This window comes from Koromonas soli (assembly GCF_059726265.1).
Genome location: NZ_AP040872.1, coordinates 3922672 through 3979355 on the forward strand (window position 1 = coordinate 3922672; position 56684 = coordinate 3979355).

The 56684-nt window shown below is 58.0% G+C and carries 53 protein-coding genes, 1 tRNA gene and 2 pseudogenes (2 of these 56 only partly in view); 26 read left to right on the forward strand and 30 right to left on the reverse strand.

The window, feature by feature from the left end; translation table 11 throughout:
• Positions 1–882 carry the 3' end of an outer membrane protein assembly factor BamA gene (bamA, locus tag AC6IY8_RS17100; RefSeq protein ID WP_497775870.1) on the forward strand. 1914 nt of this gene lie to the left of the window's left edge, so 882 of the gene's 2796 nt are visible here — the last part of the coding sequence; its start codon lies off the left edge, out of view; its stop codon occupies positions 880–882.
• A 197-nt stretch (positions 883–1079) separates the two neighbouring features.
• Positions 1080–1727 carry an OmpH/Skp family outer membrane protein gene (locus AC6IY8_RS17105; protein WP_497775871.1) on the forward strand — a complete coding sequence of 216 codons (648 nt, stop codon included), beginning with the start codon at positions 1080–1082 and terminating at the stop codon, positions 1725–1727.
• A 425-nt stretch (positions 1728–2152) separates the two neighbouring features.
• On the opposite strand, the gene lepA is transcribed toward AC6IY8_RS17105, so the two are convergent.
• On the reverse strand, positions 2153–3967 hold the full coding sequence (lepA, locus tag AC6IY8_RS17110) for a translation elongation factor 4 (RefSeq protein WP_497775872.1): 1815 nt from the start codon (positions 3965–3967) through the stop codon (positions 2153–2155).
• Positions 3968–4190: 223 nt separating this feature from the next.
• On the opposite strand from lepA, the gene AC6IY8_RS17115 reads away from it, so the two are divergent.
• Both AC6IY8_RS17115 and AC6IY8_RS17120 read left to right on the forward strand, forming a co-directional pair.
• A complete protein-coding gene (locus AC6IY8_RS17115) occupies positions 4191–4754 on the forward strand; it encodes a hypothetical protein (RefSeq protein WP_497775873.1) in 564 nt (187 codons plus the stop codon).
• A gap of 168 nt (positions 4755–4922) precedes the next feature.
• Positions 4923–6695: a hybrid sensor histidine kinase/response regulator gene (locus tag AC6IY8_RS17120; protein ID WP_497775875.1), complete on the forward strand. Its 1773-nt coding sequence runs from the start codon at positions 4923–4925 to the stop codon at positions 6693–6695.
• A gap of 3 nt (positions 6696–6698) precedes the next feature.
• On the opposite strand, the gene AC6IY8_RS17125 is transcribed toward AC6IY8_RS17120, so the two are convergent.
• The 7 genes from AC6IY8_RS17125 to AC6IY8_RS17155 all read right to left on the reverse strand — a co-directional run bounded on the left by AC6IY8_RS17125 (position 6699) and on the right by AC6IY8_RS17155 (position 13783).
• Positions 6699–7085: a DUF1634 domain-containing protein gene (locus AC6IY8_RS17125; protein ID WP_497775877.1), complete on the reverse strand. Its 387-nt coding sequence runs from the start codon at positions 7083–7085 to the stop codon at positions 6699–6701.
• Positions 7082–7918: a sulfite exporter TauE/SafE family protein gene (locus AC6IY8_RS17130; protein ID WP_497775879.1), complete on the reverse strand. Its 837-nt coding sequence runs from the start codon at positions 7916–7918 to the stop codon at positions 7082–7084. The genes AC6IY8_RS17125 and AC6IY8_RS17130 overlap by 4 nt, the downstream gene beginning before the upstream one ends.
• Positions 7919–7968: 50 nt before the next feature.
• Positions 7969–8919, reverse strand: a complete 951-nt coding sequence (locus AC6IY8_RS17135; RefSeq protein WP_497775881.1) for a GNAT family N-acetyltransferase — start codon at positions 8917–8919, stop codon at positions 7969–7971.
• Positions 8920–9032: 113 nt separating this feature from the next.
• Positions 9033–10739 (reverse strand): glycosyltransferase family 39 protein, encoded by a 1707-nt coding sequence (locus AC6IY8_RS17140; protein ID WP_497775883.1) that lies wholly within the window; start codon positions 10737–10739, stop codon positions 9033–9035.
• Positions 10740–10782: 43 nt separating this feature from the next.
• Positions 10783–11850, reverse strand: a complete 1068-nt coding sequence (locus AC6IY8_RS17145) for an isoaspartyl peptidase/L-asparaginase family protein (RefSeq protein WP_497775884.1) — start codon at positions 11848–11850, stop codon at positions 10783–10785.
• A gap of 107 nt (positions 11851–11957) precedes the next feature.
• Positions 11958–13253 (reverse strand): metal-dependent hydrolase family protein, encoded by a 1296-nt coding sequence (locus AC6IY8_RS17150; protein WP_497775885.1) that lies wholly within the window; start codon positions 13251–13253, stop codon positions 11958–11960.
• Positions 13254–13402: 149 nt separating this feature from the next.
• Complete coding sequence (locus tag AC6IY8_RS17155; RefSeq protein WP_497775887.1) at positions 13403–13783, reverse strand: RNA-binding S4 domain-containing protein; 381 nt, start codon at positions 13781–13783, stop codon at positions 13403–13405.
• 223 nt (positions 13784–14006) lie between these two features.
• On the opposite strand from AC6IY8_RS17155, the gene AC6IY8_RS17160 reads away from it, so the two are divergent.
• The 7 genes from AC6IY8_RS17160 to AC6IY8_RS17190 all read left to right on the forward strand — a co-directional run bounded on the left by AC6IY8_RS17160 (position 14007) and on the right by AC6IY8_RS17190 (position 21443).
• Positions 14007–15536, forward strand: a complete 1530-nt coding sequence (locus AC6IY8_RS17160; protein WP_497775889.1) for a M16 family metallopeptidase — start codon at positions 14007–14009, stop codon at positions 15534–15536.
• Positions 15536–16993, forward strand: coding sequence for a M16 family metallopeptidase (locus AC6IY8_RS17165; protein ID WP_497775890.1), 1458 nt, complete (start codon positions 15536–15538; stop codon positions 16991–16993). Before AC6IY8_RS17160 ends, AC6IY8_RS17165 begins: the two co-directional genes overlap by 1 nt.
• A 202-nt stretch (positions 16994–17195) precedes the next feature.
• Positions 17196–17867 (forward strand): RNA polymerase sigma factor, encoded by a 672-nt coding sequence (locus AC6IY8_RS17170; RefSeq protein WP_497775891.1) that lies wholly within the window; start codon positions 17196–17198, stop codon positions 17865–17867.
• Between the two features lie 53 nt (positions 17868–17920).
• Positions 17921–18667 carry an anti-sigma factor family protein gene (locus AC6IY8_RS17175; protein ID WP_497775892.1) on the forward strand — a complete coding sequence of 249 codons (747 nt, stop codon included), beginning with the start codon at positions 17921–17923 and terminating at the stop codon, positions 18665–18667.
• Positions 18664–19575: a LiaI-LiaF-like domain-containing protein gene (locus AC6IY8_RS17180; RefSeq protein ID WP_497775894.1), complete on the forward strand. Its 912-nt coding sequence runs from the start codon at positions 18664–18666 to the stop codon at positions 19573–19575. Before AC6IY8_RS17175 ends, AC6IY8_RS17180 begins: the two co-directional genes overlap by 4 nt.
• A gap of 10 nt (positions 19576–19585) precedes the next feature.
• Complete coding sequence (locus AC6IY8_RS17185; protein ID WP_497775896.1) at positions 19586–19957, forward strand: LiaI-LiaF-like domain-containing protein; 372 nt, start codon at positions 19586–19588, stop codon at positions 19955–19957.
• Complete coding sequence (locus AC6IY8_RS17190; RefSeq protein ID WP_497775897.1) at positions 19950–21443, forward strand: DUF4097 family beta strand repeat-containing protein; 1494 nt, start codon at positions 19950–19952, stop codon at positions 21441–21443. The genes AC6IY8_RS17185 and AC6IY8_RS17190 overlap by 8 nt, the downstream gene beginning before the upstream one ends.
• 101 nt (positions 21444–21544) lie before the next feature.
• Here AC6IY8_RS17190 and AC6IY8_RS17195 read toward each other — a convergent pair whose 3' ends face one another.
• The 3 genes from AC6IY8_RS17195 to AC6IY8_RS17205 all read right to left on the reverse strand — a co-directional run bounded on the left by AC6IY8_RS17195 (position 21545) and on the right by AC6IY8_RS17205 (position 25038).
• Complete coding sequence (locus AC6IY8_RS17195; protein ID WP_497775899.1) at positions 21545–21934, reverse strand: hypothetical protein; 390 nt, start codon at positions 21932–21934, stop codon at positions 21545–21547.
• A 246-nt stretch (positions 21935–22180) separates the two neighbouring features.
• Positions 22181–23314: a YsnF/AvaK domain-containing protein gene (locus AC6IY8_RS17200; protein ID WP_497775900.1), complete on the reverse strand. Its 1134-nt coding sequence runs from the start codon at positions 23312–23314 to the stop codon at positions 22181–22183.
• 242 nt (positions 23315–23556) lie between these two features.
• On the reverse strand, positions 23557–25038 hold the full coding sequence (locus AC6IY8_RS17205; RefSeq protein WP_497775901.1) for a hypothetical protein: 1482 nt from the start codon (positions 25036–25038) through the stop codon (positions 23557–23559).
• A gap of 79 nt (positions 25039–25117) precedes the next feature.
• Here AC6IY8_RS17205 and AC6IY8_RS17210 point away from each other — a divergent pair, with 79 nt between their 5' ends.
• The gene (locus AC6IY8_RS17210) at positions 25118–25657 is read left to right on the forward strand and encodes a hypothetical protein (RefSeq protein ID WP_497775903.1); all 540 of its coding nucleotides are present in this window, start codon (positions 25118–25120) and stop codon (positions 25655–25657) included.
• 72 nt (positions 25658–25729) lie between these two features.
• Here AC6IY8_RS17210 and AC6IY8_RS17215 read toward each other — a convergent pair whose 3' ends face one another.
• The 3 genes from AC6IY8_RS17215 to AC6IY8_RS17225 all read right to left on the reverse strand — a co-directional run bounded on the left by AC6IY8_RS17215 (position 25730) and on the right by AC6IY8_RS17225 (position 30020).
• Entirely contained in the window at positions 25730–26617 is an 888-nt protein-coding gene (locus AC6IY8_RS17215) for an LOG family protein (protein ID WP_497775904.1), read from the reverse strand.
• Positions 26618–26758: 141 nt separating this feature from the next.
• Positions 26759–27124 carry a hypothetical protein gene (locus AC6IY8_RS17220; protein WP_497775906.1) on the reverse strand — a complete coding sequence of 122 codons (366 nt, stop codon included), beginning with the start codon at positions 27122–27124 and terminating at the stop codon, positions 26759–26761.
• Positions 27125–27308: 184 nt separating this feature from the next.
• A complete protein-coding gene (locus tag AC6IY8_RS17225) occupies positions 27309–30020 on the reverse strand; it encodes a tetratricopeptide repeat protein (protein ID WP_497775907.1) in 2712 nt (903 codons plus the stop codon).
• 205 nt (positions 30021–30225) lie between these two features.
• Here AC6IY8_RS17225 and AC6IY8_RS17230 point away from each other — a divergent pair, with 205 nt between their 5' ends.
• The 3 genes from AC6IY8_RS17230 to AC6IY8_RS17240 all read left to right on the forward strand — a co-directional run bounded on the left by AC6IY8_RS17230 (position 30226) and on the right by AC6IY8_RS17240 (position 34380).
• Complete coding sequence (locus AC6IY8_RS17230) at positions 30226–31761, forward strand: DUF6798 domain-containing protein (protein WP_497775908.1); 1536 nt, start codon at positions 30226–30228, stop codon at positions 31759–31761.
• A gap of 93 nt (positions 31762–31854) precedes the next feature.
• On the forward strand, positions 31855–33090 hold the full coding sequence (locus tag AC6IY8_RS17235) for an ABC transporter permease (RefSeq protein ID WP_497775909.1): 1236 nt from the start codon (positions 31855–31857) through the stop codon (positions 33088–33090).
• Between the two features lie 12 nt (positions 33091–33102).
• The gene (locus AC6IY8_RS17240) at positions 33103–34380 is read left to right on the forward strand and encodes an ABC transporter permease (protein WP_497775911.1); all 1278 of its coding nucleotides are present in this window, start codon (positions 33103–33105) and stop codon (positions 34378–34380) included.
• A 16-nt stretch (positions 34381–34396) separates the two neighbouring features.
• Here the strand turns inward: AC6IY8_RS17240 and AC6IY8_RS17245 are convergent, their stop codons facing one another.
• A complete protein-coding gene (locus AC6IY8_RS17245) occupies positions 34397–35056 on the reverse strand; it encodes a hemerythrin domain-containing protein (RefSeq protein ID WP_497775914.1) in 660 nt (219 codons plus the stop codon).
• 180 nt (positions 35057–35236) lie between these two features.
• Here AC6IY8_RS17245 and AC6IY8_RS17250 point away from each other — a divergent pair, with 180 nt between their 5' ends.
• From AC6IY8_RS17250 to AC6IY8_RS17280, 7 genes and pseudogenes are all read left to right on the forward strand, one after another.
• On the forward strand, positions 35237–35437 hold the full coding sequence (locus AC6IY8_RS17250) for a cold-shock protein (RefSeq protein WP_497775915.1): 201 nt from the start codon (positions 35237–35239) through the stop codon (positions 35435–35437).
• Between the two features lie 200 nt (positions 35438–35637).
• A complete protein-coding gene (locus AC6IY8_RS17255; protein WP_497775916.1) occupies positions 35638–36594 on the forward strand; it encodes an HD-GYP domain-containing protein in 957 nt (318 codons plus the stop codon).
• Positions 36595–36658: 64 nt separating this feature from the next.
• Positions 36659–36748, forward strand: a tRNA-Ser gene (locus tag AC6IY8_RS17260).
• 179 nt (positions 36749–36927) lie between these two features.
• Positions 36928–37125, forward strand: coding sequence for a DUF3373 family protein (locus AC6IY8_RS17265; protein WP_497778644.1), 198 nt, complete (start codon positions 36928–36930; stop codon positions 37123–37125).
• Between the two features lie 33 nt (positions 37126–37158).
• Positions 37159–38397, forward strand: a complete 1239-nt coding sequence (locus tag AC6IY8_RS17270; RefSeq protein ID WP_497775917.1) for an RHS repeat-associated core domain-containing protein — start codon at positions 37159–37161, stop codon at positions 38395–38397.
• Positions 38398–38412: 15 nt separating this feature from the next.
• The gene (locus AC6IY8_RS17275) at positions 38413–39213 is read left to right on the forward strand and encodes a hypothetical protein (RefSeq protein ID WP_497775919.1); all 801 of its coding nucleotides are present in this window, start codon (positions 38413–38415) and stop codon (positions 39211–39213) included.
• Between the two features lie 60 nt (positions 39214–39273).
• A pseudogene (locus tag AC6IY8_RS17280) lies at positions 39274–39684 on the forward strand (hypothetical protein); the annotation flags it as partial.
• A 34-nt stretch (positions 39685–39718) separates the two neighbouring features.
• Here AC6IY8_RS17280 and AC6IY8_RS17285 read toward each other — a convergent pair.
• A pseudogene (locus AC6IY8_RS17285) lies at positions 39719–40879 on the reverse strand (IS3 family transposase).
• Between the two features lie 95 nt (positions 40880–40974).
• On the opposite strand from AC6IY8_RS17285, the gene AC6IY8_RS17290 reads away from it, so the two are divergent.
• On the forward strand, positions 40975–41247 hold the full coding sequence (locus AC6IY8_RS17290; protein WP_497778645.1) for a helix-turn-helix transcriptional regulator: 273 nt from the start codon (positions 40975–40977) through the stop codon (positions 41245–41247).
• Between the two features lie 602 nt (positions 41248–41849).
• Positions 41850–42632, forward strand: a complete 783-nt coding sequence (ygiD, locus tag AC6IY8_RS17295) for a 4,5-DOPA-extradiol-dioxygenase (RefSeq protein ID WP_497775921.1) — start codon at positions 41850–41852, stop codon at positions 42630–42632.
• A 36-nt stretch (positions 42633–42668) separates the two neighbouring features.
• Here ygiD and AC6IY8_RS17300 read toward each other — a convergent pair whose 3' ends face one another.
• On the reverse strand, positions 42669–42944 hold the full coding sequence (locus tag AC6IY8_RS17300) for a hypothetical protein (RefSeq protein ID WP_497775922.1): 276 nt from the start codon (positions 42942–42944) through the stop codon (positions 42669–42671).
• A 249-nt stretch (positions 42945–43193) separates the two neighbouring features.
• On the opposite strand from AC6IY8_RS17300, the gene AC6IY8_RS17305 reads away from it, so the two are divergent.
• Positions 43194–44654: a potassium/proton antiporter gene (locus AC6IY8_RS17305; protein ID WP_497775923.1), complete on the forward strand. Its 1461-nt coding sequence runs from the start codon at positions 43194–43196 to the stop codon at positions 44652–44654.
• Between the two features lie 81 nt (positions 44655–44735).
• Here the strand turns inward: AC6IY8_RS17305 and AC6IY8_RS17310 are convergent, their stop codons facing one another.
• Both AC6IY8_RS17310 and AC6IY8_RS17315 read right to left on the reverse strand, forming a co-directional pair.
• Positions 44736–45167: an acyl-CoA thioesterase gene (locus AC6IY8_RS17310; RefSeq protein ID WP_497775924.1), complete on the reverse strand. Its 432-nt coding sequence runs from the start codon at positions 45165–45167 to the stop codon at positions 44736–44738.
• A gap of 118 nt (positions 45168–45285) precedes the next feature.
• Positions 45286–45846 (reverse strand): rubrerythrin family protein, encoded by a 561-nt coding sequence (locus AC6IY8_RS17315; protein ID WP_497775926.1) that lies wholly within the window; start codon positions 45844–45846, stop codon positions 45286–45288.
• A 186-nt stretch (positions 45847–46032) separates the two neighbouring features.
• Here AC6IY8_RS17315 and AC6IY8_RS17320 point away from each other — a divergent pair, with 186 nt between their 5' ends.
• Entirely contained in the window at positions 46033–46545 is a 513-nt protein-coding gene (locus AC6IY8_RS17320; protein WP_497775927.1) for a cupin domain-containing protein, read from the forward strand.
• Positions 46546–46596: 51 nt separating this feature from the next.
• On the opposite strand, the gene AC6IY8_RS17325 is transcribed toward AC6IY8_RS17320, so the two are convergent.
• From AC6IY8_RS17325 to AC6IY8_RS17375, 11 genes are all read right to left on the reverse strand, one after another.
• Complete coding sequence (locus tag AC6IY8_RS17325) at positions 46597–46989, reverse strand: hypothetical protein (protein WP_497775928.1); 393 nt, start codon at positions 46987–46989, stop codon at positions 46597–46599.
• A gap of 109 nt (positions 46990–47098) precedes the next feature.
• Complete coding sequence (locus AC6IY8_RS17330) at positions 47099–48688, reverse strand: hypothetical protein (protein WP_497775929.1); 1590 nt, start codon at positions 48686–48688, stop codon at positions 47099–47101.
• Positions 48689–48759: 71 nt separating this feature from the next.
• Positions 48760–49335, reverse strand: coding sequence for a C39 family peptidase (locus AC6IY8_RS17335; RefSeq protein WP_497775930.1), 576 nt, complete (start codon positions 49333–49335; stop codon positions 48760–48762).
• A gap of 1 nt (position 49336) precedes the next feature.
• Positions 49337–49741, reverse strand: a complete 405-nt coding sequence (locus tag AC6IY8_RS17340; RefSeq protein ID WP_497775932.1) for a PA2779 family protein — start codon at positions 49739–49741, stop codon at positions 49337–49339.
• Positions 49742–49899: 158 nt separating this feature from the next.
• Positions 49900–51033 carry an ABC transporter permease gene (locus tag AC6IY8_RS17345; protein WP_497775935.1) on the reverse strand — a complete coding sequence of 378 codons (1134 nt, stop codon included), beginning with the start codon at positions 51031–51033 and terminating at the stop codon, positions 49900–49902.
• 3 nt (positions 51034–51036) lie between these two features.
• The gene (locus tag AC6IY8_RS17350) at positions 51037–52170 is read right to left on the reverse strand and encodes an ABC transporter permease (protein ID WP_497775937.1); all 1134 of its coding nucleotides are present in this window, start codon (positions 52168–52170) and stop codon (positions 51037–51039) included.
• A complete protein-coding gene (locus tag AC6IY8_RS17355) occupies positions 52167–53117 on the reverse strand; it encodes an ABC transporter ATP-binding protein (protein WP_497775938.1) in 951 nt (316 codons plus the stop codon). The genes AC6IY8_RS17350 and AC6IY8_RS17355 overlap by 4 nt, the downstream gene beginning before the upstream one ends.
• Complete coding sequence (locus AC6IY8_RS17360) at positions 53114–54055, reverse strand: ABC transporter ATP-binding protein (RefSeq protein ID WP_497775940.1); 942 nt, start codon at positions 54053–54055, stop codon at positions 53114–53116. The genes AC6IY8_RS17355 and AC6IY8_RS17360 overlap by 4 nt, the downstream gene beginning before the upstream one ends.
• Positions 54056–54060: 5 nt before the next feature.
• The gene (locus AC6IY8_RS17365) at positions 54061–55050 is read right to left on the reverse strand and encodes an HlyD family secretion protein (protein WP_497775941.1); all 990 of its coding nucleotides are present in this window, start codon (positions 55048–55050) and stop codon (positions 54061–54063) included.
• 18 nt (positions 55051–55068) lie between these two features.
• Positions 55069–56415 (reverse strand): TolC family protein, encoded by a 1347-nt coding sequence (locus tag AC6IY8_RS17370; RefSeq protein WP_497775943.1) that lies wholly within the window; start codon positions 56413–56415, stop codon positions 55069–55071.
• Positions 56412–56684: the 3' portion of a TetR/AcrR family transcriptional regulator gene (locus AC6IY8_RS17375; protein WP_497775944.1), read on the reverse strand. 444 nt of this gene lie beyond the right edge of the window; 273 of the gene's 717 nt are visible here — the last part of the coding sequence; the start codon falls outside the window, past its right edge; its stop codon occupies positions 56412–56414. The genes AC6IY8_RS17370 and AC6IY8_RS17375 overlap by 4 nt, the downstream gene beginning before the upstream one ends.

Here is a 56684-nt window from a genome sequence, read left to right on the forward strand (position 1 = left end):
GACATCGCTGGCATCGGAGGCAATGTAGCCGACATCCGGCCGATCGGCGAATTCAAGCAGTTCATTCCGATGAAGGGCATCCATCCGCGCAAGGAAGGATTGCAAACTCTCGGCATCCGCCTGCAGGGCTCGTTCATCACCGGATACGCGGGGAAGACCGCACCGCCGTTCGAACGCTACTTCCAGGGCGGCGATACCGATCTGCGCGGCTTTGATATTCGCGCGGCTGGCCCGATTGCGCTTATCTCGGACCAGACGTCGGTTGCATTGACGAACCCGGACGGCAACACGGTACCGAAAGATCCGAACAACCCGCGTGTTGGTGCGGCCACGGTGACGATACCGATCTCGCGCCTTGTATTCCCGGGAGGCGATACCAGCTGGGTGGGCAATGTGGAGTACCGCATTCCCATCGTTGGACCGGTGACGTTCGCGCTGTTCTCGGACACGGGCATGAACATGGCGATTCGTCAGTCGCAGTTGCGCTTGAGCGAACAGCAGGTCAACCAGCTCAATGCGACCCCGTTCGGGTGCCCGAGCTATGATCCTACTTTCACAATCTGCCAGGGAACCCAGTTCCTGCAGTTCAACAAGGAGCTGAAGCCGCTTGCCGGAACCAATTACCAGCTGCGTATGTCCACCGGCGCGGAACTCCAGGTGATCCTGCCGATTGTGAATGCCCCGTTCCGGATCTTCTATGCCTACAACCCGTTGCGAGTGGATACCCAGGCGCCCCAGGCGGAACGTCTCACGCGAGACATGTTCCCGGCCGGTGCGGCTGGCGACTTCACCTTCCGCAATGCGCTGGCAACTTACAATCCAACGTACCGGCTGCGTGAGCCGAGAAAGACATTCCGTTTCACGGTGGCCACAACGTTTTAACGTATCTTGTGAATTCACAGGGAAACAGGGCAGAGCGGGCGAAGTTGTTTGACGCTCTATTTCCTACAACCTATAATCGGGAACATCCGTCAGAGGAATCCATCAGGGCTGGAGCTGGATCGGTTGCGGCTCGCCCGCCTTCTGAAAGGTTTCTGCGGAATCTCCGTAAGCTCCTAGAGGAGTTGAGGCTTATCTCCATGAATCGCAATTTTGCACGTTTGCTCCCGGCCATGGCGCTGGCCGTCGTACTCAGCGTTCCCGCCCTTGCCCAGTCTGCAGCTCCTGCAGCTCCCACCGCGCCTACGGTTGCCAAAGTAGGAATTGTGAATATTCAGGCCGCCATCGTGAACTCCAACGAAGGCCAGCGCGATTTCGAATCGCTGCAGAAGAAGTTCGACCCGAAGCGCACCGAGCTTGAGAACCTGAATAAGGAAGTGGACGAACTTCAGAAGAAGTTCAACACCCAGGGAGACAAGCTGAACGACGAAGCGCGTAGCGACCTTCTCAAGCAGATCGATGCCAAAAAGAAGACTCTGCAGCGCAACTACGAAGACGCCAACACCGACATCCAAGCGCAGCAGAACGAGATCGCAAACCGCATCGGCCAGAAGATGGTCGAAGTCCTCGACAAGTATGCGAAGGACAACGCTTACACGCTGATCCTCGACGTCTCCGGCCAGTCGAGCCCGGTTCTCTGGGCCGCCAACTCGGTCGATATCACCAAGGCCGTCGTGGACGCCTACAACGCCCAGTCCGGCGTGCCTGCCCCGACCAAGCCTGCTGCCAAGAGCGCCGCTCCGGCTGCGAAGTCCCCGACCCCGGCCGCTGCTCCTACAAAGAAGTAGTCCAAAGCAGTTTTCTGAAGCTTCAAAGAGGCCGCCTGTGAAATGCAGGCGGCCCTTCTCATTGGCGCGATGAGCCCGGATCAGGAACTGTTCGCCTCTAATGCGGCGATTCGGGGACGTGAAAAATTCCGTCGAGTGTTGCAGGCGGAGTTAACTGAAACTGTGGAAAACTTGTGAACAATCGCGGAGAAACTCTCTGTTACGACCACGTTAATGTGCAGTTAGCGCCCGAGAACAGCAATAAACTCTTATATGTCATTGTAAATGAATGATTTAATTCATTTCTTAAAAACTGCTTGACGTGTGGAGCGGGTGTTTCAATAAAAGTTGCATCTGGACGTTTTGCACACATCCATACTTGCCAATATTGTCATCCAGTGTTCCTGATTGCCCGAATCCCTCGTAATCCCTTGTAGCTCAATGCCTCAGCTCTGATCGCCGGTGACTCGCAAAACGGCAAGGAAAGCTTCCTGCGGGATATCGACTTTGCCAATTCGCTTCATGCGCCGTTTGCCTTCTTTTTGCTTTTCCAGCAACTTACGCTTTCGCGAGATGTCGCCGCCGTAGCATTTGGCAATTACATTTTTGCGAAGCGCCGCGACGGTTTCGCGAGCTACGATCTTGGCTCCAATAGCGGCTTGGATAGCTACTTCGAACTGCTGGCGTGGGATGAGCTCGCGCATTTTCGATACGAGGGCTTTGCCGCGTTCGTAGGCGTAATCGCGGTGGACAATGATGGAGAGAGCATCGACCGGGTCGCCCGCAACAAGTATGTCGAGCTTCACCATCGGCGATTCCCAATAGCCGGAGAGGTGATAGTCGAGCGAAGCGTATCCGCGCGACACCGTCTTGAGGCGGTCATAGAAGTCGAGCACAATCTCGTTGAGCGGAAGCTCATAGGTGAGCATGACGCGGCTGGTGCCGACATACTCGAAGTTCTTCTGTTTGCCGCGCTTCTCTTCAACCAGCTTTAGAATGCCGCCGACATACTCCTCTGCTGTAAGGATCATGGCGGTGATAATCGGCTCTTTGATAGTGTCAATCAGCGTGGGGTCGGGCCAGCGAGAGGGGTTATCGACCTCGATCGTTTCGCCGCTGGTAAGCGTAACGAAATAGCGCACGCTTGGCGCGGTAACGATGAGGTCAAGATTGTATTCGCGCTCAAGCCGCTCCTGGATGATTTCCATGTGGAGCAGGCCGAGAAAACCGCAGCGGAATCCGAAGCCGAGTGCGGTCGAACTTTCCGGCTCGAAGAAGAACGAAGCGTCATTCAGCCGTAGCTTTTCGAGCGCATCGCGCAGCAGCCCATGCTCGTGCGAGTCCACCGTGTAAAGTCCTGCGAACACCATTGCTTTGATGTCTTCAAAGCCGGGCATGGCTTCGAGTGCGGGCTTGTCGGCGTCGGTGATTGTGTCGCCGATCTTCACATCGCCCACGGTCTTGATCGTGGCAAAGAAAAATCCAACTTCGCCTGCCGTAAGTTCGTTGATCTCTTTTGGCACCGGGGTCAACACGCCCATCGTGTCCACAAGGAATGTAGTGCCCTTGGCCATCAGCTCGATCTTTTGTCCCTTGTAAAGGCGTCCATTGACCACCCTGGCCAGCACGCCCACCCCGCGATAGCTGTCAAACCAGGAATCGAAGACGAGGGCCTGCAGCGGCGCATCGATGGTTCCCTTTGGCGGAGGCACGCGCTCCACGATCGCCTCAAGAACCTCGATCACGCCTGAGCCGGTCTTGGCGCTGATGGGCAGAGCCGTGGAGGCATCGAGACCTACCGCGCTCTCGATCATTTCCTTTGTACGCTCGATGTCGGAGCTGGGCAGGTCGATCTTGTTGATGACGGGTATGATTTCCAGTCCGTGGTTGATCGCGATGTAGCTATTGGCCAGCGTTTGTGCCTCGACACCCTGCGTGGCATCGACCACCAGCAGCGCGCCTTCGCAGGAGGCGAGCGAGCGCGACACTTCGTAGGAGAAATCGACGTGACCGGGTGTGTCGATCAGGTTCAACTGATACGTTTGGCCATCCTTGGCCGTGTACATCATTCGAACGGCGTGAGCCTTGATGGTGATGCCGCGCTCGCGTTCCAGATCCATGGCATCGAGCACCTGCTCCTGACCGGCCATTTCGCGGGCGCTGAGCGAGCCGGTAATCTCCAGCATGCGGTCGGAAAGCGTTGTCTTACCGTGGTCGATGTGCGCGATGATCGCGAAATTTCGAATGAGAGTGCGGTCCATGTTTGCTTTCGAAGCTCAATTGCCCGCACGATTTGCGAGGCTACGCTGGTGTTATTTTCCGATTCTATCATCTGCCCGGCGAGTCGATTGAGGCCGCCCCGTCTGGCCTTGCTCCGCGTCTATGATCCTATGCTGCAATAATGGGAAGGTGTGGATTTGGGTGGGGCTGTGCTCACAACCTCAGGAGAAATTCCGGGTTCTTACAGCTTGTAAGGAGGCTGCTTTGGCAAAACGTATTGCAATGATGCTCGCGTTAATGCTGGTGACGACCGCCGCATTTGCGCAATTACCAAGTTTTGGAAACGTGTTCGTTGGATATTCATACAATCGTGCGGATACCGGACTCGATAACCGTGGCAATCTCAACGGGTGGGAAGGCTCGCTCGAAGGAAAATTCCTGCCGTTCGTCGGCGTGGTGGCTGACGTGAGCGCACAATACGGCACGCTGACCGCGCCGATCGGACCAGGCCCGGGTGGAGTTCAGGGCGGCCGTTTCGATGCGGATACGCGAGTGCAAAGCTACCTGTTTGGGCCGCGCGTCTCGTTCTCCGTGGGCAAGATTCGGCCGTTTGCGCATATCCTGATCGGCGCCTCGCACTTGCACGAATCTACTTCGTTCGCGTCCAACTCGGAAACCAGCTTTGCGAATGCCATTGGCGGCGGCATCGACTATCACCTCATCCCACGTGTGAGCTGGCGATTCCAGCTTGACGATTTGCAGACGAGATTCCGCAGCAGCAGGCAGGATGACGCGCGCTTTTCTACCGGCCTGGTCCTGAAGTTCTAGTGATCGGCGCTACTCCGGAGCATCGCATCTGCATGCTCCGGGGACGTCCTTTTCCTCCCGCGCAAACTTTCCCACCTTTCTCAAACTATTTACCCCTATCAGGTAATTCCGCATTGGCGTGGTTCATCGCTGTCGCGTATCCTCAATGCACTTCTCTCCTCTTTGCTGATGGGAATTGACCAAAATCACGGCTCGGCTCGACGACTCGAATTAACCCCGGGAACGATCACCCTTCTGTACGCGGTATTTTCAGTCGTCTGGATCTGGGGCACCGATGTAATGGTCAACCAGATTAACGATCCGCGCCTTCGTTTGTTCCTCGTCACATCGAAGGGGATTCTGTTCGTCATCATCACCGCACTCCTCCTGTTCTTCCTGGTACGAAGAATGGTGTTGCAGATGCGCCTGGCGCAGCAGTTGCTTACCGCCAGCGAAGCCGAGTACCGCGGATTGGTCCAGGCGGCAACTGAAGGCGTGTGCAGGCTCACGCAGGATGACAGGATCGGCTTTGTAAACCCGCGTATGGCGCAGCTATTAAAACGTGGCGAGAACGAGTTGCTGGGGATGTATCTTTCGGATTTCATCCATGAACTCGACAAGGATGCGTTTTGCGAGCAGTTGCAACGCTGGCGTGCGGGAGCGAGCGAGCAGCATGATTTCCGACTCCTCGCATCGGATCGGGTCGAGATTCAAACTATCGTTTCGGGTACCCCGGTTTTTGATCAGGTGCATGTTTACTGCGGCTGCGTGTTGACGGTAATGGATGTGACCGAACGCCAGCGCATGCAGCAACAGTTGCAGAACGCGCAGAAACTCGAAGCCGTGGGACGCTTTTCCGGTGGTATCGCGCACGACTTCAACAATCTGCTCGGGGTCATCATCAGCTATGCTTCGCTGCTCAAGGCGAGGCTCGAGCAGGACAAAGTCGGGCGCGAGTACGCTGATTACATCCTGCAAAGCTGCGAGCGGGCGGCTTCGCTTGTGCGTCAGTTGTTGGCCTTCAGCCGCAATCAACCCCTCTCACTCAGCGTCATTGATCTAAACACATCGGTTGCCGAGTTTGGCGAACTGCTGCCGCGCTTTATCGGCGAGGATATTCGGGTCACGATTCGCACTGGTGAACTGCCTGCCACGGTTCGCGCCGACCCTGTGCAGATCGAGCAGATGTTGATGAACCTTGCCTCCAATGCGCGTGACGCCATGCCGCAAGGTGGTGAACTCACGATCGAAAGCGGAAGAGTGCACAGCGATACGATTCCCGACGTGCAGGACGTGCAACCGGGAGAGTACGTATATCTGCTTGTGCGGGATTCGGGCATGGGGATGGATGCTGAAACGTGCGCACGAATCTTCGAGCCTTTCTTCACGACCAAGGAAGTAGGGAAGGGAACTGGCCTGGGGCTCTCCATGGTGTACGGCATCGTCAAGCAGAGTCAGGGATATATTGCGGTGAATTCCCAGCCGGGTCATGGTGCAACGTTCTCCTTGTACTTCCCTTGGGCGCAAGCGGCGCCGTCGGTAGAGGTCGCTTCAGAAACCAATCAGCTTGCGGTGCGCGGATATGAAACCATTCTGCTGGTCGAGGATGAAAACGAGTTGCGCATGGTCACCCGCTACATTCTTGCCCAGAACGGCTACAACGTTATTGAAGCCCGAAATGGACGGGAAGCGCTTGCAATCTGCGGGAGACGCTTGCCGGAAATCGATCTGGTCATGACCGATCTGGTGATGCCAGAGATGGGCGGGCGTGAGTTGGCCTCCAAGCTCTTGGAGATAAAGCCCAATCTCAAAATCCTCTTCGTCACGGGATATGCCGACGACGCGCCCTTTGCCGTTCCAGTGGACGGAACGAGCACCATCGAAAAGCCCATCAAGCCCACTATCCTGCTGCAGCGCATTCGGCAGACACTCGACAGCAAAAATCAGCGCACGATTGGCTGATGCTCAGTGTGAACCTGCACCGAGCAGGCTGTAGGCCAGCACGGCCAGCACCGCAAGCGTGAATCCTACATAGAGGTAATCGCGCTGTCGTGCGAAAGCCACGGCCGAGAAAACCACGCGCGCGATCGGAGTCGCAATCAGCAATAGCATTCCCAGCTGGATAACGGCGCGGCCGCTCAGATCCCTGGTGCCATGGAGAATTCCGCTGATGCTTCGCAAAGGGGAGAGTTCACCATGAAAGTTCCTGTAGTCGGCGGTGGCCTGCGCGTGATGCACGAGATACACGACGCCGCCGACGAGTACGACCATGGCCGAGAGCAGGACTCCGGCGCGCAGCAAGCGCCCTATGACGTCCTCCATGCGGTGATCGTCCCACTCGGAATTCTTCATAGCCGCCCCGTGAAACCGTTGAAGATCATCTCGAGCCCCAGCCCCACAATCACTGCGCTGAATACCAGTCGCAGCGATTTCGTGCGCGCCTTCACGAGTACCTTGGCTCCGGCCATGGATCCAGCGAGCGCTCCCAGCACCACCGGCATGGCAATGCCCGGATCGATGTAGCCGCGCGCAAGATAGAGCCCGGCGCTGGCTGCGGCCGTAACGCCAATCATGAAATTGCTGGTTGTCGTGGATACCTTGAAGGGGATGCGCATGGCCTGATCCATCGCAAGCACCTTCACCGCGCCAGAGCCGATGCCAAGCAGGCCGGAGAGCGTCCCCGCGCCAAACATCAGCCCAAAGCCGAGTGGGATGCGATGCACCGTGTAGGGCTTCTTACCCTGTGGCGTGGGGTAGTCGCCATCGAGATGCAAGGCCCGCGCGAGTGCGTCCTGCCGCTCTTCGACGGGATGGGGTGGCTGCGTTCGTATTGAAAGGTATGCCGAGTAGAGCAGAACGAATCCGAAGACGATGGCAATGGTCGACGTCGAAACACGAGTCGCGATGAACGCTCCGACGATGGCTCCAATCGTGGTCGCAATTTCCAGGAACATCCCAATTCGCATGTTGCTGAAGCCTTCACGCACATACGCCGCAGCGGCTCCCGAGGACGTCGCGATCACCGAAACCAGCGAAGCTCCGATGGCGTAACGCATATCGACGTGGAACACCAGCGCAAGCAGAGGGACGATGACCACGCCGCCTCCCAAGCCGGTGAGCGCGCCGAGGAATCCCGCGAGAAACGAGCCGAGGCCGAGGAAGATGGTGAAGTGAAGAACGTTCATCTCAACTCACTAGATTCCAAAACCAGCAACGGAGCTAAATAGAAACCTGTTCAGCCTTCCCACACGAATCCGTCAAAGGTGTGCACATGATGGTATCCGAGCCGGCTGTAAAGAGCGTGCGCGCGTCGATTCTCCTCAGTGACCGTAAGCGAGAGCTCGCTGAATCGCCGCGACGTGAGATCGGCGTAGCAATAGCGGAGCAGGTGCTCACCAATGCCTTGACCTCGGTATTCCGGCAGTGTGCAGACCTGCGTGATGTGCGCCACGTCGTGCCGCACTCGCGAGCAGAGGAGCAGTCCGATGCGCGTGTGCGTGGGCCGGTGAAAGGCCACAAAGGATGAGGTCGGGTCAAACACTCCGCAGCCGGGGAAGCGAACAATGTTGTTTAGAAATCGTAGCGAGCCTGAGATCGTGCGGTACTGGTCGTTGACGTCGCTATCCACGTGGTCGCGGTAGGCAGCGGTAATGATGTGGGCTGCTGGCTGGTAATCAGAATCCGTCCAGCGATGGATCTCGATGTCGGCTGGCAGCTCGCGTTCCGGCGCAACGTAGTTTTGCTCGATGGGATGCGACAAAAACAGACGGCGATAACGCCGGAATCCCTCTTCCAGAAATGGCGCCGCAAGCTGCCCGCTGGGATGGATCAGCAGTTGTGCTTCTACACGATGCAGCCCGGGCGACTGTTGCAGGGTGGTAATGGAGTGCCGTAGAAGTTCCAGCTCGATGCTCTGGCGGCGCTGGCGCGTCGAATCGGTAGCCTCGACATACAGGTCGCCGATAACGCCCTTGGCTCCTTCATAGACGAAGAAGCAGTAGCCATGCACTCGTCCGCGCTCGATCGCCGCAAAGCCAGGCAGAATGCGCGAATCCGCGTAACGCAGAATCATGTCTGCCGAGGAACGGTAGTCCCAGTGCAGGGTGTTTCGCCAGACACCCACTTCCTCATCCATCAGGAAGCGCAAGTCCGTCGAAGCGAAATGGCGTAAGTCGAGAATCTCCACTCTGCGTAGGGCCTCAGGGCTAGTCAACTGTCCGGTTTAGTGTAATGGATGTGAAAAGCGAATAGGCAAACGAAGGTAGCTGGAGGGGTGACGCAACGTATGCTCCCCGAACATCAGTCACCCTCAGCCTGCCCGGCCGGCGACACCTGATAAATCTCAATGTGCTGCGGGCGGTATGCGCCGATCAGGCGCAAGCGGCGATTCTGCAGCAACAGACTCAGCGGGGTCATCGAGCCTTCGCGCGTGACAAGTATGTGCGCCGTGGCCGGAATCGCGGCCGGAAGCTCATAAACAGCGGGCGAGATCTCCAGTCCCTCGTAAGGCACAACCCGGCGGTCGAGATAAAACGACAATCCAAAGGCCATGTTGCGATTCAAGTTGAAGGTGGTGAGCGGCAACGCTCCGGGCTGTTCCATGTGCTCAAGCAACTCTGCCACTGGCCGTGAAGATTGCGTTGCATCGACCGTCGGGGCCAGTCCGCGCAGTAGGAACCCGACGGCAAGAATTAGCGGCAGCAGGGTAACAAAGCGCAACATGCGCCATCCCGAGGTGAGCAGCGGAACTGCTACCAGCAGAAACACCGTTGCGCCAGCCACGGCTGCAGCCATCGTGCTGGTTGGAGTCGAGCGCATCTTGTACATCATTCGCGGCGCCACGAAGAGAGCTGCACCGATTACGCCGAGCAGCGCTGCGTGAATGACGATTGCGACGCGGCAAGGCTGTTCTTCACGCCCTGCCCCGCGATGAATCGCCACGGCTGCCAGGATGAGCAGCGGAGGAATCGCCGGCAGAATGTAGCCGGGAAGCTTCGAGCCGGAAAGCGAGAAGAACGCAATGGGGATCAGCGCCCAGAGAAACAGAAACGCTTCGAAGTTGTAGGAGGACTCGTCCTCAGAGGACATCTCCAGTTCACCGCGCAATCGTAAGCGCATGGCACGGAAGCCATCTGCAAGCCCATGACACACCCACACCACCCAGGGCAGGGTGGCAACCAACGCCACCGGGATGTAGTACCAGAACGGCTGCTTGTGGCGATAGAGATTGGAGCCGAATCGCGCGAGATTGTTTTTCAGGAAGAATACGTTGAAAAACTCCGGCGTGCGAAGCTGAACCATCACATACCATGGCGCAGCAATCAAAAGGAAGACCGCAATGCCAATCGGATCGAGCGAACGAAACAGCAACTTCAAGTTTCGCTGGCTCGCGCAGAATGCGATCAGGATAAAGGCGGCGAGAGCCGGAGCCACGGGACCCTTTGCAAGCATCGCGAGCGCGTTGAATGCATAAAACACCACCAGCCACCAGCGCGAGCTGCGAGCTGTGGTGCGCTCCTCCCCCAAACTTGTTGCAGAGTCATACCAGCAATACCAGGCAAGCAACGAAAGGCAGAAGGGAGAAGCAAGCAGCATGTCGGTTGCTGCCGCCCGGGCAAATCCAAGAACGAGAACCGCAGAGGCGACAGCGAGCGCTGCGTCCAGCCGTGCTTCGTGGCGAACGCGGCGTACCGCGACAAATGTTCCGAACACGAGCAGCGTCGCGGCCACGGCTGAGGGAACTCGCGCCGCCCAGTCCGCAACTCCGAACACGCTGTAGGAGAGCATCTCTCCCCAGTAGAGCAGGACTGGCTTTTCAAGCCACGTGTGTCCATAGAGCGTGGGAGTGACCCAATCGTGGCGGGCCAGCATCTCGCGCGCAATCTGCGCATAGCGAGGCTCGTCGGGGCCAAGCAGTCCGAAACCGGAGAGGCGGAAGAAAAAGAAAAGGCCGCACAGTCCGGTAAGCAACAGCAGCTCGCGAACGCGATTCTGGTTGACTTGCATGCACACCAGTGTAATGCAGAGCCGCCTTCGTACTCCTATGCGCTTAGGGCTCGTCGCGGTAGATGCTGATCTGCGTTGTCCCGCCTTCCTTTAGCCGTGCGCGGAACATGCCGGGCGTGTTGAAACTCCATGCGAGCTGGCCATCGGGAGTCAGAGCAACGATTCCGCCATCCCCATGCATGGCCGTGAGTTGTTTCTGAATCACCTCATCGGCGGCGGCCTGCAAGGGCATTCCCTGGTACTGCACTAGAGCACAAATTGTGCGGGCGACAGTCAGGCGAATAAAGTACTCGCCCGTTCCCGTGGCCGAAACCGCGCAGGACTGATTGGAAGCATAGGTCCCCGCTCCAATGATGGGCGAGTCGCCAACGCGATTCCAGCGCTTTGCGGTGGTGCCCCCGGTGGAGGTTCCTGCAGCGACATTGCCCTGCCGGTCCAACGCCACCACGCCTACAGTGCCGAACTTATGCGCATCCGGAGATTCGTATTCCGCGATCGGCTTTGCTGGGGCTGCAGGCGCGCCTTCGGGCCGCGGAGGAGCAGGCAGTCCCTGCTTCGTCAGTTCCTTTACCAATTGCTGCCAGCGGCGTTCGGTAAAAAAGAACGATGGCGGCACCTGCTCCATATGGACGTTGGCTGCAAACGCATCCGCTCCCGTGCCGATGAGCATGACGTGTGGAGACTGCTCCATCACGGCCCGTGCGAGCGAAATGGGATGACGTGTGCGCTGCACATCGGCCACGGACCCGGCGCTCATCGTCTTTCCATCCATGATTGCCGAGTCGAGTTGGTTCGTGCCATCGGCCGCGAAGACCGCTCCTCGTCCTGCATTGAATAGCGGATTATCTTCGAGCAACTTGATCGCCGCCTCCACCGCATCCAGCGCCGCTCCACCTTTGTCGAGCACGGCTGCGGCGGCATCGAGAGCCTGCTTGATTCCGGCGCGGTAGTTGGCTTCGGCTTCTTTGGTCATCGAAGCGCGCTCAATTACTCCCGCTCCTCCATGCAGCACAATGGCCCACTTGCGCGGAGCAGGCGCGGATTGCGCAAACAGACTGCCACACAAAAGAACGATGCCGCTGACGAGAAGGAGACGAGCGAAGAAATTCATGCGGTTAGTTATACAACGTCGGCTCGTAAATCCGCAGACTGAGTTTTGGAGAGCAATCAACTCTCCTGCAATGCTGAGGGGCTTCCATGCATATCGCCGCGCCTGCCTCACGGCTGCTTGTAAACCACGCCGTTCTTCATCACAAAGCGCACATTCTTCAGTACAGAGATGTCGGCCAGCGGATTGCCGGGCACGGCGATGATGTCGGCGTAGAAGTTGGGCTTGAGCTGTCCTATGTCGTTCTGCCATCCGAGCAGGCGCGCGCCGTTGATGAGTCCGGCGCGAAGCGTGTCTGCCGCCGACATACCAAACTGGACCATCAATTCGTATTCACGGGCCTGGGTGCCGTGCGGAAAAGGGCCTACGTCGGAACCGACAACCATGGGCACTCCGGCGGCAAGCTGCTTTTTGAATTCCGCCACGTGATAATCGAACATGGCGCGACGACGCTGCGCGGAGGCGGGTGAGTCGGCGTGCAGAGCGAAGTATTCGGAGATGGCAAAGGTTGGCACGGCGTAGATCTGTTTCTCGCGCATCAGCCGCATGGTTTCTGCGCCGAGTTGGTCGGCATGATCGATCGAGGCGACTCCGGCGCGCGCAGCAAAGAGTGTTCCGGGCTCTCCAGTGGCGTGCACTCCAACGCGGGTCCCAATGCGAGCGGTTTCAGCGACGGCGGCGGCGAGCTGCGCCTCTGAGTACTGGTATGGCGTGGTGAAACGGCCATCGACGAGCTGGTCGCGCCCGGTCTGGTAAATCTTGATAAAGTCGGCGCCTTCCTTGATCTGCTGGCGGATGACGCGAACGAGGTCATCGGCGCTGTTGGCGTAGGTGGCATTCGAAGAGATGTGTTCGGCGGGGTTGTAGTGGATGGCGTCTTCATGTCCGCCGAGGATGTCGATCGCGTTGCCGCTGACGCGCAGACGCGGTCCGGGGATCAGTCCCGAGTCGATGGCATTGCGCACGGCGGAGTCGGCCGAGCCCGCGCCTTCAGTGCCCATATCGCGCTCGGCGGTGAATCCGGCCATCAGGTCTTCGCGCGCGGCTGAGGCCGCAATGAGTGTGCGCTCCGGCACCGACTCAACGACTGTCTGCAGGTCTTCGGCCCCAGGATGCAGAAACAGATGAATGTGCGCATCGATGAGCCCCGGCATCAGCGTGAGCTCTCCGAGATCGATGACCTTGACGCCCGAGGGATGTGTGACCGATGCACCCGCTTCCGCGATGCGATTGCCCCGGATGAGCACTTCGCCGGGAGAGACGAGGGTGCCACGCTCTACATCGAGCATGTGCGCTGCATGCAGCACAATTGCCTCGGGCTTAGCGTTGGTGGGTTGCTGTGCAAAGATCGTAGAGGTGAGGATCAGAACCAGAGCTGCGCGTGCGAAGAGGGTCGTGCGTGACATGCGCAAGATGGTAGCACGGGAGGAGCGGCCATTAGTGCTGTCGGGTCGGCTGGGTAACCCGCGAAACGTGAGTCGCTATATCGGCAGTGTGCTCACCCACTTCTGCCAAAAGAGGGCAGAAATGGGGCACCCGCGTTTTTCCTCTTTTCTTAGCCTCTTCCCCGGAACTTTATAATCTGGCGGCGGTCGCGTTTGGAGGGTCGAGTTGGCGGAAGGATTTCCCATTCGGCAAGGGCGCGACGCTCGGCTGCGGCTTTCTTGCGCTGCTCAATGCTTTCTTCCGATTCGCGATAAAGAGCCTGTGCCACCGGTGCTGGTCCGCGCAGATCGCTCAACCCTAGCACCTCAATTTGAAATGTCCCGCCGTCGTTCGTGACCGTTAGTTTGTCTCCGACGTGAACCTCGCGCGCAGGTTTGGCCTGCTGGGTGTTGAGCAGAACTCGGCCAAGTTCGCAGGCTTTCGTGGCGAGCGAGCGGGTTTTGAAGAAGCGTGCGGCCCAGAGCCATTTGTCGATGCGGACAGAAGTCATGCGTTCATTCTCCTACAGATCGACTTGTCGAGCAGCACAGTGCCGTTCGGCGCAGCGTTGCCGAGAGTTCGGATTTGGGCGTTCATCGTCCTTGGGTGCTCTATTGCGTAGCAGAGATTTATTCCGCTGCTTATGACGAGGGTATATTCTGTGCTGCTCATCTTTCATCAGTCCCGAGCGTTGTCGTCGTTCACTCAACTGCATTAGTGCGGGAGCGAGTCGCATGATCAAACTCCGGAAGTATTCGTCATTGTTCGCCTTTCTGATCTTCTTCCTACCAGTTACCCGAGCGCAGGATGTCAACTCTTTCGAGAAGCGCATCACCGTCAAGACCTTGGACAACGGATTGACCGTGCTGATCTGCGAACGTCCCGAGGCTCCTGTCTTTTCGTTTTTCACCAACGTCGATGTGGGATCGGACCGCGAGGTTCCGGGCATCACTGGACTGGCGCACATGTTCGAACACATGGCCTTCAAAGGAACAGACAAGATCGGGACCAGTAATTATGCCGAGGAGAAACTAGCGCTCGATAAGGTCGAGCAGGCTTACCAGGCATACGACAAAGAACGCCGCAAGACTGTAGGCCGCGACGACAAGAAGCTTGCGCAACTCGAGAAGGATTGGAAAGCTGCGATCCAATCGGCGCAAAAGTATGCGGTCGAAAACCAATTTGGCAAGATCGTGCAGGAGAATGGCGGCGTCGGTCTGAACGCATTCACCAGCCATGAGCAGACCGGGTATTTTTATTCATTGCCGTCCAATCAGGTCGAGCTTTTTGCCTACCTTGAGTCCGAGCGTTTCCTGCATCCCGTCATGCGCGAGTTCTACAAGGAGCGCGATGTAGTGCACGAGGAGCGCCGTCTGAGTGAAAGCCAGCCCATGGGCCGCTTGATGGAAGAGTTCCTGGGTACGGCCTTCATCGCACACCCCTACGGGCGTCCGGTCGTGGGATGGCCCTCAGATCTTGAATCATTTTCCGAGACCGACGCCGAGCGGTTCTATCGCACATATTACGTTCCCTCCAACATGGTGCTCACGATCGTTGGCGACGTGAAGGCCAGCGAAGTTATGCCGATGGTGGAGAAATACTTCGGACGTCTTCCCGCCGGGCCCAAGCCGGACCCATTGCGCACGGCCGAGCCGCCGCAGAGGGCAGAACGCATTGTCATCCTGCATGAAGCGTCGCAGCCGCTATTTCTTGAGGGCTATCACAAGCCTGATTTGAAAGACAAAGACAACGCCGTGTACGACGCTCTCCAAGACCTGCTCTCGAATGGCAGAACTTCGCGCCTGTACCGCTCGCTGGTGCGCGACAAGAAGATCGCGCGTGATACCTCGGGCTTCAACGCATTCCCTGGACGTAAGTATCCGAACCTCTTTGCCTTTTTTGCCGAGCCCACGCCGGGACACACCGCGGCTGAAGTTCGCGATGCCGTGCATGTCGAGATCGATCGGCTAAAGAAGGAAGACATCACCGACGAAGAACTGCAGATGGTGAAGGCCCGCACGAAGGCGGACCTGCTGCGCCAGTTGAACAGCAATTTTGGATTGGCCATGCAGTTGGGAGATGCGCAGAGGCTGTTTGGTGATTGGAGAGAACTGTTCCGGCAGGTGGACCGCATCGACCTCGTGACCAAGGAGGACATCCGCCGCGTAGCGAACGCGACCTTTGTCGAATCCAACCGCACCGTCGGAATGATTGAGTCCACCAAGCTTGCGCAGTCGGCTACCGCCACCAAGGAGGCGCAGTAATGAAGCGTCTTTACAGAATCGCACTCATTAACATAGCCGTTGTGTTTTCGTTATTGGCGTTCGCCCCCTCGGCAAAAGCGCAGGCCACCGATTACACCAAGATTCAGGCGCCTCCGCTGCATGCCTTCAAGCCGCAGGTTCCCAAGCGCATTCAGCTTGCGAACGGCATGGTGATCTTCCTCCAGGAAGACCACGAACTGCCTTTTGTGCATGGCACAGCCAGAATCCGCGGTGGTTCGATCGACGAGCCGGCGGAGAAAGCTGGTCTCACCTGGATCTACAGCCAGGTTTGGCGCAATGGCGGAACCAAGGAAACGACTGGCGACGAACTGGACGATTATCTCGCAATGCGCGCGGCCACCATTGAGATCACCGGCAACCGCGATGCTAACTTTGCCAGCTTGGACTGCCTAAAGCAGAACTTCGATGAGGTCTTCGGCGTTTATGCGGAGTTGTTGCGCAATCCGGAGTTCCGCGAGGAGAAGATACCCATCTCGAAGAACCACGTGACCACTTCGATTGCGCGGCGCAACGATGCTCCGTTTGAGATTGCATCGCGCGAAGCCACGAAATTGGTTTATGGCTCCAGCAACCCGTACGCGATTGTGCCCGAGTACGCCACCGTTGCCCGCATCACGCGTCAGGACCTCATCGACTGGCACAAGAAGTACGTACACCCCAACAACATCATTCTTGGTCTGGTGGGCGACTTCGATTCCAAGGAGATGGAGGCCAAACTGCGTAAGACTTTCGATTCCTGGCCCAAGGGCGCAGCGGCACCGAAAACCCAAATCGCCTTCCCTGGACCGAAGCCAGGCGTGTACCTTGCCGGAAAAGATGACGTGACTACCAGCCTTGTCCAGATTGTGGATAACGGCATTACGCTCGACAATCCCGACTATTACGCGCTCGAGGTGTTCAACCAGTTCTTTGGCGACGGGTTCTCCTCTCGCCTGTTCAACAACATTCGTTCAGTAAAAGGACTGGCTTACGCCGTGGGTGGTGGCGTCCGCGCAGACTTCGATCATCCTGGAATGGTTAACCTCTATGTGGCGACAAAGAGTAGCTCGACCGCCGCAGCAATCGACGCGGTCTATGCGGAACTAGACGGGTTGAAGGCCAATCCGGTCACGCCGGAGGAACTTGCGAAGGCCAAGAAGGCTCTGCTGAACTCGTTCATCTTCCGCTTTGCTTCGAAGCAGTACGTCCTGAACCAGCGAATGACATACGAGTTCTACGGCTATCCTCAGGACTTTCTGGAAAGATACCGTGCTGGCGTCGAGAAGGTGACGGCGGAGGATGTGGCCCGGGTCGCTCAGAAGTACCTCAGGAAAGACCGAATGGCGCTTCTGGTCGTTGGCAAAGCCAGCGACTTTGATCGACCGCTCGCCTCTTTCGGTCCGGTGACCACACTGGACATCACGATCCCACCAGTCGCGGGAACCGTGTCTAAGTAGCTGATAATCGTGAGACATATGAGGGGCTCGGCCCGAGTGGCCGGGCCCTCTTTTTTGCTCTGATCGAGGGGTAGGTAACCAGAATGGAACTCGCGCTTTTTCGCCCGGCCGAGCTTGAGTGTGAACCTTCCAGCGCTGATAGAATTCAAGGGCTTACAAGCGCGAGTGAACTTTGTGCGCTGTAGATTCGTACTAAGTCAGCATGGCGACGAGTGCATCCCCGTCTGTGCTGACCCTGTTCACGGCTGCTCAAGGCCGACAGGCGGAGGCTCGGGTGGAAGAGGCACAAGTAGTCGCCCAACTTGTACGCCGCTGTACATCCGGTGACACTGTCGCCTGGGAAGAGCTTGTCCAGCGCTTCCACCGTCGCGTTTACAACATCTGCTACCGTTTTGCGGGCTCCTCCGACGATGCCCAGGATCTGACGCAGGAAGTTTTCATTAAGATCTTTCGAACCGTGAGCAGTTTTGACGGGGAAAAGGCGTCCTTTAACACCTGGGTCACCACGATTGCCCGCAACCTGCTGGTCGATCATTTCCGCAAAACCCGCAACGATCGCGCTACCGACTCTATCGATGCTCTGCAAACGGCGGACGAGGAAGGGCCCACGCTGGCCGACCGGTTGGCTTCGGATGCCCCCGGTGCCGACGCTCACGTTCAGGGCCGGGAACGGCGCGAGATGGTGCATCGGGCTCTGCAGCAGATCTCACCAGACCTGCGCGAGGCCGTAATCCTGCGCGATCTGCAGGACATGGACTACCGGGAAATCGCCCAGGTGCTGAAAGTGCCGGAAGGAACGGTAAAAAGCAGAATCAATCGTGGACGGGCGGAACTGGCAAGGCTGTTGCAACGTACTTATAAGCAAGCCCTGTAACCCGGATGGGTGATGGATCCGGAGAGTGGGAACAAGGCGAGGGGTGAATTGAGATGTTGGGCGAATCAAAACCCGAGATGCAGTGCACAGAGTTTGACGCTCTGTTGACGGAAGCCATCGACGGCACGCTGAGTAGCGAAAGGCGGCAGCTGTTCGAGCGTCACAAGGCTGAGTGCACGGCGTGCGGAACGTTGTATGCCGAAGTTTCGAGCGGAGTGGCATGGCTGAGCGAGATCGAGGATGTAGAGCCTCCGCGAAACCTGGTGCACAACATACTGGCCGCCACCAGCGGAGCTGCCGAGCAGGCGGCCAAGGCTGAGCCACGGCGCTCGGTCTGGCAGCGTCTCCTGACGCAAACGCGAATTGTCTTTGCGCCCGTGTTGACGCCGCGTTTTGGAATGTCGATGGGCATGGCTTTCTTTTCCATCACCCTGGTGTTGAACATGGCCCAGATCCGCATCAAGGACCTGACGCCTCACAACCTGAGCCACACGTTTTACAGCAGTCAAAACAAGCTGATGAAGTATTACGAGAACATGCGCCTGGTGTACGAGATTGAGTCGCGTGTAAGAGATCTTCGCAACGCTACCGATGAGAGCGAGCGTGAACAGCGCGATCGCCGTCGCGACAAGAACAGCAATCAGACCCAGGAGCAGAACCAGAACAGCGAGCCCGACCGGCGTCAACATCGTGAATACAGTCTCGGTCAGAACGTTGTCATTGAGGCATCGTTGAATGGAGGTGAGCCGTTGTGGATGGCGCACCCCGGCATACTTGCGAAGCAGAGGAGAGAGATATGAACTGCGCACAACACCCCGACGCGGCAGCGGTAGCTTACTGTCGCACCTGTGGCAAGGCGCTCTGCGACGTATGCAAACGCGATGTGCAGGGAACGATCTTCTGCGAGTCCTGTCTGGCGGCCCGCATCAATGCCCAGGGAGCGGGTTTCAGAACGGGTTCGGGCGCTTATGGACCTGCGGCCGGAACCGTTCCTCCGTCTCGTCCCCCCGAGGACACCAGTCCCGGCCTGGCACTTTTTCTGGGATTTATTCCCGGTGTCGGGGCGTTCTATAACGGCCAGTTTCTAAAGGGATTCGTACATGTAATTGTGTTCGCCACGCTGATCTGGATGTCGGATCACGGCATGGGCGGTTTCGCTGGTCTTCTGATCACGGCCTGGCTCTTCTACATGGTGTTTGACGCATGGTCCACGGCCAAGGCCCGCAGGTACGGGCAGCCCTTGCCGGATCCGCTCGGCCTGAACGCGATCTTTGAGGGCCGCGAAGGCACCTTCCGCGAGCGCATGGAGCACGCGGGCGAGCAGATGGGCACCCGCATGGAGCACGCGGCGCGTGCGTTTGAGAATCAATGGCGCAATGCAGGCGCAGCGACTCCCGGTGGCACGACTGCCCAGGCCTCGACGGAGCCGGGCACGGAGGCCACTCCAGGCGCCACGACGACCGGCGAGTATATTCCGGGCTCAAACCAGGCGCCAGGGGCGTACTACAGCGCGGCTCCGGGTTATGTGCCGCCCAGGGAGCGTGAGCGCAATCCGGTCGGGGCCATCATTCTGATCGGGCTTGGGTTCGTGTTGCTGTTGGCAAATCTGGGATGGTTCAGCTTCGATTGGGTCATACATCTCTGGCCGCTCATTCTGATCGTGCTTGGCGTGTGGCTGTTTGTCCGGCGCCAGCGTGAGCCGAGGTGAGGGGGCTTCTATGAGCTACTATCGACCGAATCCTGCATGCAAATGTGGCCGTTGCAGTACGCACGGCTTGATTGGACCCGCAGTACTGGTCACCATCGGCATTCTGTTCTTGTTGGCGAATATGGCCAACTTCCCGTTCAACCGGACGTGGCCGGTTCTACTGATTGTTGTCGGAGCCATCAAGGCAGTGCGTTACATTGTGCCCGAGAGTGGGCATGTGAATCCCGGCCAGTATGCGCCGCCCTATACGGCACAGTACGGTTCGCCGTACTACCCGGCAACGCCGAACTCGGCTCCGGTAAACCCGGTGGTAACTCCGCAGCCTGGCCCCATCGCGGGAAGCCTGGGCAGCGGCGATGAAAAGGAGGTTCACAATGGCTAGTCAGGCGCCGATGTATGTACCTCCGCCGCCACGCCGTCGTTCCATCGTAGGGTCGCTGCTGCTGATTGTGATTGGCGCGCTGTTCCTGCTGCGCAACTTTGGTTATGCGATTCCGTTGTTTCAGTACTTCGTAAGGTTCTGGCCGCTTCTTCTGATCCTTATCGGAGTGGTTCGCCTTGCCGAGTTTTTCGCCGCGCGTCGTGCGGAGCGCCCCGTGCCATCAATGGGCGGCGGAACCATCTTTCTGCTGATCCTCGTCACCATGGTCGGCAGTGGTCTCACAGCCGCCTTCCATGGTCGTCACGATATCAACTGGGGCAACATCCGCGACAATGTCGATGTCGATGACGACCTGTTGCACCTGTTCGGCAGCGAGTACACCTACGACGGCGAGTTGACGCAGGAACTGCCTGCAAACGCTGCCGTTCGCATCGCTCTCGATCGCGGCAACGTCACGGTGAATAACTGGGATCAGCCACAGGTGAAGGTCATTTATCACAAGCGCATCTTCGCCGGCAGCCAGCACGTAGGCGACTCAACCAACAACGCCACCATGCCAAAACTGCAAGTGCAGGGGCGGATCGTTGACGTGCAGGGCAACACCGAAGGCGCCGGACCAAAAGGCGTCGCCTCCGATATGGAAGTCTTCGTTCCTGTGAAGGCCGATGTGGAGATCACGCAGCGTCGCGGCGATGTTTCGGTAACGCAGCGCACGGGCGAAATCAAGGTGAACTCCGAGCGCGGCGATGTAACGCTCGACCAGGTGACTGGCAATGTAAACGTCGTAAGCCGTCACGGCTCGCTCCACGCCAGCAACGTCACCGGAAACGTCACGATTGATGGCCGTCTCGATGACCTTGCGCTGGACACTATCTCCGGCAACGTGTTCGTCACGGCCGACATCTTCGGTGACACCCGCTTGTCGAAGCTGCAGAAAGGCGTGACGATCCGCACCTCGCGTACTGATTTGCAGTTTGCCAAGCTCGATGGTGATCTGACGATGGATGCCGGCGACCTGCAAGGCGACGGACTGCTTGGCCCTGTCTCGCTCTCGACCAAGGCCAAGGATGTGAACCTCCGCAATCTGAAGGGCGACGTTCGCATCACGGACGATCGAGGCGACATCAACCTTGAGAGCAGCTCGGCTGCCACGCTTGGAAATCTCGACCTCACTACACATCATGGTGATGTGCACATCCGGCTTCATCCGAAGGCGAATTTCCAGTACCAGGTCGTGACGCATCACGGCGAGATCAGCAACGAGTTCGACGAGAAGCGCACGACAGGGCAAAGCAGCGTTTCAAGCGCATCGGGTGTGGTGGGCAAGGGTGGAGTGAAGATTAATGTCACGGCCGATACCGGAGACATTGAGATCAGCAAGGCTGATGGTTCCTTGCCGGATACTCCCGACAATCCCGTGAAACCGCCGAAGCCTCCAAAGCCGCCGAAGACGGGCAACAAGGTCGGCGATGTCGAAGTGATGTGACCGATCCCGGACAAAACAAAACCGGAGAGCTTCGTGCTCTCCGGTTTTTCGTGCATGCGAGATTATCAAGCGCCTACGCGGCCTGCGTTGCGCAACGGGAATCAACCGAAGTTGATGGGGTGCTTCCCAAGCCAGTGAGAGTCGCGCGTGTTCCCAATGTTGCGCATCGCACCGCGAGCGATCCCTGAGGACAGTTCGCGAGTGTCCCACGCTACCCCGGCGGTGAAACCCACAACCGCGCCCACCACTCCAAGTGCCACAACTGCGGCTGGCTTTGGCTTGCGACGCTGTACCAGGACTCCGCAGAGCGCGCCTACGCCCGCGCCCACCAGGGTCGGCGCCCAGGATGCCCGAACGGAGCGTCCGAGGACCTCGCCCACGCGCTGGCCTTCCAGCACCAGTTCATAAGCAGCGCGTGCGCCGCTCCAGCCTGAGCCCGCAAGATCGCGGCCGTATTCAACTTCTGACTTTAGCCAATCACCAATTTTCATCCCAACCCATCCCCGTTGATGCCAGCAAATTCAGTACAGATGAAACTTGATAGTACCTCTGACCGTGAGAAAGCGAAAGCGATCATCATCAGGGAACGCCAACCTTTTTCGGGCCAGCCTTTGTGGCTTCGGGAAAGAGTGCGAAAAAAGCCGGAGATTGGCAATCAGAGAAAACCCCGACCCGGCATTCGGATCGGGGTTTTCGGGCCAATACCATAGAAACCGCTCAGGGTACTAGCCCGGCGCCTATGCCGCGGGCTTCTTGCGAGGGGTCTTTATGTCCTGGTTCTCGACCAGATCCTTGTCACCCTCCACACGCAGTTCCTCGCGCCGCACATCGCCCGAAACCTTTTCCGTGCTGGTGACCTGCCGCTTGCCGACCCGGACTTCTTCGTTAACTACCTGCTGCTTGTCGGCCACCGCACGCTCTTCCGAGAGAGGCACGCGGATCTCCTGGTTGTCGCCGATCTCGCCGGATGCGGTCCTGTCGGTGGGCTGCACTCGCTCGATCACCAGTTCTTCGCGAGTCACCGGGACTTCAATCGTCTGGTTCTCCGTTATCACTTCCTTGCGCAGACGCACGTCACCGCGCTCCACGCGTTCTCGATGTGCTCGCAGCAACTCGCCTCTGAGCTGGATCCGTTGGTCTTCAACCCCGGTGTAATCGCTGGTGTTGGTGCCAAAGCGCGTTCCTGCCTCGCCCTCTGGAGTACGGAACCTGCCAGTCGTCCGTTGGGTATCAGCGAAGGTTTCAAATCCGCTCTCGCGCAGATCGCCGCCGCAACGTTCCAAGATTTCGCGGGCCGTTTGCAGATTGCTCCCCACCACCGTAACGATGGCTCCTCCCGACCTAAGCCCATGGGAGTAGTACGTTGAGCGTTCGTCCGACCAGTTCATGTTCGCCGTCGAGGTACGGAAATCCGTTGCGTCATGAACATCGCCAGAGAAGAAATTTTTAACGCCCTGCCAGAAGGAGTGATGCTGTCCCTCACCGAACTCCGTGCCGCGACCTTCACCCTCGTCCGGACGCATGCGTAGAGAGGCATTATTCGGTTGGCTGATGTCCGTGTCGCTCCGGCCCACTCCCTCGTCGGGGCGCATGCGAAGAGAGCTGTTGTTCACGGCATCGCTTACATTCGTATCGATTCTCGGCGTTTGGCCTGAAATCTCATCGGCCCGCAATCTATCGGTACCATAATCGCTGTCAACAGCGCCTGACTCGCTGTCGAGCGCCGCTAGTCCGATTTGATCACTGCTGAAGCCTTGTTGCTTGAGTTCCGTAAGGGCTCGGTAAGCATCGTTCTGATTGGAGAAGAATGCTGTAACTCGTTCTGAATTGCGGAAGGCATCCTCACCTGAAGAGTATCTATTCGTGGACATCCACTGCTCCTTTTTACTCACGACTATGGTGCGGGCTCGCGCCTACAAAGCGAGCCAACGAAGTCGAGCGCACCTGTTTGCTGTAGTTTCTTCGTGCAGTCGGTTTCGATGCGGCCTGTACCAATCGAATTGAGTGGTGCATGAGTTTTTCGCAATCTGGCGAACTCGCGCACCGCGTTGGCCTCAAAAGAGAAATCCCCGGCCTGTGCAGACCGGGGATCGATCACGTAGCGCGCAGTAAGCTACTGCTTGTTCATCATGCCTTGATACTGGCGGGCGGGGTCGGTCGCGATCAGGTAGATCGTATTCGCGTCCACTGCGTACAGGTGGATCGGAACTGCGCCGATGGTTCCGGAACCGCGACCATTGTTGGCCAAAGAGTAGTTGCCTGATTGCGGAACGTCCGTGTTGATGCTGTTGGGAGTTTGCGAGTCGATCGTGCCAATGAGTGTGCCCGCACCGTCCGCATCGAAGTTGCCCTGCGACTCTACATTTCCGGCACCTGCCAGTACACCGAAGAGATTTTCAGCGTAGTTGCCGGAAATGTTGGCCAGCGTTAAACCTGTTGTCTGCGCTCGCATGGTTCCGGTTTCGACAATGCCAAAATTCCCCGCCGAGGAACCCGTAACCATGATCAACGACGTTTGCGGAGTAGCCTGCCAGCCCACGATGTTCATTGATGAGTTTGAAAACTTCAGCGTGGCTGTCCACCGACCGTTCAATCCAACGGCATAGTTTCCGCTGAAAGCGACCGAGTCGAAGAATGAGCCTGCATCGTTGTAGTCCTCGATCGCATTGATGATTGCACCTGTTCCATCGAGGGTCAGCCGGCCCGTCTCAACAATGGAGCCGTTGCTGTCGAATCCGGAAATCGCAAAGACCTCATCTCCCTTGAGCGTTGCAACGCTCGAGGCCGGGGATGCTTGCGCATAGCCATAGCCATGCAGGAAGAAGTTGCGATCCGTGCTAAGCAACTCGATCCGGTTTTGCGCGATGGGGTACACGATGAAGTTGTGCGTCGTGCCGTTCGAGGTATAGTTTGCTGTCCCTCGCGGCGTGCCGAAGTTGAAACTCCCCGAGACGGTCAACTGCGAGCGGAACGTCCCGTTATCGTTCTCGTCGATAGTGCCCGACACCGAGTTGTTGACCGGATTGAACGTCAGCGCTCCCACTGCTCCGTAAACGTTATTGGCCTGATCCTCGCCGTCCAGTCTCACAACGTAGGTCACTGCAATTTGTGGCGCGGTAGGCGTGGAACTCGGCACAGGAAGAATCCTGCCCGTCGCATCGGAGCTGTTGGAGATTTCAAACAACTTGGCTTCGCCGTTGGCTTGCATTACAAATCGGTAAATCGCCCGTCCCGTGCTTCCATTGAGCGTCATCTGTCCACGCCCGTCCTGGTTCACAGTGTAGGTGCCGGTGATTTTTTCATTCAGTGCCTGGCCGCCGCCGTCGTTGGTCCTGTCGCGGGTTCCGGAGGCTATGTTGCCTTTTCCGTCCGCTGTAAATGTTCCGGCTACGGCAGAGAAGAAGTTTCCATTGCTGCCGTTTGCTGCGAAAACGTAGGTGCCATTCAGGCTTGCCGTGCTGTAACCGGCGTTGTTGCCCGATGAGGGTGGCGTGGGAACCGGAGTGATGTTGAGACCACCGTTAAACGACCCGCCGCAAGCCGTCAGTAAACTGAGAGCGCCCAGGCAGAAGAGCGTGAAAGTGATTTTGCGCATGATCACCACCGTCAGAGGTAAGTCTCTACAAAGGCGTAAACGCAAGCGCCCGTCGAAAGTTTCGTCATAGAATGCATCTATGAACAATCAGTTCGTTTCATTTCCGCCGAAACCGGTAAGCCGGGAATTGTACCTGATCGGGTTTCGTCTTGACCCCGGTAATGAGGGACCGCAGTTCTACACCCTGATCGGAGTGGAAAACGGGAATGAGACGCCAATCACTTCTGGCGATCGCATCCTGTTCTTCCGTACTCCAGAGCATGCCCAGAAGGCACTCGCGAGCAGCGATAACGGATTCCGTGATGTGCGCCCGCTGCCATCGGAGCTTGAACTGCTTTGCGACATCAGTGAGGCACTTTACTTCGCCAATGCCGAAAGCGAAGACAGCGATGGCGTCTTGTTTGAGACTATTGCCGTCTTCGATGATCTTCTCAAAGCAGTGAAAGTCAGCGTTCCCGAGGAGTACGCAGCCGTGTTGGGAACCATGGCTTTGCGCTTGCGTGATAATGCCGAGTTTGCCAGCTTCCTGGAGGAAAGCGGCCTCTCGCGTGAAAAGCTCGAAGACGCCCTCATGTGGTGTGTCGGAGCCGTCGCCGTGAAAAGCTGCTGGGTTTCCTGATTTACTGCCAACGAGAATAAGAGAACCGCCGTGCTTAAACTGCGCGGCGGTTTCGTTTTTCTGTAAAGATCTTTAGCTCCGCGTGCTGGCGATCTCCGGTTGATACCGTTTCGCCTTGGGCGGGAACTGGAGATGATCGCGTACAAGACTCTCCTTCAGTTTCTCGAAGGCTTCTTCCGGCGAGTTCACAAACGTGAACAGGTTCACATCGTCGGGCGCAATGGTTCCTGCGTCGGCCAGTGCCTCAAGATTGAGCACACGACGCCAGTACTCCTCGCCATAGAGAAGCACCGTCATCTTCTTCGCCAGCTTCTCGGTCTGCGCCAGGGTCAGAATCTCAAACAGCTCGTCGAGCGTGCCAAACCCGCCCGGGAAAACTACCAACCCTTTAGCGAGATAGGCGAACCAGAGCTTGCGCATGAAGAAATAGTGGAATTCGAAATTGAGTTCCGGCGTGATGTATGGGTTCGGAACCTGCTCGAACGGCAGCGCGATGTTGAGCCCGATGGTCTTTCCGCCAGCTTCGTGCGCGCCGCGATTGGCCGCCTCCATGATTCCAGGGCCGCCACCGGTCGTGACGACAAAACGGCGCCGCTTGCCCGGCAGAGTCAGCGTCCATTCGGTGAGCATATAGGCCAGTCGGCGCGCGGCTTCGTAGTAGTGCGCCATATCGACGGCGCGTTGTGCGCGATGTGCCTCCTGCTCATGCTCGGGCGCGGGTTGGGCAGAGCCGGGGCGGGCAAGAAGTTGAACAGCCTCTTCTGCGCTGCTCAGGCTGCGGAATCGGGCTGAGCCGAAGAACACGACTGTGTCCTGAATCTTTTCGCGGCGGAATCGAGCCAGTGGCTCGGTGTATTCGGCCAATATGCGTAGCGGGCGTCCGTCGGGTCCCCTGAGGAAAGTCTCGTTTTCGTAGGCAAGTGGTGCGCGATGGTTCTCGTTCTTTGTTTGAGTGGCCATATTGAGCTATGAATGCAACCTGCTTCTATACCTCTCTGTCCCGAGCAGACGTGAATGCAGGTGTCTGCTTCAGCAAACGTTTGATGAGGATAACTGCGGGAGAGTTTCGCGGCGAGCTTGCTGGATTCGGCGTAACAGTTCCTAGCGAAGATTGCGAAAGTGTGTGGCATCTGAAATCCCCATCCACACATCGACGAGCCCTATGCCTGAGATCATCCCTCGCACAAAGCTGAGATTGAGAATAGTTTTCGCGGCAGGCCATGCGGTAAGCAGCGGATTCTCAGTCCACAATCTGGTCCACGGAAGCAGCATAACCAGGATGCCTGCCCAGACGGCGATGGCAACTTCCACCAGCAGCAACAGCCGTTGCGCCCATACCGGAGGATGGTTGGAATTCGGTACCCGCTGACCGGATTGCTGTTCCGGCGTCTGCGGTTGTGACGTCTGCTTCAGCGGTCCTGCTTCCATCGTCTTTTCGATGCGATCCTGTTTTCCGGCGATTGGCATACCTGTTCGAGAGTCTACAATGCGGCGTCTCGCAAGCACACGATTTTGATTCTACGCTGAGGAACGCAAAATACAGAATCGCACCCTGGTGTTTTCGGCCCAGATTCGACCATGCACTTGTTCTGGTGCCCCACCCTCTGGCAAATTTTGGCAGAGGTGAGTGTTCTGCTTCTGCAGATTTCGCCTACATCGACGCCCGCAAATCGCGAATACGGCTGGCCACGTCCCGGTAATCTATGTTCGTCCCATAGACTTCCATAAATCGATCGAGCGCTTCGTTCTTGCGGCCCGCCGCTTCATAGGCGCTTCCCAGCTCATAATTCACCGCCGTGCGCGACTCTTCATCCGAGGCAACTTCCAAGGCGCGTAGGAACCACTTGAACGAAGCTTCCGGCACCGCCTTTTCGACAAAGCATGTTGCGAGCCAGATATAGGCTTCCTGCATCCGGCTTTGGCTCAGCTTTCCCGTGGACCGGCAAACCTTCTGCAACTCGCCGATTGCCTCGTCCAGAAGGCCCATTTCACGGAATGCGATACCAAGATTGAAGTGCGTTTCCGGATCTGCGTCTTCCTGTTCCGGAGCAGCCAGATCCTGCTCGAAATCCTGCAATAAACTGCCAAAAACACTCGGAGCTGCCGGAGCTGCCTCTGTCGCCAATTCGGGCACAAGCTCCTGCAACGGGTTCGGCATCACCGGAGCTGGCGCAGGCGGCGCCACCGGAGCGCTCGCCACTGGAGCGCTCATCACCGGGGCTGGCTGTACCGCGCGTGGAGCTGGCGCTGGAGTCTCCCGCCGGGGCTGCGGAGCCGGAGTAAATTCGTCTCCCAATTCAAAATCCAGCTCGGCGGCCATCGAGCTCAGCGTGGGTGTCTCGGCCGGAGCGGAAGCCCCGAACAGAGACGCATCCTCCGACACCTCGATTACCTCAACCGGATCGAAGCCCTGACTCTGGATATTCGGGCCAACTGGCTCCGCCGCAGGAGCATTGCGCGGCAACCGCGCCCGGAAAGCGGGCAGTTCAGAATGGTTCGGCGAGATCGCCGCCAGTTTCTGAATTGCCGATTCAGCTTCGGACCATATCTCCTGGTCGAGGCAGAATCGCGCTTCCTCCAGCAGCTCCGCTACGTTCTCTGACGACGCTGGTGTCGTCGGTGCTGGTGCGGAATATGTAAGGTCCAGCTCAGGCGTTGCCGCGGCAAAGCTCTCTTCGCCGCCCTCCTGCCACACCGATTCCCATTCGCCCGAGAGATCAATTTCCTCGGTACTCCCTGCTGTATTGTCCTGGGCGCCCAGATCGAAATCCCGCGCCGTGAACTCGCCGCTGCTTGCCTCCCATGTCGTGGTCTGCGCCGTTCCGGCCAGATTGCCGTAGTACGCTGCAGCCTCTGCGTTGCCGAGCTCTTCCAGCACGCGACGCATGGTGGCGTAGCATGCCGCAGCTTTCGTCGCCTCGCCTTCCATGTGGTACAGGTTGGCCAGGCTTTGATTCACCCTCAGGTTGTCAGGCGCTTTCAGCAGAACGGCTTCAAGAAAGCTGATCCCGCGTGCCTTGGATTTATAGGACTCGCACAGCTCGGCCTCGGTCAGCGCGGCGGCAATTTCTTCTTCGATCTGAGGCGCATAGTGCTGCTCGGGCAGGGTGGGCTCTTGGTTTGTACGGAACTCTTCCAGGGTTTGCGGCTCTGGCTTTGGCGGGGCGCTGGGCAGCGGTGACTCTTCCGAATTCATTCGCGCGCACACCTGCTTGTAGCCCTGGATGTGCGAGGCGTTTTCCGGTTCCAGCTCGATCAGCTCTTTGTAGGCGTCGCGGGCGCGTTCGAACTGCTCGCTTTGCACGCATGTGTGCGCGAGCAGTTCCAGCACCTCGGCCAGCATCGAGACTTCGCCCGAGCGCTGGAACAGGTTGTAAAGCGTCTGCAGAGCCTCTGGATTGCTGCGCACGCGCGAAACTGAACCGTGCAGGTGCGCCATCACTTCTTCTTTGTCGTGCGCCAGCACTTCGGATGAGAAATCGTTATATAGTTCCAGCGCCCGCAGCGTTTCATTCTCTTTGTAGAGCCGCGAGGCCACCTTCAGCACGCCATCCGGATCGTGGTGAACCGTCATCAGCTTGCGGCATGCCATGTAGGCTTCATCGAGCTTGCCTAGCTTCAGGTAAGCCGCCAGCAAATTGCGCAACGCGTCGGCTCGCGAGTCGAGATCGGGGATAGCCTCGTACAGTTCGACGGCCTTCTCTGCATCTCCCAGCTCAAGCGTCACCTGCGCGCGCAACTCCAGCGCCCGCATATTGCTGCGGTCGAGTGCAATCAGTCGGTCCAGAATCTTCTGTGCCGGGTCGAGAGCGCGACGCAGCACCAGCGTGTTTGCCGTCTGCGACAGCATCTCCTTGGCGTCGTTTTTCTGGCCGCTCTGGGTCATCAGGTCAGCCGTGCGCGATATTACCTGAATGTTTTCCGGATCGAAGAGCACCAACTGCTTCAGCAGGCGCAGCGTTTCCTTCGACTGTCCCTTGCGGGTGTACGCGTCGGCCGCTGCCAGCAGGGTCGAGCGCGCATCGCTCACCAGTCCCTGCTTGCGATAGAGTTCCGCCAGCTTCTCCAGCGCCTGCAGCCCGTTGGGATCGAGCTTGGTGATCTTCTTGTACATCGCGATCGCCTTCAGCGTGAAGCCTTCGGCCATGTAGGCCTCGCCCACCACGCGGAAGCGTTCAATCGCCTTTTCGTTCTGCCCAAGGCGCGAGTAAATGTCGCCGACCGTATTCAGGATGGCGAGATCTTTCGGTTCGACCTGCAGGATCTTTTCGTATTCGGAGATGGCATGCTGCAGCTTATTCTGCTGCAGGTAACGCTCAGCGTTCGCTCGCGACTTCTCTTTGTTAAACCCGAATCCGAACATGATTGCACTCCAAAGCGCCTGCATCCGGCTGCTGACCGCTACTGCCAAACTGCGTACGCAGGGAGAGACCTAGTATTTGGCTTACGGTAACACAGCTCTCGTTATGCCCGAAACCATCCGAAAGCTCCCAGGTGCGCTTTCGGGGGACATGTCCCATTGGATTGACAGCCACTGACCTTGCCGTTAGCGTTAGGGCTTGTTCGTCATGGATGCTCGTCCGGCGGAAACCTCCATTTCGCGATTTCGCCTGCTCGCGCTATTGCTGCTGGTCGTCGCAGCCGCCGTCGCCGCCCACGGCTATCACTATGGCATTGAAGATGAAGCTATTTACCTGCCCGCCATCAAAGCGCACGTAAACCCAGCGCTCTATCCTTATGACGCCGACTTCTTCCGTCCCCAGGCGCGTCCAACGCTTTTCGACGAACTCGTCGGCCTTACTGCCCGCACTCTGCACCTCTCGGTGGCGTGGACCGATTTCGGTTACTACCTCGGCACCCTTTTCGCATTTTTCGTCGGCCTCTGGGCATTTGCCTCGCGTCTGTTCGCGCATGTTCGAGCTCGCTTGGGCGCAGTTTTGCTCGTCGCCTCCCTCTTGACCCTGCCCGTAGCCGGTACCTGCATCTTCCTTGTTGACCAGCACTTGCATCCGCGAACTTTGGCTACAGCGCTAATCCTTTTCGCTATTGCGCGCGTCTGCCCTCAATCTTGGGGTGCGAGGATCGGTCTTGCCGACTATCTCGCGGCGGTGCTGCTGATGCTTTGCGCGGCACTGATTCACATCCAGATGGCGTTTTACGGCGCGCTTTACCTGCTGCTGCTAATCATTCCGTGGCGGGTGGCTGCATGCAGACATGTCGCCATGCTCGCCAGTTTCACGCCTGTGCTACTGGCCTCCATACTCAGCAAGGGCAGCCCGCAGTGGCAGGAGGCTTCACGCACTCGGGCGCAACATTATCTTTTGCAATGGCATTGGTATGAGTGGATGGGAGCCTTCGCCCCGATCTTTATTCTATGGGCCATGGCACGGTTCTCACGCAGGCGTGGGTTGACCGCGGCTTCGACAGTCGGCTACCGCACCTCCGTCTATACCGCTCTCGGAGTTCTCATCGGATGCGTCATCACCATTCCGCCGCAATTTGAGCGTCTCACGCCATTCCAGCCCCTGCGCATCCTGCACCTCACCTACATTGTTATGGTGATGCTTGCTGGCGCCTTGCTGGCTGAGTTCCTACTACGCCGTAAGCTCTGGCGCTGGGCTCTGCTTCTGCTGCCCATCGCCGCCGGAATGAGCTATGCGCAGTTCCGGTTTTTCCCATCTTCTCCGCATATCGAGTTCCCGGGCCGCTCCGCAGCCAACGACTGGGTTGACGCTTTCCGCTGGATCAGGCAGAACACGTCCATCGATGCCTATTTCGTGCTCGATCCCCATTACATGAACTCCCGCGGCGAGGATTACCACGGCTTCCGTGCCCTGGCCGAGCGCAGCCAACTGGCCGATTGGGACAAGGACCCCGGCGTCGTGCTGCTCTTTCCGGAACTCGCCCCTCGCTGGTCTCGCGAGGTACACGCGCTTGATCGCTGGAACGAGTTCACCGCGTCCGATTTCCATCGCCTTCACCAGCAGTTTGGCGTTGACTGGACTGTGCTGCCCGTTTCTGACGTGCCCAAGCTTCAGCAGGGAAGCGAGCTGCCGGACTGCCCCTATCGCAACGCGACCGTCATCGTTTGTAAGATAAGGTGAAACTTTCGCCTCAGCACGGGAGAGTGGGAACCTTCTTGCCTCCTGTTTCGTATTCATCATAAGTTGGCACGGGCTCAGCTTTTCGGGAGGATCATGCGCGGTATCAGACTAAAAGAACCAACCCTCATCGCGCTTGAGACGATGCGGTCGCATAAGCTGCGCTCATTTCTAATGCTGCTCGGCGTCATCCTCTCGGTTTCCACCCTCATTCTTGTCGTCGCCCTCATCAATGGCACCAATGCATACATCGCCGACCGAGTCGCCAACATGGGCAACGGCGTCTTCCTCATCTCGCGCTATGGCATCATCAACAGCCAGGAAGAGTTCGTAAAAGCCGCTCGCCGCAACAAGCAGCTCACCTATGACGACTACGTTGCCTTGCGCGACGGCCTCAAGCTTCCCAAAGCCGTCGGGCTCGAGTGCCGTTTTGTCGATAAGGCACGCCACGAAGCCGAAACCGTCGAAGACGTCAGCGTTCGCGGCGTTACGGCCAATATCGGGCAGATGGATACCGAAGAGGTCGCGCGGGGGCGCTACATCAGCGACAACGACAATGACCATCGCAGCTTCGCTGCCATGGTCGGAGCCGACGTGATCAAGAAGCTCTTCCCCAGCGTCGATCCCATCGGCAAGAAGATCACAATTCGCGGATACGATTTCGAGATCGTCGGCATTGCCAAGCCCATTGGCAACGTCATGGGCCAGCCGCAAGACAATTTCGTGTACATCCCCGTCCAGACCTGGTTCAAACTCAACGGTACCCACACCGACCGCCTCAATATCAACATCCAGGCGCGCGCCCCCGAGTTCCTGGAGCTGACCAAGGACGAGGCTCGCGCCATGATGCGTGCCCGCCGGCACGTCGCTCCCAACGAAGAAGATAACTTTGGCCTCTTCGGCGCCGACAACCTCATGGACCTCTGGAAAAATCTGACCGGCACACTGGCAGGAGCCATGGTTGGCTTCGTCTCCATCTTCCTCGTCATCGGCGGCGTCGTCATTATGAATGTCATGCTGGCCAGCGTCACCGAACGCACACGCGAGATCGGCATTCGCAAATCCCTCGGTGCCCGCACCTCTGACATCCTGAGCCAGTTCCTCGTCGAGGCCTCGGTCATGAGCGCCATGGGCGGCGTCATCGGAATCCTGGTGGCCTGGGTTCTGGCCGTCGTCCTCGACAAAACGACTCCGCTACCCATGTCCGTCCCGCTCACGGCCGTCATTGTCGCCATTGGAGTTTCCACCGCCGTCGGACTGTTCTTTGGCGTCTATCCCGCGCGCAAAGCCGCCCGGCTCAATCCCATCGAAGCTCTGCGAGCCGATTCCTAAAGGAGAAGAAGGATGAAAACCAAGCGCAGATATTTCTCCTTTGGCGAAAGCGCCCGGATGGCCTTCGAGACCCTGATGGCGAACAAGGTTCGCTCGGCGCTCACCGTGCTCGGCGTCTTCATCGCCGTCGTCGTGCTCGTCATGGTTTTCTCCATCATGTACGGCGTCGATGCCGACCTCCGCGCCCAGCTCGATCAGTACGGAACCGACACGCTCTTCGTCTTCAAGTTCGAGCCCGGCATCCACATGGGCCGTTTGCCGCAGGAGCTGCGCATGCGCAAGCCGCTCGTCTATGAGGACGCGCAGGCCATCCGCGAGCAGGCGTCTTCGGTCAAAGAGGTGTGCGTCGAAATCGATCCCACCAGCTTCACCCCCGGCACTCCGAACTTCATCCCCACCGCCCGCTACAACGGCAAAGAGGTGACCTCGGTCAACTTCGAGGGCGTCACGCCGTCTTATGAAATGGTGCAGAACGCCAAGCTTGAGCAGGGACGCTTCATCAACGACACCGAAAACGCCCGCCGCATGGACGTTGCCGTCATCGGATACGACCTGGCTGACGCCCTGTTTCCAGCCAAGGACGCCATCGGCAAGGAACTGCAGGTCACAGGCATGACCTTCCAGGTCATTGGTGTGCTGGGAAAAACCAAAGGCGTGTTCCTGCGCGACAGCAATGCCGACAAGCAGGTCTTCGTCCCCTACCTGACCTACCTGAAGCACCGTCCGCAGGACAAGGAAAACTTCATCACCGCCCGTGCCTACCCCGGCAAGAAGTCAGAGGCCACCGACGAAATCACCGGCATCCTGCGCCGCCGCCGCAATGACGGATTCAACAAGCCGGACAGCTTCGGCATCTCCTCCGCCGAGGCAATTTCCAATCAGTTCCGCAGCATTATGGGGTCCATTGCCATGCTGACCATCGCAGTCGCTTCGGTAGGAATGCTGGTGGGTGGCGTCGGCGTCATGAACATCATGCTCATGTCGGTCACTGAGCGCACACACGAAATCGGTGTTCGCAAGGCCATCGGCGCCCGCAGTAAGGATGTCGTTCGTCAGTTCCTGGTGGAGGCCATGGTCTTGACTGGGTCGGCCGGAGTGGCCGCCGTGCTCTTCTGCCTCGCCCTGATCGCGCTACTCAACGTTATTCTTCCGAACTGGCCAATGGCGGTTCCGGGCTGGGTCATCCCCGTTTCGGTCGGGGCCGCGATGAGCGTCGGCCTGTTCTTCGGGATCTATCCCGCGGCTAAGGCTGCCAAGCTCGATCCCGTGGAGGCTCTTCGCTACGAGTAAATCCCGCGTAAGCGACTCAATCTACGAGCCGTAACTTCAAAGCCGGTGGCTGCCGACGGGCTTTCATCTCTCGTGTCATCTCCGACAGCTCTCCAAGGCCAAGCAACTCCAGCACTGCGGGAAAGATCACTGTTTCTTCCAGTTGCAGATGAGCTTCGAAGATCTTGTCCAGGGCTCCCGACACGTGCTCCATCCGGCGTGCCACCGAGGGCAGACTTTCGGGGTGATTCATCAGCCCGGAGCAGAGCTCAAGCAGTTCTACAACCAGTTCGTCAATCGCCTTATGCTGTTCCACCATAGTCTCGGCGGCTTCACGTACAAGGTTCCCCTTGGCCAGTGCTCTCTGGAAGCGCGGAAACAGCGTCTCGTTCTCATCCGCCTCGTGCAGGGGCAGCGCCTGGGTGAAATACCGGTGGATGGAGCTGGCTGTCTCTTTCACTTGGCCGGCTGGGGCCGATTCGGTGCGAGCCAGAGTCTGGCTCAACTTCGTGAAATGCCGGATTCGTTCGTGGCAGCCCAGCAGCATCTCCAGCGCGTTCTCTTCAGCGGATCGCGTCCTGACGGTCGGCTGCTCCACTATCTTGATAGGCCTCATATATACGCAATTTGATGCCGCCTCCGCCCCAGTGTCGATGACGCAGGTCACAAACGCCGGAAAAGGTTCTTTTCCGGCCACCCCTCGTTTACAATTCGCTACCTTCTAGTGGTAAAATATCCGCGCTTTTGATTTGGAAGGACGCGAGCGGTAAGAGCACCCCGAAAGCGACAGCAACGTTGCTTTCCGGAACACGAATCTGCAGACGATCTCTCCGATTCACACAGCCTGATTTCAATTCACGAAGGAACAAGTAACACCATGGAACAAGGAATCGTTAAGTGGTTCAACGACGCGAAGGGCTTTGGTTTCATCAGCCGCCAGAATGGTGAAGATGTTTTCGTCCACTTCTCGGCTATTCAGTCGAACGGCTTCCGCAGTCTGAAGGAAGGCCAAGCCGTGCAGTTTAACGTCGTCAAGGGACCCAAGGGCTGGCAGGCAGAGAACGTTCAGGCGATCTAGTACGCGTCCGGAAGGTTCAACAGGGAAGGGGTAGCCGAGAGGCTACCCTTTTTCTGTTCCGCAGTACGACCTGCATGTGTCGTTAGTACTATTGCAGAGACAATGGAATGTTCGTACGATAGCCCCATCCGAAACGATACCGTCAATCTGTCGCGGTTGCGGCAACCGTCTGCCCCGCTGAGTTCGTGTTGGAGACTGATTTGAAGAAAAGCCTACTGCAACAATGTTCGGAAGTGAATCGCGAGCTCTGGCTCGTGTTTTCGCTGTTCATCATCGCGGCGCTGTGCAATTTCCTCATTGCCGGACGCGGCATGCTGCTCAGCTTCTACACCTTCCCCACCTTGTTCTCGGCTTACAACTACGGACGCCGCCACGCCGTCCTCACCGCCTTTGCCAGCGTGTTGATGATCGTCGTCATCACCTTCCTCAACCCCAACCTGTTCGAGCACGGTGCCGACGCCATCACCTCTCAGCAGTGGTACGACATCAGCATCTGGGGCGGATCGCTCATGCTCACGGCCTTCGCCATGGGCACCCTTTATGACCGCAGCACCCAGCGCATGCGCGAGCTACGCGAAACCTACCACGGCGTGCTGATGATTCTGCAGCACTTCATCTCCAAGGACACCTACACCCAGAACCACTCCTATCGCGTTTCCATCTACGCCGCCAAGATGGCCTCCGAGATGGGATTCGACGAGGAGCGCATCGAAGACGTCCGCGCCGCCGCCCTGCTGCACGACATCGGCAAGCTCGATGTCAGCCGCGACATCCTTTATAAAGCCGCGCGCCTCACCAAGACCGAGTACAGCGAGATGCGCGAACACGTCACCCGTGGCGTCAACATGTTAGAGCCTGTCGGAGGCTCCCTGCGCCGCGTGCTGCCCATCATCCTCGCTCACCACGACCGGTTCGACGGCTCCGGCTACACCGACCGCGCCGGAGAAGAAATCCCCCTCGAAGCCCGCATCCTCGCCGTTGCCGACGCCTATGACGCCATCACCAGCGACCGCCCCTACCGCAAGGGCAGCAGCATCTACGAAGCCCGCGAAATCCTCGAGCGTGGTGCCGGACGCGAATTCGATCCCGAAGTCGTCGCCGCCTTCGTTCGCGCCTTCCGCAAACAGCAAATGGAAATACCCGACCTGGTGGTCTAGCTCCACGTTGGAAGCTTGCACCGCCACATCGTACAATAGGGAACAGCTCGGGCACTCCTCAAGCGGAGGGTTGTGTGAGCGGTTGAAACAGGCGGTCTTGAAAACCGCTTTACGGGAAACCGTAACGGGGGTTCGAATCCCTCACCCTCCGCCACTTCTTTTCCAGGGCTGTCCGCGGCTGTCCATTCTCATCTCTCAATCTTCTTTATTTCAATCACTTGCATGGTTCTCTCTCCGACGTGGTCCATCTCTGTCCATGGCTATCCAAAGTTGACCGGGGGTATGACCGGGGGTATTCTGAGTTCGAATCCCGATCGATAGCCGGGGGTATCGATTCCGAGAGGTGTTTGGGGCCCGAGCCATGGATATCAACAAGCTGAAGACGACATTTTTATGCCGAAGACCGCAACTCGCGGTGAAGCGTACGAGACGTACCTCACTCACCGTATCAACGATCACTTCATCTTCCGCGGTTCCTATCAGCACCTGAATTTCCGGTATTCCGGATCGGGCTGCAAACGGGCGAGCTGATTCGAAAACCCTTCCATTGAAGAGAAGCTCGGCATGCCGGCGGTCGCCGACGAACAGCCGCTCCCATATCCTGGTCATGGAATTCACAGCCTCGTCACGGTGCGTGGACGCGTGCTGGCGCGCAAGTACCTGGGCCGCTATCTCGACTGCGGGCTTTTCCAGAAAACTTCCGGCCTCACCTTCGAAAACCACCTGATCAAGCACGGCTACATGACGTTCGTGTACGACGGCGACGGCAACCGGGTGGCAAAAACCATCGGCGGAGTGACGACCAGCTATCTGGTGGATACGCTGAACCCCACAGGCTACGCGCAAGTTCTGGACGAGTTGCAAAGCGGCAGCGTTGTTCGCAGCTACACTTGGGGCTTGCAGTTGGTGAGCGGGTCGCAGGCGGTAAACACGACTCCGCCAACGAGCACGTGGATGACGAGTTACTACGGTTTTGATGGTCACGGCAGCGTTCGCTATCTCACCAACTCAACCGGCGCCGTCACTGACAGCTATGACTACGACGCCTTCGGCAACCTCATCAACTCCACCGGTTCAACGGCCAACAACTACCTGTTCGCCGGAGAGCAGTTCGATCCAAATCTCAACCTCTACTACAACCGCGCAAGATACCTCGACGTGCGCGTGGGTAGGTTCTGGGGGATGGATACAGACGAAGGAAGCCCGGAGGATCCGATCTCTTTGCACAAGTATTTGTACGCGAGTGCAAATCCAGTTGATGAGATAGATCCATCAGGGCACACGCCGCTTACAAACTTCATTGGGCAGCTTGCAGCACACGGGACTCAGATTGCAGCACAAGTGTATGGGACCATGGTGCATGCTGCCATCCAGGCTGACTTAGAGCAGCAGTTTCCAGGCATGGTGTATCCGGAATTTTCGGTTGCTGGTGGTGAAATTGACGCCATTATTCTGGCGGAAGGGGCTGCCCATGTTTTCGAAATAAAGCCGGTGGGCGGTACAGTTAATCCGACTAAGCAAATTAAGAGATACATAGCGGCGTTGGGAGCCACGTTCTTGGGGCTTCCAGTAATTCCTGGTTCTCTTAGCATCAACGGCGATATCCGTGGCCCGCTACTCATCGAAAGAGTTAAGTACAACAGCGCTGGGGCTGGAATCATTTATTATGAGCCGTATTTACCCAACAACAATTTCACAATTTCTCCGGTGCCGATAGGGATCGCCCTGACTGCCGCTCTCATGACTTATGTGGGGCTATCAACGATGATGGGTGCTCTAGGTCCCACCGCAGCCTTGATTTGATTTGCGGAGGGAAGGATGCGAAGAGTAGAGATAACGAGAACCGTCAACATCAGCAAAGACATCGAGCTATCGAGGCATCCCAATGTTCGAAAGAACTGGAGTATACCCGGGGACTATGTCCTGTTTGAGTTTTACGACCCGATCTACGAAAAACTCGACGATCCGAGTTGTCCCTTGAGTAATCCGACGAAATGGACGGATGACACCCGGCAATACATGTCGCACCTAGTGGAAAAGGAGCGGGCGATTCTGTCTCCGTTGTACCAAGGGCGACCTCGGCACTGGCAAGGAAATACACTCGGTCTTCCGCTACAGAGCACGATGTATCGCGTTCTGGATAGTAAGAAGCTTCAATGGCCATGGTTTGGGTGTTTTCCTGGGTGGGAACTCGAGACCAGTCTCAGAGTGCGTGGAAGGCTTGAAAATCCCACGGAAGAGAATCAACAAGCGCTGGCCGGTGAACTTGCTCGCTGGGCAGAGTGGGCCTCTTCCATCGGAGAGTTGTTGACTTATAACAATCCAAGATTCGAGGAGGGCGGGTTTGAGGCGCCATGTTCTTTTTCGGGCCCTTGTGGTGATGCGTGCATGTCGCTCTACATAATGCTTACATTGACCCGGCGTCGAACTTCATTGCTGGCGATGGGGTTTGCAGGCGTGGAGAGACCAGACGAGTCTATGGCGGTATACATGAGGTTCGGTGCCCGTGGGTTGATGAAAGCCAACGGTGAGATTTTGACGGCTGCAGAAGAGGAAGAGTTCTTACGTGTCGCCGAGTCCCGCGCGCAACTTCCTAAAGCGGATGGCCGTTCAAGCTAGCAACGCCGCCTGCGGCGTCGGGTGGAGTAGGGGTGACACACGACCTCGTACAGCTACGATGGTGCAGGCCGCATCACCGTGACCACGTACGCGGATAACTCAACCAGCACGACGAACTACGACAGTGCTGGCCGGGTGTCTTCGACCCTGGATCGCAACGGCAATGAGACGGCTTACGCTTATGATGACGCAGGCCGACGCACTAAGGTGACCGATGCGTTGAATCACTCTACGGTGTTCGCTTTCGACAAGGCAGGGCAGCAAACATCGGTGACGGACGCGCGCGGCAACACCGTGCAATATACCTACGATGCTGATGGGCGCCAGACGCGGATCGACTATCCCGATCAGAGCTACTCGCTGACCGGCTATGACGATCTGGGCCGAATGACGTCGAAGACCGATCAGGCGGGTATGGTCACGGGTTACGGCTATGACGGTTTGGGCCGCTTGACCTCGGTGACTCAGTGACCTGCCCCCATTCTCCGCACGGTGATCTTACAACTTAACTGACCGCCGTCGTAGCGGTGGGAAAGTGGGAAACGGTTGTTGCGTTTTCCAAGTGGGCACAGCCCGCGTCTTTTCCACGGCTACTTGTTGCTGCCGCAAACTCCGCCGGGGTCTGATAGCCCAGCGAACTGTGTGGCCTCTGCTCGTTGTACTCCTTCCGCCACTCGAGGATCTTCCTTCGCGCATCGAACAGATTCTCAAACCAACTTATCCGCAAGCACTCTTCGCGCAGTTTGCCGTTGAAGCTCTCGCACCGCCCGTTCTGCATCGGCTTGCCGGGCTGGATGTGTACCAGCTCGATTTTGTGCTCCAGGCACCAGGCCAGAAAGTGCCGACTCGTCAGCTCCGGGCCGTTGTCACAGCGAATCGTTTGTGGACGGCCTCGCTGCACGATGATCTCTTCCAACACCCGCGTCACGCGCCGTCCTGCAAAGCTGGTGTCAACCTCCAGAGCCAGGCACTCGCGAGTGTAAGCATCGACCACGCTCAGCACCCGGATCGTGCGGCCGGCCCAGCGCGTCATGCACGAAGTCGAGAGCCCACTCCTGGTTCGCCGCCGTGCGCATGATCAATGGCGATGCGATTCGCATGCAGTGCTTGCGCTTCTTGCGCCGCAGGCACAGCCCTGCTTCTCGATACACACGATAGACCCGCTTGTGGTTGGCTACTTCACCGTCGCGCTGCAACAACACATGCAGACGACGGTAGCCGTAGCGCGGCTTCTCTCGCGCCAACTGCACCATGCGAGTGCGCAAGGCAACGTTGGAATCCTTCACCTGATAGCGATAACTGCTGATCGCAATCGACAGCAGCCCGCAAACCCGGCGCTCGCTGACTGCCCGGTACTGCTCCCGCAGCCAGCTCGCATCCGTCCTTCGGTCTACGAGCGCAATCCGTTTTTTACGATCACCGCTTTCAGCATCTCCTTGTCGAGGCTGAGGTCGGCCACCAGCTTCTTCAGCCGATGGTTCTCGTCCTCCAGTTCGCGAAGCCGATGCGCTTCGCTCACCTCAAGCCCTCCGTACTTCGCCTTCCACGCGTAAACCGTGTGCTTGCTGACGCCCAGTTCCCGCGCCACGTCCTCAACTCGGCGCCCCGCTTCAACCTGCTTTAGCGCCCCGATCATCTCCCCTTCCGTGTGCTTGCCCCTCGACATAAATCCGTCCTCCCGCATCCACTCAGAGTACGAAATCATACTCGGTTGAGCGGATCTAGGGGAGCAGGTCACCTAACGCGCCCGAACTGCTTTCGATTCGCCAAGTCCAGGAACTCACGGGAATGGGCAGATCCAATGTATATCGCCTTATTGCACTGGGCCTGTTTCCACGGCCAATCAAACTAGGCGGCTCGAAGTGGGTCGTGCAAGAAATCCGGGAGTTCATCGATCTGCGCAAGCATGAGCGCGATCGTCAATATGGCAATTGCGATCTGCGCGTCTCGCCCGAGTCTTCTGTGATACCCGGAGAGCACGCCAGAAGAGACGAGTGTAGCCAGCGCACCTCGAGCCGCAGCAGGTCGGGTTGACGCAGCTTTTCGGCCCCCGTGCCAGGTACCTTCGGAAGCTCGGCCTTGACATTCAGGAATTGCACTTAGGTCGGGAAGAGTTAAACGTGAGCTTAGTGGTAGGCAGATTGAGCTCTCGGGATTCAGCACGGCAAGGAGACGCAAACCGCAGGGTGCTTAAGTGCGCCTAGCGCGACGTCCTCTTTGTCGTGACCCTGCCCGAGTGCGGTTTTAGGGTCGTTGCGCGCGTCCAATTAGTTTTTATGTGTAGGCCTAGCATTCGGAGGCAATGGGGTGGACAAGTCGGGGGTGCTTCCGGGGGTATAAGACTCATAAGTGTGGCGAAGACCTACCACGACTAAGGTCTCAATGTTTGTACAATGCAGAAAGTAAAGCTATATGCAAGTATTTGTGGTGTGTATCGTTACAAAACTTGGAATCCCTCACCCTCCGCCAGAAATCTTCCCTAGACTCCAGCCAAGGGCAGGTTCATCTCTGCACCTAGATTCAAAAGCCACCTCCAGCTTAAGTAACTCTTTGTCCGTGACAACGAATCAGCAGACGACCGCGCCTTCACCCCCGCACAGCCATTGGGGTTAAAATTCTGCGCAGGAGCTTCCGGTATGTCGCAACAAATGCCAGCAATCTTCTTCGGTCACGGTAATCCGATGAATGCCCTGCTCCAGAATCAATACACCGAGCACTGGGCAGAGATTGGGCAAGCCGTTCCCCGCCCAAAGGCCATTCTCTGCGTGTCGGCGCACTGGTATATCCCAGATGCAGCAGTGACCGTAAGCACTGCTCCCAGGACGATTCACGATTTCGGCGGATTTCCCCGAGAGCTCTACGAAGTCCGGTACCCGGCGCCCGGAGATCCGTCTCTCGCCGCTCGTGTCCAGCAATTACTTGCTCCCGTTGCTGTGAGGTTGGCCGACGATTGGGGTCTCGACCATGGCACATGGAGCGTGCTCTGCCATGTCTATCCGAAGGCGGATATCCCCATCGTCCAATTGAGCATTGACGAGACCCAGCCCGCATCTTTCCACTACGAGATTGGAAAGCGGATCGCGCCACTGCGGGAAGAGGGCGTTCTCATCGTGGGCAGCGGAAACCTCGTCCATAACCTTCATGCCTACGCGTGGGGACGTCACATAGTGGAACCCTTCGATTGGGCAGTGTCGTTCGAGACGCGAGTCCGAGGCTTGTTGACTGCCGGAGAATCGAAGCCGCTCGTCAATTATGAGAACCAGCTCGGCAGCGAGGCCACATTGGCCGTGCCTACGCCTGATCATTACCTGCCTCTGCTGTATGTCATCGGAGCGCGGCACGAGTCAGAGCCCATTACATTTCCGGTGGACGGCGTGGACGGCGGCTCGATTTCTATGCTGACTGTGCGAGTAGGCTGAAGGGAGTTGAACCCACTCCTCGCCGTGTGCCGACCTTTATAGATCTGGCGTCTTGGCTCGGTGCTCACGCTGCCAGTTGTGCATCCGGTTGATGTGTACGCGCACAGTTACGGCCATGTCACGCAAACTCTGCCGCTGCGGAGAATCAAGGGGCAGAGTCGATGCCATTGCCTCGCACATTGCCACATACGCTTCGAGCGCCACCGGAGCGAAAATGTCCTGCCCTCTGAACATCATCACGGGTTCATCCTCGGGAATCCTCCCGGTGGGGTCTTGAATGTGGTCGTAGTCTGGACGTGCGTGCTTCATCATGTCTCCTCTGTTTGTTTGTCTGTCTGTTTATATCTTCTCAGAAACTGCGCGGGGCAATACAGGGCATTGAGGCGCTATGATGCTGGAGTCGCGGTCTGGTGTACCATTTTGCGTGCTCAAGGTATTGTGCATTGGTGCGCTCGATTTGATGTCCCGCATCACAACTGTTTCCATCGCACAACGCGCAGCTACTCTTCGTTCGTCGCTTTAACGCGGTAAATACCATCAGAAGCTTGTAGAGCGCTCGACATGACCCAACTCTACACAATTCTCGGAATCGTAGCTGTGTTGCTGGTCCTCAGCGTGGCTGCGAGCAAAGCGGCCGTAAGGCTCGGAGTTCCGATCCTGCTGCTATTCCTTGCGCTCGGCATGGCCGCAGGCTCCGAAGGAATTGGCGGCCTCTGGTTCGATTACCCGAGAGTGGCTCAAGGCGTCGGCGTTGTCGCCCTGTTGTACATCTTGTATTCAGCCGGATTCGATACAAATGCAGCCGAGTTCCGGCATCAGATGTGGCCAGCACTCAGCCTGGCTACCGTCGGAATCTTCGTAAGCTGCGCGCTCATGGCGGCGTTCGTTCACTATGCTTTTGGCTTCCAGTGGGCTGTTGGAGTGTTGCTTGGAGCAGTTGTTTCCTCCACCGATGCGGCTGCAGTATTCAGCGTCTTTCGCGCCCGGGGTACGAATCTCAAGCCGGGCTTACGTCACCTCATTGAAGCCGAATCGGGCAGCAACGATCCCATGGCGGTGTTTCTTACCTTTTCGGCGATCACTGCCGTCATGGTTCCGCAGACCTCGGTGGTCACCTTCATCTGGCATTTTGCACTTGAAATGGGATTGGGGCTCGCGCTCGGCTATGGAGGAGGCAAGTCCATCGCCTACGTCATCAATCACATCCGCCTTCAGTGGGAAGGCTTGTATCCCGTCCTGAGCATCGCGCTCGTCTTGCTGCTCTTCGCCCTATGCTCCAGGCTGGGAGGAAACGGATTCCTGGCCGTCTATGTTGCGGGTCTGGTCGTAGGCAATATGACCCTCATTCACCGTCGCAGCCTGCTTATGTTTCACGATGGCATTGCCTGGCTACTGCAGATTGCGATGTTTCTCATTCTCGGCCTTCAAGTCTTTCCCTCGCAGTTGCTGCCGGTTGCAAAAGTCGGACTGCTCGTGTCGCTGTTCCTCATCTTTGTTGCTCGGCCGCTCGGTATCGTCGTTGCATTGACGCCTTTTCGAATCTCGCTCCGCGAGCAGATGTTCCTCTCGTGGGCTGGTCTCCGTGGTGCTGCTCCCATCATCCTCGCGACCATAGCCGTTACGAGCGGAGTCCCTCAATCAAGGACACTCTTCAACACAGTGTTCTTTGTAGCTGTGCTGTCCGTTGCAGTCCAGGGCACGACCGTTGACAAGATCGCAAGACTCTTAGGCGTGCTCGATCCTGAGCCGAGCGTTCCAAAAACGCCTCTTCGTTATGACCCGACTGCACTGCCGGACAAGCAATTGGTGGAATTCGAAATCGCTGTGAACTCTGCTGCGGAGAACAAACGCATCGTTGACCTGAACCTGCCACCCGGTGTGCTGGTGCTCCTTGTTGCGCGCGATGGCGATGATGTTGTTCCAGCCGGCGGCACAGTCCTTCGCAGCGGAGACATCATCCAGGTCCTCGCTGATCCTGCATTTGCCTCACAAGCGCGTGAAATGTTCAGCCAGCCATCTTGACCATGGCGGCAAGTAAGTGCACGCCAATCCGTGACCTGAGTTGGTGTGATTTCAGCTCTGCGTACTCGCGCAAAACATGGACTAATCGGTTTTCGGTGCTATCACTTCATAGTCCTTGATGATCTTGCGCCACCGCTCCGGCACCATGATGGAGGACTTAGTCGCATAGTCATAGGCCACCTGTGTTGAGTTCGCGTGTGCGGCAAGTTGCGATTTGGTCTCGCTCCATATCTCGTATGCAAAGTCGAACGACTTATGTCCGATGCGCGACACCCTGCACCCAATTGCCACTTCCTCGCGATAGCTCAACGGCAGTGTGTAGCTGAATTCCTGCCGCGCCAGGATCATGGCGGTCGCCACGGATAGCGGCTCGTTCAGCACCTCGTCAAAATAGATTCCGCGAATCGTCTCCGCCCACACCACATAGGCCGTGTTGCCTGCATGCTGTGCCATGTTTACATCGCAGAAGGGAATTCGAAATCGCAGGATGCAGCGGAAGTCGGTCAGTGCCATCAAGTGCCTCGCTTGTCGGATGCTGCCGCAAATGGATGATTTGTCTCGCGTCGCTCCACTCGTGCGCAAGCAGAAGCCGGGCGACATGCGCCCGGCTGTGTATGTGAATGCTTCGCTTTTACGAGCGGAAGACCTCAAACTTCTCAGCCGGTGCGTTACAGATCGGGCACGACTTGAGGGAAGCGTCGTCGGTCACCTCGCCGCAGAACGGGCAAACATAAAACACCGCTTCTGCGCGCTGCGCTTCCAGGTTGGCCAGTGCGTCGCCGTAAAGGTTCGCGTGCACCGCTTCGGCAGCGCTCGCCAGTCGGAAGGTACGTGCCGCGCCAGCCTCACCGCTGATTTCCGCTTCGCGAATGAAGTCCGGATACATCACATCGCGCTCGTACTCTTCGCCTTTCTTGGCGACGGCGAGATTTTCCGCTGTGGTCGCAACCACCGGTTCAGCTATTTTCGCCTCGGGAGTTGCTCCCATCCTTACAATGACCTTCGCGTGGCTCGCCGCGTGTATCTGCTCTGCGCGAGCAGCGGCACGAAACAGCGTGGCGACGCGCAGATAGCCCTCCTGCTCGGCTCGTTTCGCAAAGGCGGAGTAACGCACTGCCGCGTTGCTCTCTCCCTCGAAGGCCGCCAGCAGGTTCTTCAAAGTCTGTGAAATTCCAGGGGCACTGCTGCTCATGGTTTATCTCTCCTCACATTAAGACTACACACTTAGCTCTCCTGGCGCTGTGACATCCGGGCGAATGTTGCGCCCGCCCGGCCAGACTTATTCAAATACCGTCTTTCAACCAGGCGCCCGCGTTCAGCATCAAACAACACTCGGCCTGCAGTTCTCAATATTCACAACACAGGAGATGGCGCATACATGAGCGCAAATGTGCAGAGTCAGGCGATTCCTGCTCTCGACCAGAAAGGTTTTGTTGTTCAGCGAGGTGGTGATCGCCGTGGAGGTCCGCTCTACGTAGTCGGCGATGTGGTCTCGGTCAAAATCTCAAGCCACGACACCAATGGAGCTTTCGCCGTCGTTGAAGACGTCACTCCGCCTCATCAGGGGCCACCCCTTCACCTTCATCATGAGCAGGACGAGTGGTGGTATATCGTCGAGGGAGAGTTCCGTTTCGTCGTCGATGGGCAGGAGATACACGCAGGCCCCGGAGATACCGTTTTTGCTGCGCGCGGAACCCGTCACACCTTTCAGAATATCGGAGACACTCCCGGGCGTTCGGTCGTAACCGTTGTCCCCGGCGGACTCGACGTGTTCTTCGAAGACCTAAGCGCCGCCGCGCCTCCGGGCACGGTTCCCGACCCCGCGAAGATTGCTCTCGTCTTCCAGAAGCATGGACTCGAACTGCTAGGCCCACCGCTCGGAGTCGAGTAACTCGTGCCAATCGCGTGAAGGCTTGCCCGTCGGCAAGCCTGTCTTATTCCACTATCTCTCGTCTGGATGTTCGTGCCGCCAGTGCCAATACGCAGCTTGCTGATCTGCGCTCAGCCTGCCGAAGTCCTCGTATTGCCGGTGGTTTTGCGATAGCCAGCTCCTATACGCCGCGTCTTCGGACGAATTCCATTGCCGATACTCGCGACGTTCGCTGTCATAGTATCCTCTGTTGCGCGCGCGATCATGGTCCTGATCCCTGTCGTTGTCTCGATCATGATCTCGATCCCGATCCATGTTCCGATCGTGATCCTGATCGTGGTTCATGTCGCGATCCTGATCTCTGTGCTCCTGATCCTGCCCAACTGCTTGCACGCTCACCGTCACCGGCAACGCCAAGGCTGCCGTTAACACGAACGCTCCCAGATTCCGTTTCGCTGGAAACATAGCTCCTCCTCGCGAGCAACAACAATAGAATTTTGTGTCGTTATCCTTCGGATGCTTTCAGCCCAGCGCGGGTGCGCCCTTGATTTGTGTGCGGCCGCAGTCAAATCGCTTATCGAGTGCTGCGGATATAAAAAGCCCCTTTGCCTGCTCGCAGATCGCGCCCATAGCTGAGCACAAACTTTACTCCCAGTGCGCTCAGCTTCAGCTGCGCTCCCGCATCCCATAGCCATTGCCGCGAGCCCAGCGAAGCCGGATCTGCAATCCTTCCGGTATCAACGAAAGGGCCAAGCTTCACCGCAATCAACCCATTGCCGTAGAGGTTCTTGTCCATCTCCCAATTCGAAAGAAAGTATCTGCGTCCCAGCGGAGCGCTGCCCTTGCGCCCATCGCGTGTTCCGATATGAGCCCTCATCATCAGATCGTTATCGCGCTCCAGCCCCAGCATGAATAGCTCATCGAATGGGATTGTTCCCACCGTGTAGCCCGCGCGCGCCCGGTATTGCATTTCGAAATCATCTCCTTGCGCACGCGGAAACCAATGCGTTGCAACTGAAGCCTGTGGCTTGAAGAACGCTCCACCTGTCGCACCCAGCATGCGCCCTGTCTCTGTCGAAGCATCGGCTGTGATCGTCAGCCGCCTCTCCGGCACACTCAGCACTCGATAGTCCACGCGCGCAACATGCTTGATCTGCGTGCCCTGCAGCAACAACGCAGAACCTAGAGTTGTTCCCGCATTCACATCGCGCAAGTCACGGTAGGAAACCTCGGCCCCGGTTGACCAACTCCATCGTGCGCCATGCAGATTCGCAATCTCTGCCCGGACGCTCTCCCTGCGCAAGTTCAACGACGCAAGCGCCGGCGCCGGTCCGGTGAATGATCGTCGGATCACCCAGTTCTCGCCGCGCAAATCCACTCCTACTTGGTAGCGCCAGCGTGGATCGCGCCGCACCGGGCCGGAGAGCGTCACCAGTGCGCGCCGCTTCTGCGCGTCCCATCGCAGCAACGACAGCACGTTCGTCGCCGAATGCCCAATGTTGTAATACTCCGGCGTAAGCGTCTGGTAGAACACTCCGCGAAATGTCGAGAGCAGTGCTTCCGTCTTCGACTCGCCCCAGCCGTTCCGCTCCAACGCATGGAACGTGACATCGAATTTCTGATCCGCGCGCGCAGCCAGCGTCAAACTGTAGTTTGGAAAAATCTCCAGCGCACGCAGCCGGTCATCGGTCGCCTGCCACTCTTGTCTTTCCAGCACGCCGCCTCGTGCAAAGGCAAACGCGCGATCCAGCAACACCGGATCGACACGCGGGACCGGCTCTCGCGCCACATTTTCAATTTCTGGCTTATGAACCCGATTCCAGTACTCCAGCGCCGCCTCTAGATTTCCAAGCAGGTAGAAAACGCTGCCGCAGAAATCATTCACATAATCGTCATCCGGCGCGAGCCGCGACGCGATCAGCAGCCAGTGTGCCGCACTCGCATAGCGCTTGTTCAGAAACTCGATTCCGCCAATCTCAACAGGGAATCGCATATCGTGCGAGTCGAGCCTGTAACCTTCCAGCAAGAGTTTGCGCGCATCACTGAGCCGTCCAAGTTTCGCCAGCGACTCGCCATAGTAATAATCGACGTCAATGTCGCGTTGTGACTTCGCTTCCTTCTCGACTAGCTCGACCACCTGTTGCCACTGCTGCTGAGCAAACAATTGCTGTGCTCGCGATGCAAGCGTCGCGCTTTGTGCGGAAAGTTGTAGTGGAATACAGAGAAGAGCCGCGATTATTGCAGTGCGGACGAATGACCAGGCTGTTTTGGCAGAGCGAGTAGCGTCCAGCGCTGGACTCCTTCCCATTGTTTTTCAAAGCTGGCCCGGTCAAGCTCGCGCAACTTGCGTTCCGCCGGATCGTTCACCATCACGATCTGCCGCTGCGCATCCATGCCTGCCACTACCACGTAGTGCAGCGTGCGCTCCATCCTGCTGGGTCGCAGTGCGACAATCAGCGGCCGACCTTTTGTAAGATGCTGCTCCAGCAGATCCCAGTCGCCCGCAAACGCAAATGTCTGGAATCCCTGCTGCTCCAGGTAGCGCGACATCGCCGAGGCATAGATACCGTGACCGCTCGACGAATGCAGCGTGCGAAGAATATGCGCCGCATCGGCACTCTCGCTCGCCGCCTGTCCCTCCACTCCGGACCAGTACCGCATCACCATCGCGATGCTGGCTGCGCCGCATCCTTCCACGCTCTGCTTTACAAATGGAACATCCAGCCACATCGCGTGCTGCTCTGCGGCGACGCATGGTGCGCAGCCGCAGAGTGCAATCGCGAGTAGTGTCAGTTGCAGGTTTCGTCGCATGCTACCGCAGTGCCACGATCAGCAGGATCAGAACTGCGATGCCGACCAGGATCAGCAGCAGGTCACGATTTCCAATCGTGCCCGCGGCGAAGTCGGCCTGAGCCTTATCTGCTCGCGCAGCGATTTGTTCAAGCTCCCGATCGCTCAACGTCGGCACCGCCACCTTCACCCGCTCCGGGTCCATGCCTGCGTTTTTGATTGCCTTCGTCGCTTCCGGCGTGGAGAGGAACCGCTGTACATTTTGCTCATTCTGGCGTCGCGCCTCACCCGCGGCCAGCACCTGCTTCTGAACATCCGCAGGATTCACGACATGAGTTTGCGCCATCACTGGGCCAGGGGCGACATACAGCGCAATCAGCAGTGCTGAAACCGCTACTTCGATCCGACGCGGCAGCAACGAAACCATCCGAACACCTCCATGAATTACATTTGCGCCGGAGCTTACCGGCTACAAGATGCAATTAGATGTGGAGGACGCAGTTCCTGTTGGCGCAGCTTCGCGCAAATCAAAGTTCAGCGCCGCGTGTGCACTCAACGTGCATCTTCTCGCGCCGACTCAGCACCCTAATCCAGCGACTTGTGGAACCGTAGCACGCTTGCGAACAAGATCACGATGGCAAACACGCTCAGGCTCGCCATTTGCGGCCACAGCACGTCAAATCCCACGCCTTTTAGAAAGATTCCTCGCAGTATCACGATGAAATACCGCAGCGGGTCTGCCAGCGTCAGCACCTGCAACCAGTGCGGCATACTGCTGATGGGAGATGCAAAACCAGAGAAGATGATCGCCGGCATCAGAAAGAAGAAAGCCGACACCATCGCCTGCTGCTGGTTACTCGAAAGCGTGGAAATCAGCAGCCCAATCCCAAGCACACACAACAGATACAGAACCGTTCCCGCTGCAAGCACCAGCAGGCTTCCGCGCAGCGGCACACGAAACCAAACCGTCCCCACCACCGTAATCAGCACGGCGTCCAGCATCCCAATCAGGAAGAAGGGAATCGTCTTGCCGAGGATAAATTCCATCTGCGTTATCGGCGTCACCATGATTTGTTCCAGCGTGCCAATCTCGCGCTCGCGCACCACGGCAAATGCCGTGAGCACCACAATCACAAGGGTTACAAGATTTCCCATCACTCCTGGCACAAAGAACCACTGGCTGCGCAGATCGGGATTGAACCATGGCTGCCGCTCCAGCACGATCGAGGGCATCTGCTTGGCCATTAATGGAGAACTCCGGTCCAGCATCTCGCGCTGGTAGTCTTTCGCAAAGTTCGCCGCAATCTGATTCACATATCCCAGCGACACCAGCGCCGTGTTTGAGTTGCTGGCATCCACGATCACCTGCACCTTAGCCGTCTGGCCCTTGCCCAACTGTTCCGTGAAACCAGCATTGATTTGCAACGCCACCAGCACGTCGCCGTGATCCACCATCTGCCGGACGCGTGCGCGATCCAGCGTGCGCTCCCGCACGTCGAAATATCGGCTGCCGACAAAGCGCGAAACGAACTCACGGCTTACTTGCGAGTTTTCATAATCGACAATCGCTGTCGGCACATGCTGAATATCGAGCGTTGCGGCATAGCCAAAAATCACCATCTGGATAATCGGAGGACCAAACAGCAGAAAACGCGCGCGCTTGTCCCTGAACACCTGGATGAATTCCTTTACCAGCATCTGCCGCAACCGCAGCCACATACCTCACCTCATCCGCTTCTGGAACGCGCGCGTCGCCACCGCCACCAGCACAGTCGCAAAGATCATCAGCGCCAGCAAGTCTTCCCACAGTAATACTAGCGGCGTTCCCTTCAGAAACACTGCGCGAATCATCGACATGAAATATCGTGCCGGAATCACGTGCGTGACCACCTGGATGAACGCCGGCATCTGGTCAATCGGAAAGATGAATCCCGACAGCAGAAACGCTGGCAAGAATGTTGCGATCAACGATGCCTGACTCGCTGCGAGCTGCGACTTCAGCGCCACCGAAAGAAAGTATCCAAGCGAGAGCACCACCATCAGGAACAACGTTGAGCTGATGAACAGCACCGCCACGCTGCCTCGAAACGGAACCCCAAACCACCACACTCCCATCAACGCGCACAGCGCCGTGTCTGCCAATCCAACGATCAGGTATGGAGAGAGCTTTCCGATCATCAATTCCAGCGGCGATACCGGTGTTGATATCAACTGCTCCATCGTGCCCCGCTCCCACTCGCGTGCAATCGTCAGCGATGTCAGGAACGTTCCCACCACGGCCATCACAATCGCCACCACTCCCGGGACAATATTCGCCATGCTCTCCAGGTCTTCGTTGAACCACGTGCGCGCCGCCACCGTCACCGGAGGCTCCATTACGCGCTGTCCTTTCTGCCGCACCCAGTCGAGTTGAACCTGTTGCGAATATCCCTGCACCACGGCATCGGCATAACCCATGCCAACGTTCGCGCTGTTGCCGTCCGTTCCATCCACCAGCGCCTGTACGGATTCAGGTCCGCCGTCGCGCAGCTTCTGCGAGAATTGCGGCGGTATGACAATTGCCAACTGGCAATCGCCCGAATCAATCGCAGCCACCACATCGCGATAATTGTCCACCTGCTTGCGTACATCGAAATACTCTGAAGAGCGGAAGCGCTGAATCAACTCGCGACTTTGCTGGCTGTTCTCGCGGTCAAATACATACGTTGGAAGGTGTTTGATATCGAAGCTCACCCCGTAGCCAAACGCCAGCATTAGGATGATCGGCATCGCCACCACGATGATGATGCTTCGCAGGTCGCGGCGAATCTGCAGCATCTCCTTCCACGCAATCGCCCGCACGCGCCTCAGGTTCATCGCGCTGCTCCCTTCGCGGGTTCTCGCGCCGTCAGCGAGACAAACACATCTTCTAGCGACGCCGGAATGGCCTCCATGCGTCCCACGCTGATCGAGTTCTTTTGCAATCTCTCGCGCAGCTCTGGAATCGCCGTCTCCGCTCGTTGCACCACCGCATGCAGCGCGTTTCCGAAGACCGCAACATCCATCACCAGCGTGCTCTGCTCGAGTGCTTCCAGAGCCTTTCCAAGTGGCTCGCATTCAATCAGCACTAACTCGCCCTTCATCGCCGTACGCTTCAACTCCGCCGGAGAACCGGCCGCCACGATCTTTCCCCGATAGATCAGGATCAGGCGATTGCAATACTCAGCTTCATCCATGTAATGCGTCGTCACGAATACCGTGATACCGCTCGCCGCCATCTCGTGAATCAACTCCCAGAAGTTTCGTCGCGAAATCGGATCCACGCCCGAAGTTGGCTCATCGAGAAACAGCACCGCAGGCTTGTGAAGCACCGCGCAACCCAGCGCCAACCGCTGCTTCCAGCCGACAGCCAGCGTGGAGGTCAACGTCTTCGCCCGCCCCTCGAGTCCCGCCATCTTAAGCACCCACGCGAAGCGCTCTGCCATCTGCGCCGCAGGCACCCGGTACATGCCGCCGAAAAATCGAATGTTCTCCTCTACCGTAAGATCGTTATAGAGCGAAAACTTCTGCGACATGTATCCAATGTTCTGTCGCACGCGTTCCGGATGCTTGGCCACGTCGATTCCAGCCACGCTCGCGGCTCCCGAGGTCGGATGCAGCAGCCCGCACAGAATACGAATCGTCGTGGATTTTCCTGCGCCATTCGGTCCAAGGAATCCGAAGATTTCTCCCATGCGCGCCTCAAAGCTGATGTGGTCCACCGCGTGGAAATCGCCAAAGCGCTTCACCAGGTCTTTCACCACGACCGAGTATTCTTCGCTCATGCGCCCACCTCCGCTCCGTGCTCCACCGCATCGACGAACACGTCTTCCAGTGTTGCTCCCGCCACCGTGGCCGACGTGTAGCTCACCTTCGCCGCGTCCATCCGCTCGCGAAGCCGCGGAAGAGTCGTGTTGGCATCCGTCACCACTACGTGCAGTCCGTCGCCCACGAGCACCACGTTGCGGACACCCGGCACCCGCTCGACCGTCGCACGCACGCCTCTCGGATCTCCGGTCGCGATTGCCACTACCGAATTTTCCAATCGTTGTTTCAGCCGATTCGGTGCATCGCAAAACAGCACGCGTCCCTCGTGCACCAGTGCCACGCGATGGCAGCGCTCCGCTTCGTCCAGATACGCAGTCGATGTCAGGATCGCCACTCTCTCCGCCAGCAGCGAATACAGAATTTTCCAGAAATCCCTGCGCGACACCGGATCCACGCCATTCGTCGGCTCGTCCAGCAGCAGCACGCGAGGCGTGTGAATCAGCGCGCATATCAGGCCAAGCTTCTGTTTCATCCCGCCCGACAGATTGCCGGCCAGCCGCTTGCGAAATTCCTGCATGTCGGCCGCCCGCAGCAGCCGTTCGCTGCGCTCGCGATACTCGCCGCGCTTCACCCCGAAAACCTCAGCGTAGAAGCGAATGTTTTCATCCACGCTCAGGTCTTCATATAGGCCGAAGCGTTGCGACATGTAGCTGATATCGTGCTTCACGCGTTCCGCTTCGCGCACCACGTCATATCCTGCGACCTGCACCGTCCCGCCCTTGGGCTCAAGCACTCCGGCCAGAATGCGCATTGTTGTTGTCTTCCCTGCGCCATCCGGTCCCACCAGTCCGAAGATTTCGCCATACTGCACATCAAAGGAGAGATGGTCCACGGCCTTCACGCCCGGAAATCCGCGCACAAGATCGCGAACGACGATGGCGGCCTGCTCACTCATCTGATTTACTTTCCCAGCTCAATCGTGACGTCCGCCGGCATGCCTGGCTTCAACTCGCGGTTTGGATTCTCCACGTCCACCTTGATGCGATACACCAGCGCAACCCGCTCCTTGTTCGTCTGCACCGTCTTCGGCGTAAACTCCGCTTCCGGCGAGATGAACGCAATCGTGCCCTTGTACGCCTTGCCGGGATAGGTGTCCGTGCGCACCGTCGCCGCCTGTCCCCATCGCACGCGCCCCAGGTCCGTCTCGCTCACATATGCGCGCACCCACAAATGATCAAGGTCCGCAACGCTCACCACCGGCGTCCCGGGCACCACGTATTCGCCCAACTCCGCCTGCCGCACCGTCACAATCCCCGTCACCGGAGATTTCAGTTCCGTGTAGTCGAGTCGCACCTTTGACAGCGCAAGATTCTGCTTCGCCGTGCGCACGTTCGCCTGCGTCACCGCAATCTGTTCCTTGCGTGTTCCCTCGCGAATCACGGAGAGATTCTGCACGCTCCGTTCATACACCGCCTGCGCGCGCTTGTAAGCCGTATCTGCCTGCTCGCGCGTCTGTGCGGAAACAGCTTCGCGCTTGTACAGCGCCGTGTAACGTTCCAGGTCCGCGTGCTTCATCTCCAGATCGGCCTTCGCATCTGCCACCGTCTGCTCGGCTGCCTGTACATCTTGTGTGCGACTGCCAGCCCTTGCAAGCTCCAGCTCTCTTCCGCGTGTCTCAACCATCGCCTGGTCGATGCGCACTTGTTGCTCGTAATCGGCATCGTCGAGTTTGGCGATCGTTTCTCCCGCCCTCACCTCGCGTCCTTCCTCCACCGGAAGCGACACGATCCTGCCCTGTGTCCGGAATCCGATCACGCTCTCATGTGCCTCGATATTGCCCGAGAGCAGCAACGTATTCGTCGGCGTGTTCTGCCTGTGCGCCGCGCGGTAGTAGTAGATACCTGCTCCGATGCAGGCAATCAGCAGAATAGGGATGATGATGCGTTTCATTTCCTTTCCTTCTGCCGCTCAGCGGCCCCCGAGATAATCCGCGTAATTCGCTTCCGTATTGCCCATCGCCCGCGCCAGCGAGATTCGCGCATCCGCATGATGTGTCAGCGCCACGATGGAGTTTTGCTGCGCGCGCGACAGTGCGTCCTGCGCCGTGATCACTTCCACGTTGTTCGTCACTCCCTCGCTGAATCGAAGTTGCGCGAGATCGAGTTCCTTCCGCGCCAACTCGAGCCCCGCTTGTGCCACCGTCACCTCTTCTGCGGCAGACTCCAGATCGAGCATCGCCTGTCGCAACTCCTGCTCCACTCCCAAGCGTGCGTCATTCAACTGCCGGTCTATGCGAGCAATCCGCGCTGTAACTTCCGCAGCCTCTCCTTCACGGTCACGATCAAACACCGTGAACGAAAGCGAAATCTGAGCCGCCTCCGTCGCATTTATTGAGCCGAGCGTGCGCCCAATACCGCCATAGTTTCCCGAAGCCGCCAGCTTCGGCCAATAACGCGACCGCGACGCGCGTAGCTGTTCGCTCAATCCCTCTCTCGTGTGCAGCAGCGATTGGTAATCCGGACGAGAAGCCAGCGCCTGCCCCAGCACGTCCTCCACGCGAGCCTGTTTCGCATCGCGATACGTGAGCTGCTCGGCAAGTTCAATTTCTGTTCCAGGCGACAGTCCGATATTTCGAGCCAGCGCCAGCAGCGCACTTTTTGCACGGTTCTGTGCCTGCACCAGTCCTTGCCGTTCATTAGCCAACTGCACCTGTGCGCGCAACACATCAATGCCGGTTGCCACACCAGCGTCGCGCTGATCTGTTGCCAGTCTGTAGAGCGCCTGCGCGGTCTCCACTCGCGCCTGTGCTGCCGACGCCAGCGCGAACTGCGCCTGTGCCGAAAGATAAAGCGCGGCAACATTCCGGATTACCTGATCGCGCGCGTCCTGGTAATCGGACTTCGCCGCCTCCGTCGTCTTCTTCGCCGCACGATAGGTGTGCAGCGATTGCAGATCCGCGATTGCCTGGTCCGCGTATGCTCGTGCCTCGTACGTGCTGAACGGCCCTACCACGGCAGGCACCGGCAATCCCGGCACGCTGATCCCCATCGCAGCCAGACTGCGGCTTTGGATGGCCACTGGTGTCTCCACTCGCACTCGTGGCAGCAACAACGCCTGCCTGCGCTCGGCCGTTGCCACGGTCTCCTGCACTCGCGTTTCGGAAACGAGCACTCCCAGATTCGCCTGCAGCCCTCGATGGATTGCTTCTTGAAGTGTGAGCCTGTACGGCGTTACTGGAGCACTCTGTGCCCACGCCTGCACTATGGCCAACATCAGCAACAGGCTGCTACAAAGAATCGGCCCGCGCCTTGTCATACATTCCCCCCGCGCTTGCGCTTCGCCGCAGGCCTCTTCCGCGCCATCTTCAACTCATCAGCGCTCAGGCCACAGAAGAAGGTCTCCATCGTCGCCGTGAACTGTTTTTCCAGCGACGCTTCGGAATCCAGCGACCACAGCACCAGAGTTCCAAAAAGCGCGTGCTGGAATATCCTGGCCACCTGTGCCGCCTGTATTGCGCCGCTCAGTTCTCCGCGCTGCTGTCCCAGTCGCACGATTTCCGCGATCAGCTTCCGGCCCGCCGACAT

Coding starts and splice junctions, on each gene's coding strand:
- AC6IY8_RS17175 (WP_497775892.1), top strand. CDS start 17,921: ATGTTGGGCGAATCAAAACCCGAGATGCAGTGCACAGAGTTTGACGCT.
- AC6IY8_RS17345 (WP_497775935.1), bottom strand. CDS start 51,033: ATGTGGCTGCGGTTGCGGCAGATGCTGGTAAAGGAATTCATCCAGGTG.
- AC6IY8_RS17270 (WP_497775917.1), top strand. CDS start 37,159: ATGCCGGCGGTCGCCGACGAACAGCCGCTCCCATATCCTGGTCATGGA.
- AC6IY8_RS17170 (WP_497775891.1), top strand. CDS start 17,196: ATGGCGACGAGTGCATCCCCGTCTGTGCTGACCCTGTTCACGGCTGCT.
- AC6IY8_RS17105 (WP_497775871.1), top strand. CDS start 1,080: ATGAATCGCAATTTTGCACGTTTGCTCCCGGCCATGGCGCTGGCCGTC.
- AC6IY8_RS17225 (WP_497775907.1), bottom strand. CDS start 30,020: ATGTTCGGATTCGGGTTTAACAAAGAGAAGTCGCGAGCGAACGCTGAG.
- AC6IY8_RS17180 (WP_497775894.1), top strand. CDS start 18,664: ATGAACTGCGCACAACACCCCGACGCGGCAGCGGTAGCTTACTGTCGC.
- AC6IY8_RS17220 (WP_497775906.1), bottom strand. CDS start 27,124: ATGCCAATCGCCGGAAAACAGGATCGCATCGAAAAGACGATGGAAGCA.
- AC6IY8_RS17125 (WP_497775877.1), bottom strand. CDS start 7,085: ATGAAGAATTCCGAGTGGGACGATCACCGCATGGAGGACGTCATAGGG.
- AC6IY8_RS17195 (WP_497775899.1), bottom strand. CDS start 21,934: ATGAAAATTGGTGATTGGCTAAAGTCAGAAGTTGAATACGGCCGCGAT.
- AC6IY8_RS17370 (WP_497775943.1), bottom strand. CDS start 56,415: ATGACAAGGCGCGGGCCGATTCTTTGTAGCAGCCTGTTGCTGATGTTG.
- AC6IY8_RS17210 (WP_497775903.1), top strand. CDS start 25,118: ATGAACAATCAGTTCGTTTCATTTCCGCCGAAACCGGTAAGCCGGGAA.
- AC6IY8_RS17275 (WP_497775919.1), top strand. CDS start 38,413: ATGCGAAGAGTAGAGATAACGAGAACCGTCAACATCAGCAAAGACATC.
- AC6IY8_RS17300 (WP_497775922.1), bottom strand. CDS start 42,944: ATGATGAAGCACGCACGTCCAGACTACGACCACATTCAAGACCCCACC.
- ygiD (WP_497775921.1), top strand. CDS start 41,850: ATGTCGCAACAAATGCCAGCAATCTTCTTCGGTCACGGTAATCCGATG.
- AC6IY8_RS17235 (WP_497775909.1), top strand. CDS start 31,855: ATGCGCGGTATCAGACTAAAAGAACCAACCCTCATCGCGCTTGAGACG.
- AC6IY8_RS17230 (WP_497775908.1), top strand. CDS start 30,226: ATGGATGCTCGTCCGGCGGAAACCTCCATTTCGCGATTTCGCCTGCTC.
- AC6IY8_RS17305 (WP_497775923.1), top strand. CDS start 43,194: ATGACCCAACTCTACACAATTCTCGGAATCGTAGCTGTGTTGCTGGTC.
- AC6IY8_RS17145 (WP_497775884.1), bottom strand. CDS start 11,850: ATGAATTTCTTCGCTCGTCTCCTTCTCGTCAGCGGCATCGTTCTTTTG.
- AC6IY8_RS17340 (WP_497775932.1), bottom strand. CDS start 49,741: ATGGTTTCGTTGCTGCCGCGTCGGATCGAAGTAGCGGTTTCAGCACTG.
- AC6IY8_RS17155 (WP_497775887.1), bottom strand. CDS start 13,783: ATGACTTCTGTCCGCATCGACAAATGGCTCTGGGCCGCACGCTTCTTC.
- AC6IY8_RS17185 (WP_497775896.1), top strand. CDS start 19,586: ATGAGCTACTATCGACCGAATCCTGCATGCAAATGTGGCCGTTGCAGT.
- AC6IY8_RS17240 (WP_497775911.1), top strand. CDS start 33,103: ATGAAAACCAAGCGCAGATATTTCTCCTTTGGCGAAAGCGCCCGGATG.
- AC6IY8_RS17190 (WP_497775897.1), top strand. CDS start 19,950: ATGGCTAGTCAGGCGCCGATGTATGTACCTCCGCCGCCACGCCGTCGT.
- AC6IY8_RS17120 (WP_497775875.1), top strand. CDS start 4,923: ATGGGAATTGACCAAAATCACGGCTCGGCTCGACGACTCGAATTAACC.
- AC6IY8_RS17200 (WP_497775900.1), bottom strand. CDS start 23,314: ATGTCCACGAATAGATACTCTTCAGGTGAGGATGCCTTCCGCAATTCA.
- AC6IY8_RS17310 (WP_497775924.1), bottom strand. CDS start 45,167: ATGGCACTGACCGACTTCCGCTGCATCCTGCGATTTCGAATTCCCTTC.
- AC6IY8_RS17315 (WP_497775926.1), bottom strand. CDS start 45,846: ATGAGCAGCAGTGCCCCTGGAATTTCACAGACTTTGAAGAACCTGCTG.
- AC6IY8_RS17205 (WP_497775901.1), bottom strand. CDS start 25,038: ATGCGCAAAATCACTTTCACGCTCTTCTGCCTGGGCGCTCTCAGTTTA.
- AC6IY8_RS17365 (WP_497775941.1), bottom strand. CDS start 55,050: ATGAAACGCATCATCATCCCTATTCTGCTGATTGCCTGCATCGGAGCA.
- AC6IY8_RS17325 (WP_497775928.1), bottom strand. CDS start 46,989: ATGTTTCCAGCGAAACGGAATCTGGGAGCGTTCGTGTTAACGGCAGCC.
- AC6IY8_RS17350 (WP_497775937.1), bottom strand. CDS start 52,170: ATGAACCTGAGGCGCGTGCGGGCGATTGCGTGGAAGGAGATGCTGCAG.
- AC6IY8_RS17215 (WP_497775904.1), bottom strand. CDS start 26,617: ATGGCCACTCAAACAAAGAACGAGAACCATCGCGCACCACTTGCCTAC.
- AC6IY8_RS17250 (WP_497775915.1), top strand. CDS start 35,237: ATGGAACAAGGAATCGTTAAGTGGTTCAACGACGCGAAGGGCTTTGGT.
- AC6IY8_RS17140 (WP_497775883.1), bottom strand. CDS start 10,739: ATGCAAGTCAACCAGAATCGCGTTCGCGAGCTGCTGTTGCTTACCGGA.
- AC6IY8_RS17160 (WP_497775889.1), top strand. CDS start 14,007: ATGATCAAACTCCGGAAGTATTCGTCATTGTTCGCCTTTCTGATCTTC.
- AC6IY8_RS17360 (WP_497775940.1), bottom strand. CDS start 54,055: ATGAGTGAGCAGGCCGCCATCGTCGTTCGCGATCTTGTGCGCGGATTT.
- AC6IY8_RS17150 (WP_497775885.1), bottom strand. CDS start 13,253: ATGTCACGCACGACCCTCTTCGCACGCGCAGCTCTGGTTCTGATCCTC.
- AC6IY8_RS17165 (WP_497775890.1), top strand. CDS start 15,536: ATGAAGCGTCTTTACAGAATCGCACTCATTAACATAGCCGTTGTGTTT.
- AC6IY8_RS17355 (WP_497775938.1), bottom strand. CDS start 53,117: ATGAGCGAAGAATACTCGGTCGTGGTGAAAGACCTGGTGAAGCGCTTT.
- AC6IY8_RS17130 (WP_497775879.1), bottom strand. CDS start 7,918: ATGAACGTTCTTCACTTCACCATCTTCCTCGGCCTCGGCTCGTTTCTC.
- AC6IY8_RS17335 (WP_497775930.1), bottom strand. CDS start 49,335: ATGCGACGAAACCTGCAACTGACACTACTCGCGATTGCACTCTGCGGC.
- AC6IY8_RS17320 (WP_497775927.1), top strand. CDS start 46,033: ATGAGCGCAAATGTGCAGAGTCAGGCGATTCCTGCTCTCGACCAGAAA.
- lepA (WP_497775872.1), bottom strand. CDS start 3,967: ATGGACCGCACTCTCATTCGAAATTTCGCGATCATCGCGCACATCGAC.